This window comes from Marinibaculum pumilum, assembly GCF_042646425.1.
Classification (GTDB): domain Bacteria; phylum Pseudomonadota; class Alphaproteobacteria; order Ferrovibrionales; family Ferrovibrionaceae; genus Marinibaculum; species Marinibaculum pumilum.
Window position 1 is genome coordinate 192158 of sequence record NZ_JBHRTR010000048.1, and the last position, 56326, is coordinate 248483.

General features: G+C 71.1%; 47 protein-coding genes, 2 pseudogenes and 2 riboswitches (1 of these 51 only partly in view). Of the genes and pseudogenes, 31 read left to right on the forward strand and 18 right to left on the reverse strand.

Annotated elements, in window-relative coordinates; all coding sequences use genetic code 11:
* Positions 1 to 104: 104 nt before the first annotated feature.
* The 4 genes and pseudogenes from ACFOGJ_RS25955 to ACFOGJ_RS25970 all read right to left on the reverse strand — a co-directional run.
* Positions 105 to 1430 carry a methylglyoxal synthase gene (locus ACFOGJ_RS25955; RefSeq protein WP_379906149.1) on the reverse strand — a complete coding sequence of 442 codons (1326 nt, stop codon included), beginning with the start codon at positions 1428 to 1430 and terminating at the stop codon, positions 105 to 107.
* Positions 1427 to 2065 (reverse strand): 2-dehydro-3-deoxy-6-phosphogalactonate aldolase, encoded by a 639-nt coding sequence (locus tag ACFOGJ_RS25960; protein ID WP_379906150.1) that lies wholly within the window; start codon positions 2063 to 2065, stop codon positions 1427 to 1429. The genes ACFOGJ_RS25955 and ACFOGJ_RS25960 overlap by 4 nt, the downstream gene beginning before the upstream one ends.
* Positions 2066 to 2156: 91 nt before the next feature.
* Complete coding sequence (locus ACFOGJ_RS25965) at positions 2157 to 2972, reverse strand: class I SAM-dependent DNA methyltransferase (protein WP_379906152.1); 816 nt, start codon at positions 2970 to 2972, stop codon at positions 2157 to 2159.
* A 93-nt stretch (positions 2973 to 3065) separates the two neighbouring features.
* Positions 3066 to 3374, reverse strand: a pseudogene (locus ACFOGJ_RS25970) (ABC transporter permease subunit); the annotation flags it as partial.
* Here ACFOGJ_RS25970 and ACFOGJ_RS25975 point away from each other — a divergent pair.
* A complete protein-coding gene (locus tag ACFOGJ_RS25975) occupies positions 3369 to 3509 on the forward strand; it encodes a hypothetical protein (protein WP_379906240.1) in 141 nt (46 codons plus the stop codon). The pseudogene ACFOGJ_RS25970 and the gene ACFOGJ_RS25975 overlap by 6 nt on opposite strands.
* Before the next feature lie 6 nt (positions 3510 to 3515).
* Positions 3516 to 3818, forward strand: coding sequence for a hypothetical protein (locus tag ACFOGJ_RS25980; RefSeq protein WP_379906153.1), 303 nt, complete (start codon positions 3516 to 3518; stop codon positions 3816 to 3818).
* Positions 3819 to 3852: 34 nt separating this feature from the next.
* On the opposite strand, the gene ACFOGJ_RS25985 is transcribed toward ACFOGJ_RS25980, so the two are convergent.
* Together ACFOGJ_RS25985 and ACFOGJ_RS25990 are read right to left on the reverse strand one after the other, a co-directional pair.
* Entirely contained in the window at positions 3853 to 4401 is a 549-nt protein-coding gene (locus ACFOGJ_RS25985; RefSeq protein ID WP_379906154.1) for a phosphonate degradation HD-domain oxygenase, read from the reverse strand.
* An 81-nt stretch (positions 4402 to 4482) separates the two neighbouring features.
* On the reverse strand, positions 4483 to 6339 hold the full coding sequence (locus ACFOGJ_RS25990; protein WP_379906155.1) for a DUF4153 domain-containing protein: 1857 nt from the start codon (positions 6337 to 6339) through the stop codon (positions 4483 to 4485).
* A gap of 206 nt (positions 6340 to 6545) precedes the next feature.
* On the opposite strand from ACFOGJ_RS25990, the gene ACFOGJ_RS25995 reads away from it, so the two are divergent.
* Positions 6546 to 7358: an SH3 domain-containing protein gene (locus ACFOGJ_RS25995; protein ID WP_379906157.1), complete on the forward strand. Its 813-nt coding sequence runs from the start codon at positions 6546 to 6548 to the stop codon at positions 7356 to 7358.
* A complete protein-coding gene (locus ACFOGJ_RS26000; RefSeq protein WP_379906159.1) occupies positions 7358 to 8362 on the forward strand; it encodes a hypothetical protein in 1005 nt (334 codons plus the stop codon). The genes ACFOGJ_RS25995 and ACFOGJ_RS26000 overlap by 1 nt, the downstream gene beginning before the upstream one ends.
* An 81-nt stretch (positions 8363 to 8443) precedes the next feature.
* Here the strand turns inward: ACFOGJ_RS26000 and ACFOGJ_RS26005 are convergent, their stop codons facing one another.
* Both ACFOGJ_RS26005 and ACFOGJ_RS26010 read right to left on the reverse strand, forming a co-directional pair.
* On the reverse strand, positions 8444 to 9073 hold the full coding sequence (locus ACFOGJ_RS26005; RefSeq protein ID WP_379906160.1) for a pyridoxamine 5'-phosphate oxidase family protein: 630 nt from the start codon (positions 9071 to 9073) through the stop codon (positions 8444 to 8446).
* Positions 9070 to 9678 carry a TetR/AcrR family transcriptional regulator gene (locus ACFOGJ_RS26010; protein WP_379906162.1) on the reverse strand — a complete coding sequence of 203 codons (609 nt, stop codon included), beginning with the start codon at positions 9676 to 9678 and terminating at the stop codon, positions 9070 to 9072. The genes ACFOGJ_RS26005 and ACFOGJ_RS26010 overlap by 4 nt, the downstream gene beginning before the upstream one ends.
* 299 nt (positions 9679 to 9977) lie before the next feature.
* Between ACFOGJ_RS26010 and ACFOGJ_RS26015 the strand changes: the two genes are divergently transcribed.
* From ACFOGJ_RS26015 to ACFOGJ_RS26025, 3 genes are read left to right on the forward strand one after another with little or no spacing between them, the layout of a single operon-like run.
* Complete coding sequence (locus ACFOGJ_RS26015; RefSeq protein WP_379906163.1) at positions 9978 to 10844, forward strand: mechanosensitive ion channel family protein; 867 nt, start codon at positions 9978 to 9980, stop codon at positions 10842 to 10844.
* A complete protein-coding gene (locus ACFOGJ_RS26020) occupies positions 10837 to 11748 on the forward strand; it encodes a magnesium transporter MgtE N-terminal domain-containing protein (RefSeq protein WP_379906236.1) in 912 nt (303 codons plus the stop codon). The genes ACFOGJ_RS26015 and ACFOGJ_RS26020 overlap by 8 nt, the downstream gene beginning before the upstream one ends.
* Entirely contained in the window at positions 11745 to 13046 is a 1302-nt protein-coding gene (locus tag ACFOGJ_RS26025; RefSeq protein ID WP_379906164.1) for a magnesium transporter, read from the forward strand. Before ACFOGJ_RS26020 ends, ACFOGJ_RS26025 begins: the two co-directional genes overlap by 4 nt.
* 32 nt (positions 13047 to 13078) lie before the next feature.
* Here the strand turns inward: ACFOGJ_RS26025 and ACFOGJ_RS26030 are convergent, their stop codons facing one another.
* Positions 13079 to 14500, reverse strand: coding sequence for an amidase family protein (locus ACFOGJ_RS26030; protein ID WP_379906166.1), 1422 nt, complete (start codon positions 14498 to 14500; stop codon positions 13079 to 13081).
* 127 nt (positions 14501 to 14627) lie between these two features.
* Positions 14628 to 14918, forward strand: a riboswitch (cobalamin riboswitch).
* 126 nt (positions 14919 to 15044) lie between these two features.
* Between ACFOGJ_RS26030 and cobW the strand changes: the two genes are divergently transcribed.
* The 8 genes from cobW to ACFOGJ_RS26070 all read left to right on the forward strand — a co-directional run bounded on the left by cobW (position 15045) and on the right by ACFOGJ_RS26070 (position 25000).
* On the forward strand, positions 15045 to 16181 hold the full coding sequence (gene cobW, locus ACFOGJ_RS26035; protein ID WP_379906168.1) for a cobalamin biosynthesis protein CobW: 1137 nt from the start codon (positions 15045 to 15047) through the stop codon (positions 16179 to 16181).
* Positions 16181 to 19984, forward strand: coding sequence for a cobaltochelatase subunit CobN (cobN, locus tag ACFOGJ_RS26040; RefSeq protein ID WP_379906170.1), 3804 nt, complete (start codon positions 16181 to 16183; stop codon positions 19982 to 19984). Before cobW ends, cobN begins: the two co-directional genes overlap by 1 nt.
* Positions 19981 to 20589 (forward strand): cob(I)yrinic acid a,c-diamide adenosyltransferase, encoded by a 609-nt coding sequence (gene cobO / locus ACFOGJ_RS26045; protein WP_379906171.1) that lies wholly within the window; start codon positions 19981 to 19983, stop codon positions 20587 to 20589. Before cobN ends, cobO begins: the two co-directional genes overlap by 4 nt.
* Before the next feature lie 3 nt (positions 20590 to 20592).
* Positions 20593 to 21009 (forward strand): DUF1636 domain-containing protein, encoded by a 417-nt coding sequence (locus tag ACFOGJ_RS26050; protein ID WP_379906172.1) that lies wholly within the window; start codon positions 20593 to 20595, stop codon positions 21007 to 21009.
* A gap of 24 nt (positions 21010 to 21033) precedes the next feature.
* On the forward strand, positions 21034 to 22539 hold the full coding sequence (locus ACFOGJ_RS26055) for a cobyric acid synthase (protein ID WP_379906174.1): 1506 nt from the start codon (positions 21034 to 21036) through the stop codon (positions 22537 to 22539).
* Entirely contained in the window at positions 22521 to 23489 is a 969-nt protein-coding gene (cbiB, locus tag ACFOGJ_RS26060; protein ID WP_379906176.1) for an adenosylcobinamide-phosphate synthase CbiB, read from the forward strand. Before ACFOGJ_RS26055 ends, cbiB begins: the two co-directional genes overlap by 19 nt.
* A gap of 138 nt (positions 23490 to 23627) precedes the next feature.
* Positions 23628 to 24614, forward strand: a complete 987-nt coding sequence (locus tag ACFOGJ_RS26065) for a sensor histidine kinase (protein ID WP_379906178.1) — start codon at positions 23628 to 23630, stop codon at positions 24612 to 24614.
* The gene (locus ACFOGJ_RS26070; RefSeq protein ID WP_379906180.1) at positions 24611 to 25000 is read left to right on the forward strand and encodes a response regulator; all 390 of its coding nucleotides are present in this window, start codon (positions 24611 to 24613) and stop codon (positions 24998 to 25000) included. The genes ACFOGJ_RS26065 and ACFOGJ_RS26070 overlap by 4 nt, the downstream gene beginning before the upstream one ends.
* A 22-nt stretch (positions 25001 to 25022) precedes the next feature.
* Here ACFOGJ_RS26070 and ACFOGJ_RS26075 read toward each other — a convergent pair whose 3' ends face one another.
* From ACFOGJ_RS26075 to ACFOGJ_RS26095, 5 genes are read right to left on the reverse strand one after another with little or no spacing between them, the layout of a single operon-like run.
* Positions 25023 to 25814: an ABC transporter ATP-binding protein gene (locus ACFOGJ_RS26075; protein ID WP_379906181.1), complete on the reverse strand. Its 792-nt coding sequence runs from the start codon at positions 25812 to 25814 to the stop codon at positions 25023 to 25025.
* A 20-nt stretch (positions 25815 to 25834) separates the two neighbouring features.
* Entirely contained in the window at positions 25835 to 26899 is a 1065-nt protein-coding gene (locus ACFOGJ_RS26080) for a FecCD family ABC transporter permease (protein WP_379906183.1), read from the reverse strand.
* Positions 26896 to 27780 (reverse strand): ABC transporter substrate-binding protein, encoded by an 885-nt coding sequence (locus ACFOGJ_RS26085; RefSeq protein ID WP_379906237.1) that lies wholly within the window; start codon positions 27778 to 27780, stop codon positions 26896 to 26898. The genes ACFOGJ_RS26080 and ACFOGJ_RS26085 overlap by 4 nt, the downstream gene beginning before the upstream one ends.
* Before the next feature lie 20 nt (positions 27781 to 27800).
* Positions 27801 to 28358 (reverse strand): DUF7676 family protein, encoded by a 558-nt coding sequence (locus ACFOGJ_RS26090; RefSeq protein ID WP_379906185.1) that lies wholly within the window; start codon positions 28356 to 28358, stop codon positions 27801 to 27803.
* Between the two features lie 22 nt (positions 28359 to 28380).
* Positions 28381 to 30306, reverse strand: a complete 1926-nt coding sequence (locus tag ACFOGJ_RS26095) for a TonB-dependent receptor plug domain-containing protein (RefSeq protein WP_379906187.1) — start codon at positions 30304 to 30306, stop codon at positions 28381 to 28383.
* 188 nt (positions 30307 to 30494) lie between these two features.
* Positions 30495 to 30738, reverse strand: a riboswitch (cobalamin riboswitch).
* An 89-nt stretch (positions 30739 to 30827) separates the two neighbouring features.
* Between ACFOGJ_RS26095 and ACFOGJ_RS26100 the strand changes: the two genes are divergently transcribed.
* The 3 genes from ACFOGJ_RS26100 (at position 30828) to ACFOGJ_RS26110 (ending at position 34877) form a co-directional block, all read left to right on the forward strand.
* Positions 30828 to 31697: a LysR family transcriptional regulator gene (locus tag ACFOGJ_RS26100; protein WP_379906189.1), complete on the forward strand. Its 870-nt coding sequence runs from the start codon at positions 30828 to 30830 to the stop codon at positions 31695 to 31697.
* A gap of 131 nt (positions 31698 to 31828) precedes the next feature.
* Positions 31829 to 32788, forward strand: coding sequence for a hypothetical protein (locus ACFOGJ_RS26105; protein ID WP_379906191.1), 960 nt, complete (start codon positions 31829 to 31831; stop codon positions 32786 to 32788).
* Between the two features lie 28 nt (positions 32789 to 32816).
* Positions 32817 to 34877 carry a CocE/NonD family hydrolase gene (locus ACFOGJ_RS26110; protein WP_379906193.1) on the forward strand — a complete coding sequence of 687 codons (2061 nt, stop codon included), beginning with the start codon at positions 32817 to 32819 and terminating at the stop codon, positions 34875 to 34877.
* Positions 34878 to 34884: 7 nt separating this feature from the next.
* On the opposite strand, the gene ACFOGJ_RS26115 is transcribed toward ACFOGJ_RS26110, so the two are convergent.
* Positions 34885 to 35940, reverse strand: a complete 1056-nt coding sequence (locus ACFOGJ_RS26115) for a hypothetical protein (protein ID WP_379906194.1) — start codon at positions 35938 to 35940, stop codon at positions 34885 to 34887.
* A gap of 283 nt (positions 35941 to 36223) precedes the next feature.
* The gene (locus ACFOGJ_RS26120) at positions 36224 to 36700 is read right to left on the reverse strand and encodes an MgtC/SapB family protein (protein WP_379906195.1); all 477 of its coding nucleotides are present in this window, start codon (positions 36698 to 36700) and stop codon (positions 36224 to 36226) included.
* Between the two features lie 122 nt (positions 36701 to 36822).
* Between ACFOGJ_RS26120 and ACFOGJ_RS26125 the strand changes: the two genes are divergently transcribed.
* Positions 36823 to 37305 carry a CBS domain-containing protein gene (locus ACFOGJ_RS26125; RefSeq protein ID WP_379906196.1) on the forward strand — a complete coding sequence of 161 codons (483 nt, stop codon included), beginning with the start codon at positions 36823 to 36825 and terminating at the stop codon, positions 37303 to 37305.
* Between the two features lie 51 nt (positions 37306 to 37356).
* Here ACFOGJ_RS26125 and ACFOGJ_RS26130 read toward each other — a convergent pair whose 3' ends face one another.
* The gene (locus ACFOGJ_RS26130; RefSeq protein WP_379906197.1) at positions 37357 to 38151 is read right to left on the reverse strand and encodes an IclR family transcriptional regulator; all 795 of its coding nucleotides are present in this window, start codon (positions 38149 to 38151) and stop codon (positions 37357 to 37359) included.
* Between the two features lie 84 nt (positions 38152 to 38235).
* On the opposite strand from ACFOGJ_RS26130, the gene ACFOGJ_RS26135 reads away from it, so the two are divergent.
* The 4 genes from ACFOGJ_RS26135 (at position 38236) to ACFOGJ_RS26150 (ending at position 42761) form a co-directional block, all read left to right on the forward strand.
* A complete protein-coding gene (locus ACFOGJ_RS26135) occupies positions 38236 to 39393 on the forward strand; it encodes a monooxygenase (protein WP_379906198.1) in 1158 nt (385 codons plus the stop codon).
* Positions 39390 to 41015 (forward strand): benzoate-CoA ligase family protein, encoded by a 1626-nt coding sequence (locus ACFOGJ_RS26140; protein WP_379906200.1) that lies wholly within the window; start codon positions 39390 to 39392, stop codon positions 41013 to 41015. The genes ACFOGJ_RS26135 and ACFOGJ_RS26140 overlap by 4 nt, the downstream gene beginning before the upstream one ends.
* A gap of 114 nt (positions 41016 to 41129) precedes the next feature.
* A complete protein-coding gene (locus ACFOGJ_RS26145; RefSeq protein ID WP_379906201.1) occupies positions 41130 to 41660 on the forward strand; it encodes a hypothetical protein in 531 nt (176 codons plus the stop codon).
* Positions 41661 to 41750: 90 nt separating this feature from the next.
* Positions 41751 to 42761, forward strand: coding sequence for a helix-turn-helix transcriptional regulator (locus ACFOGJ_RS26150; RefSeq protein WP_379906202.1), 1011 nt, complete (start codon positions 41751 to 41753; stop codon positions 42759 to 42761).
* Between the two features lie 344 nt (positions 42762 to 43105).
* On the opposite strand, the gene ACFOGJ_RS26155 is transcribed toward ACFOGJ_RS26150, so the two are convergent.
* On the reverse strand, positions 43106 to 44242 hold the full coding sequence (locus ACFOGJ_RS26155) for a serine hydrolase domain-containing protein (RefSeq protein WP_379906203.1): 1137 nt from the start codon (positions 44240 to 44242) through the stop codon (positions 43106 to 43108).
* Between the two features lie 221 nt (positions 44243 to 44463).
* Here ACFOGJ_RS26155 and ACFOGJ_RS26160 point away from each other — a divergent pair, with 221 nt between their 5' ends.
* From ACFOGJ_RS26160 to ACFOGJ_RS26195, 8 genes and pseudogenes are all read left to right on the forward strand, one after another.
* Positions 44464 to 45504 carry a helix-turn-helix transcriptional regulator gene (locus ACFOGJ_RS26160; protein WP_379906204.1) on the forward strand — a complete coding sequence of 347 codons (1041 nt, stop codon included), beginning with the start codon at positions 44464 to 44466 and terminating at the stop codon, positions 45502 to 45504.
* A gap of 10 nt (positions 45505 to 45514) precedes the next feature.
* Positions 45515 to 46615, forward strand: coding sequence for an AraC family transcriptional regulator (locus ACFOGJ_RS26165; RefSeq protein ID WP_379906205.1), 1101 nt, complete (start codon positions 45515 to 45517; stop codon positions 46613 to 46615).
* A gap of 362 nt (positions 46616 to 46977) precedes the next feature.
* Complete coding sequence (locus ACFOGJ_RS26170) at positions 46978 to 49047, forward strand: hydantoinase/oxoprolinase family protein (protein WP_379906206.1); 2070 nt, start codon at positions 46978 to 46980, stop codon at positions 49045 to 49047.
* 46 nt (positions 49048 to 49093) lie between these two features.
* Positions 49094 to 50908, forward strand: coding sequence for a hydantoinase B/oxoprolinase family protein (locus ACFOGJ_RS26175; RefSeq protein ID WP_379906207.1), 1815 nt, complete (start codon positions 49094 to 49096; stop codon positions 50906 to 50908).
* A 164-nt stretch (positions 50909 to 51072) separates the two neighbouring features.
* A pseudogene (locus ACFOGJ_RS26180) lies at positions 51073 to 52731 on the forward strand (hydantoinase B/oxoprolinase family protein); the annotation flags it as partial.
* 26 nt (positions 52732 to 52757) lie between these two features.
* On the forward strand, positions 52758 to 54545 hold the full coding sequence (locus ACFOGJ_RS26185) for a hydantoinase B/oxoprolinase family protein (protein ID WP_379906208.1): 1788 nt from the start codon (positions 52758 to 52760) through the stop codon (positions 54543 to 54545).
* Positions 54546 to 54571: 26 nt separating this feature from the next.
* A complete protein-coding gene (locus ACFOGJ_RS26190; RefSeq protein ID WP_379906209.1) occupies positions 54572 to 55948 on the forward strand; it encodes an aminotransferase class III-fold pyridoxal phosphate-dependent enzyme in 1377 nt (458 codons plus the stop codon).
* A 123-nt stretch (positions 55949 to 56071) separates the two neighbouring features.
* Positions 56072 to 56326, forward strand: partial view of a bile acid:sodium symporter family protein gene (locus ACFOGJ_RS26195; protein WP_379906210.1) — the start only. 618 nt of this gene lie beyond the right edge of the window; 255 of the gene's 873 nt are visible here — the first part of the coding sequence; it begins with the start codon at positions 56072 to 56074; the stop codon falls past the right edge of the window.

A 56326-nucleotide genomic window follows, 5' to 3' on the forward strand; every position in this document is an offset into this window, starting at 1 on the left:
GGATCCTCGCCTCAAGGGCGAGGATGACGAACATGGAGCGGCACCCGGCCAATTCCACGGCACAACCCGATGCCTGGGGGCGGGGCGATCTCGCGGCGCCGTCCTTATCCCCCCGTCAGCGCCGCGATCAGGATGTCCGCCGTCGAGCGGCTGCAGGCCATCGGCAGATCGTGGACGGTGGCGAGGCGGGTCAGCGCCTTCACGTCCACGTCGTGCGGCAGCGGCGAGAGCGGGTCGACGAAGAAGATGAGGGCGTCCAGCGCGCCCTCCGCGATCAGCGCGCCGATCTGCTGGTCGCCGCCCAGCGGGCCGCTGAGCAGGCGGCGGATCGTCAGTTCCGGGATCGCGTCGGCGAGCCGGGCGCCGGTGGTGCCGGTGGCCACGATGGCGCAGCCGGCCAGGGCCGCGCGGTGGCGCAGGGCCCAGTCCACCATCTCCTGCTTGCGGGCGTCATGCGCCACCAGGGCGAGGCGCAGGCGGGGCGGTGCCGGCTCCGGCGCGGGCATGGCGCCCGCCGCCCCGGCCCGCGCGGCATCCACCGCGGCGCGGGTCGGCAGCGGCGCCACCGCGCCATGGCCCTGTACCGACAGGGCGGCGGCGACATTGGCGTGGTGCGCCGCCTCCAGCGCATCGCCGCATTCCAGCCAGCGGGCCAGGAAGGCCCCGTCGAAACAGTCGCCGGCGCCGACCGCGTCGACCAGGCGGGCCGGATGGGGCGGGATCCGCTCCACCCGTTCGCCATCGGCCAGCAGCACCCCTTCGGCACCCATGGTCAGGGCGGTGATGCGCGGACCCAGGGCGCGGTAGAAGGCGAGGATCTCTTCCGGGTCCTGCAGGCCGGTCAGCTGGCGGGCATCGTCCAGGCCCGGCAGCAGGATGTCGGCCTCGGCACTGGCGGCCTGGATCACCTCGCGCGCCTGCTCCAGCGGCCAGAGGGCGAGGCGCAGGTTGGGGTCGTAGGAGATCGTGCCGCCGGCGGCGCGCACCGCCGCCATCGCGGCGCGGCAGGCGTCCGCCGCGCCATCGCTGATCGCTTGGCTGATGCCGGAGAGGTGCAGCACCCGGCAGGACCGCAGTGCTGTCAGCGGCAGGTCGGCGGCGGTCATGCGGCTGGCGGCGGAGCCGGCGCGGCGATATTCGAAGCTGTGGCCCTGCGGCCCGTGGCGGACGAAGTAGAGCCCGGTCGGCGCGCCCTCGTCCTCCGCCACCGCTGCGGTGTCGATGCCTTCCGCCGCCCAGCGGTCGCGCAGCGCCGCGGCGAAGCCGTCGCGGCCCAGGCGGGTCACCATGCCGGCGGCGGCGCCCTGGCGGGCGGCGGCGATCGCCACGTTGGAGACATCGCCGCCCAGCCCCTCCAGCCAGCGCCCGTCCGCCTGGCGGTTGAACTCCACCATCGCCTCGCCGAGGCAGAGGATGGCGGGCCCGGTCACGATGCCGCCTCGCGCCAGGCCGTTACCGCGTCAGAGAGGCGGCGGGCATAGGCTTCCACCTCCGCGACCGGCTTGCCCGGCTTGTAGAGGGCGGAGCCGATGCCGGCGCCGTCGGCGCCACCCGACAGCCAGTCCGCCAGATTCTCGGTGCCGACGCCGCCGGTGACGACGATCCGGGTGCCGGCCGGCAGCACCGCGCGCAGGGCGCCGACGACCTTCGGCGAGACCGCGTCGCCAGGGAACAGCTTCAGTGCGTCGGCGCCGGCCTTCAGGGCGGCGAAGGCCTCGCTGGGGGTGAAGATGCCGGGCACCGAGAGCAGGCCGGCGGTGCGGCTGGCGGCGACCACGGCGGGATCGAAGTTCGGCGAGACGGCGATGCGGCCCCCGGCCTCGGCCACCCGCGCCGCCTCCGCCGGCTGCAGCACCGTGCCGGCACCGACCAGTGCCGCGGCGCCGAAGCGGTCGGCCAGCAGCCGGATCGAGCGATAGGGCTCGGGCGAGTTCAGCGGCACCTCCAGGATCTCGATGCCGTGCCGCAGCAGGACCTCGCCGACCGGCACCGCCTCTTCCGGCGTGATGCCGCGCAGCACCGCCAGCAGCGGCATCCTTGCCAGGCTCCCCTGCAATGCATCCATGGCCCGCACTCTTCCTCCCGCGGTGGTTCCGAAGCGGGGGGAGTGTCGCGCAACGCGGAGCCGATGGCCAACCCCTCCCGGGACGGGCGGTTCAGTCCGGCTTGCAGGCGCTCAGGACGATGCAGCTGGGATCCGAAAGATAGAACGCCATCTCCGCCGCCAGCCCGGGGCGCTGCGGCGGGCAGCGCAGGGGATGCCAGCGCAGTTCCGACAGCCCGGCGGCTTCCAGCGCGCGGGCATGGGTGTCGCGGTCCCACTGCCAGACATCGACATGCTGGCCGGCGATCACCAGTTCGACCCGGTTGCCCTCGGCCGCGCGGTAGTCGAAGCCGCAATGGCTGCGCAGGCGCGGGTCGGGCCGGCGGAAGTCGTAGTCGGGACTGGCGGTATAGGCGACGAGGCGGCCGCCGGGCCTCAGGTTGCGTTCGGCCAGGGCGAACATCGCCTGCAGCGCCGCCTCTGTCGCCGCATAGGGCAGCAGGTACATGGCGGTGACCAGGTCGACCTGCACCGGCAGGGCGAAATGGGGGTCGGTCGCGTCGAGCACGGCGAAGCGCAGCCGGTCGGTGCCGATGCCGTCGGTATCCTGCTGCGCCTGGGCTCGGCGCACCATCTCCGGGGAGAGGTCGGTGCCGAGGAGGGCGGCGGCGCCCCGGCGCGCCAGCAGCCGGGCGATCCGCCCCTCGCCGGTGGCCAGGTCGAGCACTCGCAGCCCGTCGACATCGCCGACCGCGGTCAGGAAGCTGTACAGCTCGATCGCCCGGTAGGGGCTGTCGCTCTCCGTCCAGTCCTGGTAGGTCGCGCCGAACCGGTCATAGGCGGGGGCCTGGGCGGTCGGGGCCGGGGCCGGGGTCGTCCGGCCGGCCAGGGGCGCCATCACGTTCATCTCGATCCTCGCAATCCGCATGCCTCTGGCTGCAGATGCGGCCGCTTCGGGGGCGCGGCAACGGCGTGACATGTTGCGACACGAAAGGCCGCGATCCCGCCGCGGATGCGGCGGTCACTTCTCGTGGTCGACCAGGCCGCGAACGAACCAGCGCTGCAGGGCGATCACCACCAGCACCGGCGGCAGCATGGCGAGCAGGGTGGTCGCCATGGTCAGATTCCGCTTCGTATCGGCATTGTCGGTCGGCAGGGTGCGGGCGACGCCGATCACGACCGTCGTCATCTCCGTCTCCGTCGTGATCAGCAGCGGCCAGAGATACTGGTTCCAGCCATAGATGAAGAGAATCACGAACAGGGCCGCGATCGAGGTAGCGGAGAGCGGCAGCAGGATGTCACGCAGGAAGCGCAGCGGGCCGACGTGATCGTCGCCAGCCAGCTGGCGGCGCCGGGCGGCTGGTTCAACCTGTCGCTCGGCAGGCAGCGGATCGCCCTGGTCGCCGGCCGGACCCATCCGCTGGCACGGCGCCGGCGGCTGCGCCTGCGGGAGCTGGCCGACTGACCGCTGGTGACCCGCGAGGAGGGCTCCGTGACCCGCGCCCTGTTCCTGCAGGCAGCCGCGGTGGCGGAACTGGAACCGCATGTCGCCGCCAGCCTGGGCAGCCGCGAGATGGTGAAGGAGGCCGCCGCCGCCGACCTCGGCATCGTCTTCGACGGCGAGATCGGCGCGGATGCGCGCCTGGTCACCCTGTCGCTGGTTGGCGAAGATGCCGTGTCGGCGGAGGTCTTCCTGACCTGCCGGGAGGACCTGGCCGGCCTGGGTGCCGACGGCGCGCTGGTCCGGCTGGCGCAGGCGTCGGGAAGGGCCTGACCCGGGAGCGCTCTCGCTCAGGCGGCCCCGTCGATCAGGCGGCTCCCGTGCTCAGGCAGGTGCGGGCAATGGCGCGATAGTGCGTCAGGTCCGGCGTGGCGAGGTCCGGCACCTTGGCCGCCTCGTCCCAGCGGCGCAGCTGCAGCGCGGCGTCGAAATGCGGGCTGCGGCGGAACACGGCCGCCTCCTCCGCCGTCATCGGGCCGCCCTGCAGGTGCAGGGTCATCTTCGAGGTCTCCGACAGCGCGTCGTGATAGCCGGGCTCGGCCTGGCACAGGTAGCGCTTCGCGTGCACATGCAGGCGCACCGGCTCCACCACCTCCGGCCCGAACAGGGGCGCCAGCGCCTTCGCCGCGATCGCCTCGTGCCGGTCGTCGGTGGCGCTGTCATAGGCGGCCTGGGTGTCGCGGTGCAGCAGATGGCCGATGTCGTGCAGGACGGCGGCGGTGACCAGTGCCGCCGATGCGCCGGCCCGTTCGGCCTGCAGGCCGCTCTGCAGGGCATGGGCGCGCTGGGTGATCGCCTCGCCATAGCTTTCCTGCCCGCGGGCCTCAAACAGGTCGAAGGCTTCGTCCAGGTTCATGGCGGTTTCCTCAGGTCGGAAAGAGCGGTGCGGCGGTGCGGAAGGTAGCCGCAGTTTGTTGCAGTTGCGCGACAGATTCCGTCAGTCGGCAGGGACAGGAGCGGGCGCGATCATGACAAAGCCTTCGACCTGGCGCAGCGCCGGCCCCTCCGGGCCGATGGTGCCGCTCAGGTGGCGCAGCACCAGGCGTGCGCTGAGGCCGCGATCCGCGCCCTCGGCGATATATGGTGAGTCGCCGCTCCTGGCGGACCTCTCGAGTTCCGCCATCAGTGCTGACAAAGGAAAGGACACGCTCCGTCCGTCGCTGTCCGCCAGCTCCAGCCCGGGAGGCTCTGCCGTGGCGAACAGCCGATGGCGACGGCCGTCGAGCAGCAGCAGTTCGTGACCCGGCGCGGCCAGGTCGAACGGCAGCATGGTGTCGAAGCCGGCGACCGGGAGCGGCCGCAGGACCGTGCCCCACATGGAGACATGGCGGGGCTGCTCTGCCGTCATATGGGGCTGGACATAGGCGAAGCCGAGGGCGCGCGCGGCGCTTTCCCGATCCGCGTCGGGCGGCAGCCTGCTTTCCGCCGGCAGCCAGCGGTTCACCTTGGCGAGCCGGCCGGTCGAAGCGAGATAGTCGAGCATGCCAGACAGCGCCTGCCGCGCCCCGAAGCCGGGCGGCGGGGCCGGTGCGGCGGGCGCGCCGTCGCGCAGCAGGCCGGCGTCGGTCAGCGCGGCCTGCAGGCGCGACATCTGGCTGGCCTGCGACACCGCGCTCGCACTCCAGGGCCCGAACGAGGCGAGGAGCAGCAGCAGGCAGAGGAAGGCGGGAACGGCGGCGAGCCGGCCCCGGCCGGGGCGGGCGTCGGCGCTCCGCCGCCAGGCGGCCGGGATGGGAATGAACTGGGCCAGGGCCGCGCCGAGCAGCCACAGGGCCAGCAGGCCGATCAGGTAGCGGGGCTCCGTCACGCCATAGTCGGCAACGCGGATCTGCAGCGCTGCGGCGAGCAGGGCGAGCGGCGGCAGCAGGGCGGGAAAGAACAGGCGGCGGAACAGCCGGACATGGCGCCCGCCGTCATGGCCCGGCGCGGCGGCGACCAGCCAGACGGCCGTCCCGGCCGCGGCATAGGCGGCGACCAGGCCGGCGGTCAGGCCCTCCGGCAGCTCCCAGCTGACCACGGCCAGCGCCAGATAGACATAGAGGATTGCCAGGTAGATCAACGCCAGCGGTACCAGCACCAGGTCGATGGCGAAGGCCAGGACCGGGGGCATGGCTGTGGTGCCTACGGCGCCGGGCGGCGACAGCAGGGCGAGCCAGCCGCAGGGCAGCAGCAGCAGGCCCGCGACGACCCAGAGATCGGCAAAGACAAGCTCCGAGACCGGCAGGTCCAGCAGGGAGACAAAGCCCAGCAGCGCGCCGTTGAGGCCGGCAGCCAGGACCAGGACGATCACCGCCGCCGCCGCAAAGGCGCCGAGCGCACGGCGCGTACCGTGCCAGAAGCGGGCTGCCGCACTGTCCACCGGTTCCGCAGCGGGCCCGGCGACGGAGCCGGGGGCGAGGCCCGGTGCCAGCACCAGGGCCCACAGCAGGGCGGCCGCCGGCAGCAGGAAGCGGAAGGCGGCCAGCCAGGCGCTGAAATCCAGGCCCAGGTCGTTCCAGGCCCACAGCGCCAGCAGGACGGCGCCGGCCAGGCCGGCTGCGGCATGTCGCGCCGAGCCCCAGCCGCGTCCCTCCGCCAGCAGGCGCAGGCCGGCCAGGAAGGGGCCGGTGGCGGCGCACCAGATGCCTGCCGCCAGGGCGGCCGGCTCCCAGGTCTCCGGGATCGCCTCGTGGATGGCGGCCAGCGCCAGCAGGGTGGCGAAGAGCGCCATCGCGACGCATTCGGGAAAGCGCCGCAGCAGGTCGCCGGCAAGGCCCGGCAGGCGCGCGCGAAGGGACGGCGGGGAGAGGGTCATCTGCATTTCCCGGAAAGCCGCACCCAGCCTGCACTTCCGCGCGGGCGGCGGCAAGCCGCCCGGCGCCGCTTGCGGGTGCCGCCGATGACGGATCCGTGAGGTGGCAGGAACCTCTGGCGGGCTCCCTTGTTTCCCCTGCGTCCTGAACCCGATGAGGAGGGATCGTCATGACAGGGTCCATCAGTAGGCTGAGGGGCAGGCTGAGGATGCGCGCCGCGGGGCTGGCTCTGGGCGCGCTGGTCGCCGCCGGCCTTGCCGTCCAGCCTGCACAGGCGGAAGGCCTGCTCGACAGCATCGACAACGAGGATATCGGCCGCATCGTCGGCGGTGTCGGCGGCGCCGTGCTCGGCTCGCAGTTCGGCAAGGGTACCGGCAAGGCGGTCGCCGTGGGCGCGGGCGCGCTGGGCGGCCTGTTCCTTGGCGGCGAGATCGGCAAGCGGGTCGGCGGCAGCGACCAGGAGCAGATCGTCAATACACGCCAGCAGGCGCTTGAATCGGATCGCCCGGTGACGTGGCGCAACCCGGATTCCGGGGTGCAGTCGACGGCCCGGGTTACCGAGACGGCCTACAGGCCGGCGCCGGTGGTGACCACCAAGCCATCCACCGGCAGCGCGACGCCGAAGAACGACGTCGTCTGGCGGGTGCCGACGATGCAGCTGATCGGCGCCGACTACCGTGCGACGACGACCTCCAACATCCGCGGCGGGCCCAGCACCGACTATGCCGTGATGGGCCAGCTGAAGGAGGATGAGCGTGTCCATGTGGTCGGCAAGGTGGCCGACCGCGACTGGTACATGATCTCCCGCAACGGCATCGGCAGCGGCTTCGTCTATGGCGATCTGCTGCGGCGCATCCCCGGCAGCGGCGGCGACATGGCCCGCCCGCAGTCGACGGCCAGCCTGGACAATGTCCGCGAATGCTCGGTGATCGAGCAGCAGGTCACCCTCCCCGACGGCACGCAGGAAACCCGCCGCGCGCGGGCCTGCCGCACCGCCGACGGCAATTGGGAGCTGATCTGATGCAGAACCGCCTGACGATCCCGGCCGTCGCCGCGGCATGCCTCGCCGCGACGGCCGCCGCCTGGAGCCCCGCCGCTGCTGCGGAGCGGCTGCTGGTGCAGGACCGTGACCTGCTGGTGGTGGTCGACAAGGAAACCGCCTGTGGCGATCCGGTGCCGATTACCATCCGCAGCTCCGACAGCAGTCTGTTCAAGGAATCCAGCGCGACCCGGCTGCAGCACACGGTCGACGGGGTACGTGCGATCCTCGGCTTCGAATGCGCCCGCACGCCGAAGCTGGAGATCACCGGCGAGGCAGGGTCGCAGGACAATGTCGTGTTCCGCGGCGCCGCCGGCGATGCCACGCAGTGGATGGTCGAGTCCAGCGAACGGCCCAGCGCCCAGGCGGCGGCGGTGACCTCCAGCGGGCCGCTGTCGATGGGCGGGGCCGGCACCGAAGGCGCGGCCTTCTCGCCTGCGGCGCGGCAGGTGGTGGCCGGCGTGTCCACCGGCATGACCCTGGAGCAGGCGCGCAAGGCCGCGGCCGCGGAATTCGGCACCACGCCGCAGTTCAGGGACGGCCGCAACATCCTGGTCGCCGCCGAGGGCGGCTGCGACTTCGATTTCGCCAACGGCACTGGGCCGCAGCCCGGCTGGCGCTGCCTGGAGGCCGCGTTCACCAAGAGCGACCCGCAGCTGCTCTATGCCCTCGGCCTGTCGCAGGCGGTGGACCTCGACCAGCGGGATTCGATCGTCGACAGCCTGACCGAGCGCTTCGGCGCGCCGGAGCAGAGCCTGCGCGGCCAGGAGCCGGCGGACCAGGGCGGCAGCCCCTATGTCTTCCTGTCCTGGGGCAGCGTGATCGCCGACGGCCATGCCGGCCGGCTGGCGCACCTGAACACGCCGCGCCGCACCCTGGAAGCCTATGCCCTGGCGCGCGACGGGATCACCGTGCTGACCATCTGGCAGCAGGACCCCGGCGTGATGCAGGAGGCAGAGGAGCCGGAGCACCGCGTGAAGCTCTGAACCCTCATGCGTCAGCCGGAACATCGGCTTTCGTGACGGAAGGGGCGGCGCCGCGCAGAACGGCACCGCCCTTTTCCGTTGTCAGGTCGCAGCGGCGGCGCCGCGCAGCGCAGCCAGCTCCGCCTCCAGTTCCGCGATCCGGTCCTGCAGCTTCTGCAGGGCGGCGGCGACCTGCTCCTCGTCGTACTTGGCCGGTATGAACTGCGGGCAGTTGATGTCCCAGGCCTCCAGGTGGAAGCGGATCGCGCGTTCGGGGCGCGCGGGCAGCTGCGGGTCGTGCAGGCGGGCCAGCAGGTCGGGATCGTCCTCCACCACCTCCGCCCGGCCCCAGATCTTCACCCGGCGGCGGTGCGCATAGTCCATCAGGAAGATGAAGGCCTGGCCGTTCTCCGACAGGTTGCCGGTCGAGATGTACTGCCGGTTGCCGGGATAGTCGGCGAAACCCAGGGTGCGGTCGTCCAGCACCTTCAGCACGCCGCGCAGGCCGCCGCGATGCTGGATATAGGGCCGGCCGGTGGCGCTGGCGGTGGCCAGATAGAAGGAATTGCGGTCGGCCAGGAAGGCGGCCAGGTCGGCATCGACCCGGTCGCGCCAGCGCCCCTTCTCCTCCAGCCGGGCCATCTGCCGTCGGGAGCCGTAGCGCTCCTGCATCTGCCGGATCGCCGGGGTGAAGACGATGTCCCCGCCGGTCTCGGGGCTGTCTGCGGTCATGGTCCGGGCTCCCTGGTCACGCTGTCCAGCAGCAGGTGGGCGCCGGCGACGGCCTGGCGCATCGATGCCGGATCCTGGTGGATCCGGGAAAGGACGAAGCCGCCCTGCACCGCGGCCAGCATCGTGGTGGCAAGCATCTCCCTATCCTGCCCGGGATGCAGCCGGCCCTCGGCGGCGGCCCGGTCCAGGGCGTCGGCGATGCGGGTCCGGGCCGCGGCGAAGAAGCGGTCGAGCGGGGCCCGCAGGGCCGGGTCGGCGGTTTCCGGGTCGGCGACCGCCGCCTCGTTTGCCAGGCGGCCCAGTCGGCAGCCCTTCAGCGGGTCGAAGGGGATGTCGAGGAAGCGATGCACCGCGGCGAGAGGCTCCGGCACGCCTTCGAACAGCGCATCCATCGCCTCCGTCATCTCCGCCGCGACCTCTTCCAGCGCGGCGGCCGCCAGCGCCGCCTTGCCGGGGAAATGGTGGTACAGGCTGCCCTGCCCGGCGCCGCTCTCGGCCAGGATGCGCCGCGGGCTCATCGCCTCGTAGCCGTGCTTCCAGAGCAGGCGCTTCGCGCTGTCCAGCAGGACCTGCCGGGTGGAGCCTGGGGGGGAATGCGGCGACATGACGGGCCTTTGCGATATCTGTACCAACTAGTATGTACAGAACAGATGGGATGCCGTCCCGGTCATGCAAGCCGCGCGCGGCCGCCTCTTCAACGGTGCCGGCCGATCCTAACCTCTTGTTGACCGGCCCGGGCGCACGGCCGGTGCGTGTCCATTGCCTTTGACCCGCTGGACGTTCGGCACAATTCACCTTCCAATCCTGGACAGGTCGGATCGGGCGGGCCCTTCGCCTGACCCTCCGCGTGCCAGCCGGGCACGACCCGATCGGCCTGCCGCCAACGGATCAGGGAGTGAGCGCCATGCTCGAGCAGACCCGCCCACTGGCGGATGGCATCGCCCAGCTGGCGGATTCGATCGTGGCGCTGCTGCCGTCGCTGCTCAGTGCGATCGTGATCGTCGTCGTCGGCTGGCTCGTGGCCCGGCTGCTGCGGGCGCTGACCCTGCGGTCGGCCCATACCATCAACCGGGCTGCCCAGGCGATCGGGCTGGGCAGCCTGATGGGCAGCGCCCGGCTGCCCGGTTCCACGATCCAGGTGATCGCCAGCGTCATCTACTGGCTGGTGATCCTGTTCTTCCTCACCGCGGCCACCCGGGTGCTGGGGCTCACCGTCTTCGCCGGCTGGCTGGACCAGCTGGTCGGCTACCTGCCCAACATCCTGTCCGGCCTGCTGATCATCTTCGCCGGCGCGATCCTGGCGAACATCGCGCGCGATGCCACCACCGCCGCGCTGCCGGCGCTGTCGGAAAGCCAGCGGATGCTGGCCGGCCGCATCGTCCAGGGCCTGACCATGGTGGTCCTGCTGGTGGTCGGTCTGGACCAGATCGGCATCGACATCACGGTGGTCATCACCATCCTGGCGGTGGTGGTCGCGGCGTTGCTGGGCGGGCTGTCGCTGGCCTTCGCCCTGGGGGCCCGGACCTTCGTGTCCAATGTCATCGGCGCCCACTACCTGGACCGCGACTTCGCGCCGGGCCAGCGCATCCGGGTGCGCGACATGGAAGGCACGATTCTGGAGATCACACCCGTTGCCGTGGTGGTGGAAACCGCCGAGGGGCGGCTGCGTATTCCCGCCCACCTGTTCGCAGACGAGGTCACCCTGATGCTGGCGCCCGGTGAGCGCCCCGTTGAACGTCATGGGGATCGCCCTGGTGAACGCAATGACTGACCGCGACCTGTCTGACGGTGCTGACGATGCCGGCGAAGCCCTGGCCGAGGTCTATGCCGCGCGGCATCCACGGCAGGCGGCCGCGGTGCTGGGCCGCTTCGAGCCCGCCATGGCGGCCGCGTTCCTTTCCGCCCGGGAGGAGGGGCTGGCCGGCCGGCTGCTGGCGGAGATGTCGCCGGACCGGGCCGCCGCCTGTCTGACCGCGATGACCGACGCCGATGCCGCGATCCGGCTCGGCGCCATGCCGCGGCGGGCGGCAGCGTCTGTGCTGCGGCGGCTGGCGCCGTCGCGCCGCGGCGCCGTACAGCAGGCCATGCCGCGGGCGACACGGCTGCAGCTGGACCTGATCCTGCACCAGCCCGGCCATCGCATCGGCGCCTGGATCGACCCCCAGGTGCCCGCGGTGCAGAGCGGCACGACGGCGGAGGATGCGCGCCAGGCCATCGCCGCGCTGCAGCTGCCGGTGGCAGAGGCCTATCTGGTCGATTCCGGCCAGCGCCTGCTGGGCAGCCTGTCGCTGGCGCGCCTGGCCGCGGCGCCGGCGGCGCAGCCGGTGGACGGCCTGGCGCGCCCGGTCGCGGCCAGCCTGCGGGCCAACCAGAGCGTGGAGGTCGCGCTGGCGGCGCCGGCCTGGGACACCGCCGACTGCCTGCCGGTGCTGGATGGCGAGGGACGGCTGGTCGGCCTGCTGCGCCATGCCGCGCTGCGCCGCGCGGCACGGCAGGACAATGCGGCCCGCAGCGAGGTCCCCGCCGACGAGTATGTCAGCCTGGCCAACACCGTCTATGTCGGGCTGGCGGAGATCCTGGCCACCGCGATCGGCCGCAGTGACCGGCCGGTCCGGGGCGCGGCCCGCCCCGGCCGCCGCGGGCCCGCCGACAGGGGCGGGGAGGACCCGCGATGAACGCCGCGGTCTCCGCCGCCCTGGCCGGCGACTTCCTGGCCGTTTTCCCAGCGGAGGCGGCGCGGGTCATCGAGACGATGCCGGAGGAGGCGATCGCGGCGCAGCTGGCGCGCCTGCCGCCCGCCCGGCTGGTTCCGGTGATGAACGCGATGACGCCGATGATCGGTGCGGCCGTCCTGCAGTGCCTGCCGGAGCCGGCGCGGCTGCAGGTGCTGCAACAGGCGGAGCGCAGCCGCGCCGCCGCCTTCCTGGCCCAGGCGGAGGAGGAGGCGCGCGAAGCACTTCTGCAGCTTCTGCCGGCGGGAACCGCGGCGCAGCTGCGCCGGATGCTCGACTATCCGGAGGCGACGGCGGGGCGGCTGATGGACACCGTCGTCTTCAGCCTGCCGGCGGAGGCGAATGTCGGCCGCGCGCTGGCGCTGCTGCGCGAGGGCGGCAACCGGCGGGTGCGGCTGATCAAGCTGCTGGATGCCGAGAACCGGCTGGCGGGGGTGGTGGACCTGCGCGAACTGGCGCTGCACCACGCCGACACGCCGCTGTCCCACCTGATGGTTCCGGTGCCCGCCGTGGCCAGCCCGATGGACCCGCAGGAAGAGGTGGTCGAGAAGCTGGAGACCCAGGACCTGGACGAGCTGACGGTCCTGGACCCGGAGGGCCGCATCCTGGGGGTGGTGCGCCACCACCGCCTGCTGGAGGCGCTGAAGGACGAGGCCAGCCTGGACATCCAGACCATGGTCGGCGCCGGGCGGGAGGAACGCGCCACCTCCTCCAGCTGGCTGGCGCTGCGCAAGCGCATGCCCTGGCTGCAGATCAACCTGCTGACCGCCTTCCTGGCGGCCTCCGTCGTCGGCATCTTCGAGGACACGATCGCCACTTATACCGCGCTGGCGGTGCTGCTGCCGGTGGTGGCCGGCCAGTCCGGCAATGCCGGCGCGCAGGCGCTGGCGGTGACGATGCGCGGCCTGGCGCTGCGCGAGATCGGCATCGCCCACTGGTTCGCGGTGATGCGCAAGGAGGTCAATACCGGCTTCTGGAACGGCCTGGCGATCGCGTTGACCTGCGGCATCGGCGTCTATCTGTGGAGCGACAGCGTCGGCCTGGTGCTGGTCATCGCCCTGTCGATGGTGATCTCCATGGTGATGGCCGGGATTGCCGGCGCCCTGGTGCCGATCGTGCTGGCGCGGCTGGGCCAGGACCCGGCCGTCGCCTCGTCGATCATCCTGACCACGGTCACCGATATCGCCGGCTTCTTCTCCTTCCTGGGGATCGCCACCCTGCTGGGCAGCATGCTCGGCTGACGACGGGGCGATGGGTCCATCGCGGGTCGCCCCTATCGCGGATCGATCGGCAGGCTCACGCCGGCACGCGCCTCCACCACCTCGGCGGCGTCCAGGCAGAGATCCTCGCGGAAGCGCTGGCCGACGATCTGCACGCCCATCGCGGTGCCGTCGGCACTGATGCCGGTAGCGACCGACATGCCGGGCAGGCCCATCAGGTTGATCATGGTCAGCGGCCGCTGCGCCTGCAGCAGGCCGGCGAAGGCATTGGCGCCCTGCTGGTCCGCCACCTGCTCGAACGGCGGCTGCATGCTGACGGGCATCAGCACCAGGGGGTAGTCCTCCTGGAACAGCGACCAGGTTCGCAGCACGGTGGTGCGCCCTTCCAGCGCCGCCATGTAGTCGGTGAAGCCGATCTCCGCCGGCGCGCCGGCATCCATGCCCTCATAGGCGCGCTTGATCGCATCGTCGCCCAGTTCCGCGATCGCGCCGGCCATGCCGCGGCGGGTGTCGGACATCACCAGGGTCAGCCAGTGCTCTGCCGCCTCCACCGCGCGCGGCACGGCGACCTCCTCCACCGCATAGCCGGCATCGGCCAGCCAGCCGGCCGCCTGGCCGATCGCCGACTTGACGTCGGGATGCACGCCGTCACCGAACGGATCGGCGCAGACCGCCACCCGGATCGGCCGGGCCGGGGCCGGCCCCTGCAGCGGCGCCGGCACCCACCAGGGGTCGCGCGGGTCGCGGGCGGTCATCGCCGCCAGGCCGGTGCGCACGTCGCGCACCCGGCGCGCGAGGGGCCCCTGCACCGACATCAGCTGTGCGGTCATCGGCCGTTCCCGCGGCGCCGTCTCGATATAGGCCGGCACCCGGCCGAAGGAGGGGCGCAGCCCCGCCAGGCCGCAGGCATAGGCAGGATAGCGGACCGAGCCGCCATAATCGTTGCCATGCGCCAGCGGGCAGATCCCGGCCGCCACCGCCGCCGCCGCGCCGCCGGACGACCCGCCCGGGGTCAGCTTCGCGTTCAGCGGGTTCAGGGTCTGGCCGTACAGCGCATTGTCGGTGAACCACCGCATCGAGAAGGCCGGCGTGTTGGTGCGCCCGACGATCACGGCGCCGGCCTTCTTCCAGTTCACCACCACCGGCGAGTCGGAGGGCGCCTGCAGGTCTGCGAAGGCGCTGATGCCGTTGGAGGTGGCATAGCCCTTCTGGTCGACATTCACCTTGATCGTGACCGGCACGCCGTGCAGCGGTCCCAGCGCATCGCCCGCGGCGACCGCGCGGTCGGCGGCATCGGCGGCGGCCAGTGCCTCGTCGGCGCGGGATTCCACGACGGCGTTGATCTTCGGGTTCACCGCCTGCATGCGGTCCAGGCTGGCCTGCACCGCCTCCCGGCTGGACAGCCGGCGGGTTGCGATCGCCGCTGCCAGATCCACCGCATCCCACTTCCACAGGGGCCCCGTCGCCTGCGCCATCGCGCGTCCTCCGCTTCTTTGCCGTTGTTGGTTGCGGCAAAGCTATACCGCCGTTCCGGCCGCTGTCGATTGATCCCGGAGCCGTTGCCGGATTGCTGCGCCAGATTGACCGTCTTGGGGCGCGCGGGATAGAAGCAGGCGTCCGGGCGGGCGTTCGATCGCCACGGGAACGCGGTGCGCCGGCAGGATCGCCTGCCGGCAAGTCCGCGGCTGCCCCCGCAACTGTAGGCGCCTGCCGACCCGGGCCCGACTGGCTTTTTCCGCACGACGGAAGCTGCCATGCGCCACTGGAACGCGGCCCTCCCGGCCGGTTCCGGGAAGGCTGTCGGGTCCGGCCGGCGTTTCGCTGTCGCCCGCCATCCGCAGGCGGCGGCGCGCAGGCGCAAGCCAGGAGACCGGCCCGGACAGGAACAGACAGCGTCAGGCCCGGGCGGGGTGCACCGGCCACGCGACACGGATTGCCATGCCCGGCGATGCCCGGGCGGTCCCTCCGGTCCCGTGACCCTTCACCCGCCGCCAGGCCGAACAGCAGGCGGAGGACAGGATGCAGACAGGAACGGACGGCAAGGCGATGCCCGGAGGTGTCCGTCCCGGGCACGGCAAGATCGGCGCGACCGTGGTGACCGGCTTCCTGGGCGCGGGCAAGACCACCCTGATCCGCAACCTGATCGCCACCGCCGGCGGCCGGCGCATCGCCCTGATCATCAACGAATTCGGCGACCTGGGTGTCGACGGCGAGATCCTGAAGGGCTGCGGCGACCTGGGCTGCCCGGAGGAGGATGTGGTGGAACTGGCGAACGGCTGCATCTGCTGCACCGTGGCCGACGACTTCCTGCCCACCATGAAGATGCTGCTGGCCCGCGACCCGGCGCCGGAGCATATCGTCATCGAGACCTCGGGCCTGGCTCTGCCGAAGCCGCTGGTGAAGGCCTTCGCCTGGCCGGAGATCCGCACCCGGGTCACGGTGGACGGGGTGGTCACCCTGGTCGACGCCGCGGCGATGGCGGAAGGCCGCTTCGCCGCCGACGAGGAAGCGGTCGCCGCACAGCGCGGCGCCGACCCGGCGCTGGACCATGACAGCCCGCTGGAGGAGCTGTTCGAGGACCAGCTGGCCTGCGCCGACCTGGTGATCGTGAACAAGACCGACCTGGTGGACGTTGCGAAGCTGGAAGAGCTGCGGGCCGAGCTGTCGGGACGGCTGCGCACCGGCGTGCGGATGCTGACGGTGGCCAACGGCGCCATCGACGCCGCTCATCTGCTGGGCCTGGAGGCGGCGGCGGAAGCCGACCTCGCCGCGCGGCCGTCGCACCACGACGACGAGCCTGACCACGACCATGACGATTTCGAGAGCTTCGTCGTCACCGGCCCGGCGATCGCCGATCCGGCGCCGCTGGATGCGGCGCTGGCGGGGGTCCTGGCCCGCCACGGCATCCTGCGGCTGAAGGGTTTCGCCGCCGTCGCCGGCAAGCCGATGCGCCTGGTGGTGCAGGCGGTGGGACCGCGGGTGCAGCACCATTTCGACCGGCCGTGGAACGCGGCGGAGCGCAGCGCCGCCGCCGACCGCGCCAGCCGCCTGGTGGTGATCGGCGAGACCGGGCTGGACCGGGACGCCATTGCCGCCGACCTGCAGGCCGTGCTGGCCGCCTGCGGTGCGGAAGCGGCCGCAGCCGCCGCCGGCTGATGCACCTTCTCGCCGTCCAGCCCGGCCGCATCGACGACGGCAGCGAGGCGGTCGACCCCGGCCAGACGCCGGGGGAGATCGTCGTGCTGTCGACGGCCGACAGCGAACTGGCCTGCCTGGCGCGGGCGCGGGCGGACCTGCCGGCGGACTTTCCCGCCGTGCGGCTGGCCAACCTGCTGCAGCTGCGTCACAACCTGTCGGTCGACCTCTATGTCGAGCGGGTCGTGGGCCGTGCGCGGCTGGTCTGCGTGCGGCTGCTGGGCGGCCGCGGCTACTGGCCCTACGGCATCGACGAGATCGCCGCCTGCTGCCGCGACCGCGGCATCGCCCTGGCGCTGCTGCCGGGCAGCGGCGGCGAGGATGCCGACTTCGCCGCGATGTCGACCCTGGACGGCGCGGCGCGGGCGCGCCTGCAGGCCTATGGCGACCATGGCGGCATTCCCAACGCCCGCAGCTTCCTGCTCTATGCCGCCGACCTGATCGGCCGTGGCCAGGACTTTCCAGACTGGGCGGAGCCGGCGCCGCTGCTCTCCGCCGGGCTGTATTGGCCGGGGGCGGAACGGGCCGACCTGGCGATGGTGACGGCGCAGTGGCGCGCCGGCGCGCCGACGGCGGCGCTGCTGTTCTACCGTGCCCTAGTGCAGTCCGGCGGCACGGCGCCGGTGGACGCGATGACCGCCGCCCTGCAGGCGGAGGGGCTGAACCCGCTGCCGGTCTTCGTGCAGAGCCTGAAGGACGGCTTCGCCGCCGACCTGCTGGCGGAGCTGTTCGCCGGCCATCCGCCCGACGTGATCGTCAACTGCACCTCCTTTGCCGTCGCCGTGCCGGGGGCGGGCGATGCCGCGCCGCCAGGCGGCGCCGACTGCCCGGTGCTGCAGGCGGTGTTGGCGGCCGGCGACCGGGACGGCTGGGCGGACGGCAGTACCGGCCTGACCGCGCGCGACATGGCGATGAACGTGGCCCTGCCGGAGGTCGATGGCCGCATCCTCAGCCGTGCGATCGCCTTCAAGGCGCAGGAGCGTTTCGATGCGGCGACGGAATGGCCGATCGTGGCGCATGTGCCGGAGCCCGGCCGGGTGGGCTTCGTCGCCGCGCAGGCCGGCCGCTGGGCGCGGCTGCGGCGCACCCCGGCGGCGGAGCGGCGGCTTGCGGTCGTCCTCGCCAACTATCCGAACCGCGACAGCCGGCTGGGCAATGGCGTCGGGCTGGACACCCCGGCCAGCGCGGTGGCGGTGCTGCAGGCGCTGCAGGACGCGGGCTATGCGGTGGACGGCATCCCCGCCGACGGCGACGCGCTGATGCGCGGCCTGTCGGCCGGGCCGACCAATGAAGCGGTTCGCGACGGCGGCGCCTTCCTGCCGCTCGACGACTACCGGGCCTTCCTCGACGGTCTGCCGGCGGCGGTGGGGCGGGCGGTCACGGCCCGCTGGGGCGCGCCGGAAGCCGATCCGACGGTGGCGGTGCGGGACGGCGCGGCCGGCTTCGTGCTGCCGGTGCTGGCCTTCGGCCGGATATTGGTCGGCATCCAGCCGGCGCGCGGCCGCGACGTCGATGCGCTGGCCAGCTATCACGACCTCGCCCTGGTGCCGCCGCACGCCTATCTCGCCTTCTATGCCTGGCTGCGCACCGCCTTCGACGCCCATGCCGTGATCCACCTGGGCAAGCACGGCACCCTGGAATGGCTGCCGGGCAAGGCGCTGGCGCTGTCGGCTTCCTGCTATCCGGAGGCGGCGCTGGGGCCGCTGCCGCATCTCTATCCCTTCATCGTCAACGATCCGGGGGAGGGCAGCCAGGCGAAGCGGCGCAGCGCGGCGGTGATCGTCGACCATCTGACCCCGCCGCTGACCCGGGCGGAGAGCTATGGCCCGCTGAAGGACCTGGAGGCGCTGGTCGACGAATATTACGACGCCGCGCAGGGCGATCCGCGGCGGGTCGAGGTGCTGCGGGAGGAGATCCTGGCGCTGATGGCGCGGATCGGCCTGGACCGGGACCTGGACGCCGCGTCGCTGCCCGCCGCGGCTGCGGCCGCGGGCGATTGCGGCGACCCGGCGGAGCGCCGCCTGCAGCAGCTGGACGCCTATCTCTGCGAACTGAAGGAACTGCAGATCCGCGACGGGCTGCATGTCTTCGGCCGCGCGCCGGAGGGGCGCCAGTGCCGCGACCTGCTGGTTGCCCTGGCGCGCCTGCCGCGCGGCCATGGCCGCGACGGCCAGGCCTCCCTGCTGCGGGCCCTGGCGGCCGATCTGGGCCTGCAGGGCTGGGACCCGCTGGAGGCCGATCCGGCCCTGCCCTGGACGGGGCCGCAGCCACCGGCGCTGGCGGCGATGTCGGACGAACCCTGGCGCATCGCCGGCGATACGGTGGAGCGGCTGGAGCTGCTTGCCGCGGCCCTGGTGGAGGGCGCGCGGGCGCCGGAGCCGGGCTGGCCCGGCACCGCGGCGGTGCTGGCGGCGATCGATGCGGAGCTGCGGCCTGCGGTGGCAGGCTGCGGCACGGCGGAGCTGGACGGCCTGCTGCGCGGGCTGGATGGCCGCTTCGTCGCGCCCGGACCGTCCGGGGCGCCGACCCGCGGCCGGCCCGAGGTGCTGCCGACGGGCCGGAACTTCTATTCCGTCGACACAAGGTCGGTGCCGACCCCGGCGGCCTGGTCGCTGGGCTGGGCCTCGGCGCAGCTGCTGGTGGAGGATTACCTGCAGCGCCACGGCGACTGGCCGCGTCGCATGGCGCTGACCGGCTGGGGCACGGCCAACATGCGCACCGGCGGCGACGATATCGCCCAGGCGCTCGCACTGATGGGGGTGCGGCCGACCTGGGACGCCGCGGCGCGCCGGGTCACCGGCTTCGAGGTGCTGCCGCTCTCGGCCCTGGGCCGGCCCCGGGTCGACGTCACCTTCCGGGTCTCCGGCTTCTTCCGCGATGCCTTCCCGGCCCAGATCGACCTGCTGGATTCGGCGGCCCGGGCGGTGATCGCGCTGGACGAGCCGGCGGAGGAGAACCCGCTGGCCGCCGCCGCGGCGGACGAGGCGCGGGCGCTGCGCGCCGCCGGCATGGAGGCGGAGAAGGCACGGCTGCAGGCCGGCTGGCGGGTGTTCGGCTCCGCCCCCGGCAGCTATGGCGCCGGGCTGCAGGGCATGATCGATTCCGGGGGCTGGGCCGATCGCGCCGAGCTGGCGGATGCCTATCTGGCCGGCGGCGGCTTTGCCTATGGCGCAGGGCGCGAGGGCGAGGCCGCCGGGGAGCGTTTCGCCGCCCGCCTGGCCGGTGCCGACGCCGTGGTCCAGAACCAGGACAATCGCGAGCACGACCTGCTGGATTCCGGCGAGTATTACGAGTTCGAGGGCGGCATGGCCGCGGCGGTGGCGCATCTGCGCGGCACCGCGCCGGAGCTCTATCACAACGACCATGCGCAGCCCGGCCGGCCGCGCATCCGCCGGCTGGAGGACGAGCTGGCGCGGGTCTTGCGCGGCCGCGCGGCGAACCCGAAATGGATCGCCGGCGCGATGCGGCACGGCTACAAGGGGGCCTTCGAGATGGCGGCCACGGTCGATTATCTCTATGCCTTCGCCGCTACCACCGGGCTGGTGAAGGATCACCAGTTCGACCTGCTGTTCGACGCCTATCTGGACGACCGCGCGGTGCGCGACTTCATGGCGCGCAGCAATCCGGCCGCCCTGCGCGAGATGGCGGCGCGGTTCGAGGAGGCGATGGCGCGCGGCCTCTGGCGGCCGCAGAGCAACAGCGCCCGCGACACCCTGGCGGCCCTGGCCGCCGGTGCCGGGGGGCGGCAAGGAGAACCGGCATGACCGAGACGCCCGACGATACCCGCCATTCGGAGAAGATGCGCAAGGTGAAAGAAGCGCGCGACCGGATGATGCTGGAGAAGAATATCGAGAAGGGCCTGCTGATCGTCCATACCGGCAAGGGCAAGGGCAAGACGACGGCGGCCCTGGGGATGGTGATGCGCGCCATCGGCCATGGCCAGAAGGTCGGCGTGGTGCAGTACGTGAAGGGGGCCTGGACCTCCGGCGAGAAGGCGGTGCTGGAGGCCTTCCCCGAGCAGGTCCGCATCGAGGTGCTGGGCGAGGGCTTCACCTGGGTGACGCAGGACCGCGCCCGCGACATCGCCGCGGCGGAGCGCGCCTGGGCGGTGACGAAGGAGATGATCCTGGACCCGGAGATCCGGATGGTGCTGTGCGACGAACTGAACATCGTGCTGCGCAACGACTATCTGCCGCTGGACGAGGTCGTCGCCTTCCTGCGCGACCGGCCGGCCGACACCCATGTCATCGTCACCGGCCGCAACGCCAAGCCGGAGCTGATCGAGGCGGCCGACCTGGTGACCGAGATGAGCCTGGTGAAGCATCCCTTCCGCGACGGCGTGAAGGCGCAGGCCGGGATCGAGTTCTGAGCCATGCTGCTGCGTGAAAGCGATGCCGGGCCGGCGATCGTGCTGTGCAACACCTGCCGGTTCGATGCGGAGGCGAGCGAGGCACCGGACGGCCGGCGCGGCGGCGCCCGTTTCGTCGCGGCGGTGCGCCGCGCCGCGGCCGCGGCGGTGGAAGAGGGCGAGCCGCCGGTGGCGGTGGAGGAAATGCCCTGCCTGTTCGCCTGTTCGCGCCACTGCACCGCGCATCTGCGCGCGCCGGGAAAGATCGGCTATGTGCTGGGCGGCTTCGCGCCGACCGACGAGGATGCGCAGGCCCTGGTCGCCTTCTTCCGCCTGTACCGCGACAGCGCGGAGGGGCGGGTGCCGTTCCGGCAATGGCCGGAGGGGATCAAGGGGCATTTCATCGTCCGCCTGCCGCCGCCCGGCCATGTGGTGGCCTGACCGCCCGATCCCGGTTTCGGGGGCATGAGGGCCGCCCGACCGCGGGCCCTGATGGTGCAGGGCACCGGCTCGGACGTCGGCAAGTCGGTGCTGGTCGCCGGCCTGGCCCGCGCCTATGCCCGCCGCGGCCTGAAGGTGGCCCCGTTCAAGCCGCAGAACATGTCGAACAATGCCGCGGTCACCGCAGAGGGCGGCGAGATCGGCCGCGCACAGGCGCTGCAGGCGCGGGCCGCCGGCATCGCCCCGTCGGTCCACATGAACCCGGTCCTGCTGAAGCCGGAAAGCGACCGCGGCAGCCAGGTGGTGATCCAGGGCCGTGCCGAGGGGCGCATCGAGGCCGGCGCCTGGCGGTCGCGCCGGGCGCGGTTCCTGCCGGCGATCCTGGACAGCTTCGCGACGGTCGGCGCGGGCCGCGACCTGGTGCTGGTCGAAGGGGCCGGCAGTGCCGCGGAGGTCAACCTGCGGGCCGGCGACGTGGCGAACATGGGCTTTGCCGAGGCCGCGGGCCTTCCGGTGGTGCTGGCCGGCGATATCGACCGCGGCGGCGTGATCGCGGCCCTGGTCGGCACCGCCGCGGTGCTGTCGCCGCCGGATGCGGCACGGATCCGCGGCTTCCTGGTCAACAAGTTCCGCGGCGATCCGGCGCTGTTCGCCGACGGGATGGACTTCGTCGCCGGGCGCACCGGCTGGCATCCGGTCGGCGTCCTGCCCTGGCTGCCGGCGACGGCGCGGCTGCCTGCGGAGGATGCGGTGCGGCTGGAACGGCCGGTTGCGGGGCGGGGTGGCGACCGGCCGCCGGTCTCGATCGCGGTGCCGATGCTGTCCCGGATCGCGAATTTCGACGACCTGGACCCGCTGCTGGCGGAGCCGGCGGTGTCGGTCGCCTTCGTGCCGCCGGGCCGGCCGCTGCCGCGCGATGCCGATGCCATCGTTCTGCCGGGCACCAAGTCCACCCGCGGCGATCTTGCGATGCTGCGGGAACAGGGCTGGGATATCGACATCATCGCCCATCGCCGCGCCGGCGGCCGGGTGCTGGGGCTTTGCGGCGGGCTGCAGCTGCTGGGACGCCGGGTCGACGATCCGCAGGGCAGCGACGGCGCGCCGGGCAGTTCGCCCGGCCTCGGCCTGCTGGACGTCGCCACCGCGATGGCGGCGCAGAAGGTGGTCCGGGAGGCGCAGGGTATCGCGCCGGACTATGGCGGGGCGGCGGTGCGGGGGTACGAGATCCATATGGGTGCCACCGAGGGCCCCGATGCCGCGCGGCCGCTTGTGCTGCTGGACGGCCGGCCGGACGGGGCCCGCAGCGCCGACGGCCGGGTGGAGGGCAGCTATCTGCACGGCCTGTTCGGGTCGGACGGCTTCCGCGCCGCCTGGCTGGAAAGCCTGCGGGCCGGTACCGCTTCCGGCCTTCCCTTCGAGGCGGGCGTCGACGCCGCCCTGGACGAGATCGCGGAGGCGCTGGAGGCGCATCTGGACCTGGACGGGCTGCTGGCCCTGGCCGAGGAGCCGGGATGGTCGCCCAGACCCTGATCATGATGGCGATGGCCATGCTGGCCGACGGAGTGATCGGCGACCCCCCCAGATTGTGGCGGCGCCTGCCGCATCCGGTCGTGCTGATGGGCCGGATCGTCGACCGGGCCGACCGGTCGTTCAATCACGACGGCGCAGCCGATGGGCGGCGGCGCCTGGCCGGCATCCTGTCGCTGCTGCTGCTGGTCGGTATCGTCGGGATCGTGGCCTGGACGATCCAGCACCTGCTGTCGCGCCTGCCCGGCGGCATCCTGGTGGAGGCGCTGCTGGCCGGCATCCTGATCGCGCAGCGCAGCCTGGTGGAGCATGTCCGCGACGTGGAGGACGGGCTGCGGATCGACGGCCTGGCGACCGGCCGGGTCGCCCTGTCGCGCATCGTCGGCCGCGACACGACGGACCTGCAGCCGCCGGAGGTGCGCCGCGCGGCGCTGGAGAGCCTGGCGGAGAACCTGTCGGACGGGGTGGTGGCGCCGGTCTTCTGGGGCTGCCTGTTCGGCCTGCCGGGAATCGCCGTCTACAAGGCGATCAATACCGCCGATTCGATGATCGGCCATCGCGGGCCCCGCTACGGTGCTTTCGGCTGGGCTGCGGCGCGGCTCGACGATGCCGTGAACTGGATCCCGGCCCGCCTGACCGGCCTGCTGATCGCCGCCAGCGCCGGCCGGCACTGGCGGCGGTCGCTGGCAGTGATGGCGCGGGATGCGCGGGCCCACCGGTCCCCGAATGCCGGCTGGCCCGAGGCGGCGATGGCCGGCGCGCTGGGTGTCAGGCTGTCGGGACCGCGCCGCTACGACGGCCGGATCTCCCCCGAGCCCTGGGTCAATGGCGCCGGCTTCGACGCCCGGGCGAAGCATATGCGCGCGGCCCTGGACATGACGGTGACCTGCTGCCTGCTGCTGGGCGGTAGCCTGGTCTGCCTCGCTGCCGGCGCCTGGCTGCTCGGCTGGTAAGGGACCAAGCGCAGCGGATTCGTCCAAATGGCGTATAATGCGGCAGCCGTGGAACCGCGCGGGGTGCTGGATCATTGGGACGATTGCATGCATACGCAAACGCGGTACCTTTCCAGGATGACACCTTCAGGCCCAGCGGTGGTTCCAGAGAATCTGGTCCGCCTCGCCGGTGCCGTGGTGGGCGCGGTGGCTGCGCCCGCGGCGGCGATCGACGGCGGCATGCGGATCGTTGTTGCCAACCCGGCGTTCGGCACGCTGGTGGGCGATGGCGGCAATCTGTCCGGGCGCGAACTGGCGCGGCTGCAGGCCTGTCGCTGGGACGGGCCGGATTTCAGCGATGCCGTTCGGCGGGTCCTGCCGGAAGAGCGTGCGTTCAACGGTTGTCCGCTGGAATGCCTGGATGGCCGTCGCATGACCGTGAACGGCTGCCCGATCCGGCCCGATGAGCATTCTGCGTCGATGATGCTGCTGACTTTCGATACCGTGCAAGCGCCGCTGCCCGGCAGCCCGGCGGCGATCACCGCCGGGCTGACCGACCCGCGGGTGATCGAGATCGCGCATCGGGTAAAGAACCTGCTGGCCCTGGTGCAGTCGCTGGCGATACAGACCCGGGGCGAGGATGTCGCCAGCTTTCGCACTGCCTTTCTCAGCCGCATGAAGGCGCTGGCCCTTGCCCATGGCACGATGCTGGAGACCTCGCTGGACCGTGCGCCGCTGCGATCCCTCCTGCACAACCTGCTGGCGCCGTTCCTCCAGGACAGCCCCGACCGGATCGTGATGGACGGGCCGCCGGTCGCCCTGTCGCCGAACCAGGTCACCATCTTCGCCCTGATCGTGCACGAGCTGGCCAGCAACGCGGCCCGGCACGGGGCACTTTCGAACTCTGGCGGGCGTATCCTGGTGACCTGGCGCAACGATGGCGACCGCCTGCATCTGGAATGGCGCGAACAGGGCGCGCAGCTGCCGCCCGGTACGCGGGAGGCCGGCTTGCAGGACCATGAGGGCTTCGGCACGATCCTGATCCGGCGCGCCGTCGCCTACCAGCTGCGTGGCCATGCGGATCTCGGCTTCGCCCCGGACGGCTTCGTCTGTGCGATGGACTTCCCGCTCAAGAGGGCAGCATGACGACGGAAACAGAACATGCCGCCGCGGCCGGGCTGGTCACCGGCACGATCCTCGTGGTCGAGGACGAGGTGCTGGTGGCGATGGAGATGGAGGACCGCCTGATCGCCCTGGGCTACAACGTCCTCGGCCCGGCGCCCAGTGTCGCCGATGCCAATGCCCTGCTGGACCAGGGTCTGCCCCGGGCGGCACTGCTGGACGTCAATCTGGGCGACGAGACGGTCGCCCCGGTCGCGCGCCGGCTGCTGGAGGCCAGCATCCCCTTCGCACTGGTCACCGGTTATGCCCGCCTGGCGCTGGACGATCCCGCCCTGCGCGACGCGCCGCGGCTGAGCAAGCCGGTGGCCGACCGCGACCTGGTCCGCATGCTGCAGCGCCTGGCACCATAGGGTTTCGGCCGACAGGCCGCTTTCAGGAACCGATCTCCCAGGCCAGCGGCACGATGGTACCGCCGGCCGGCAACAGTAGCGGTCGCACCGCGAAGGCCCGTTCGATCGAGTCGGCGGAAAGGGCGGTCGCCGGCGGCCCGTCCGCCAGGGTGCGGCCCTCGGCGATCAGGTGCACCCGGTCGCAGAAGCGGGCGGCGAGGACCAGGTCGTGCAGCACCAGCAGGATGCCGCGGCGCTTGCCCTGCGGCGGCCGGGCAAGCGCCGCCAGGGCAGCGAGCAGGCGCAGCTGGTGGTGCGGGTCCAGGCCGGTCGCCGGCTCGTCCAGCAGCAGATAATCCGGTTCTCCCGCCAGCACCCGCGCCATCATCACCCGACTGCGTTCGCCGCCGGACAGAGCGGTCACCGGCCGGTCGGCCAGGTGGCTGCAGTCCATCAGCGCCATCGCACCTTCCACCGCCGCCAGGTCGGCGGCCGACAGGCCGCGCAGCGGCGAGAGTTCCGGGGTTCGCCCCAGCGACACGACATGGCGCACCTTGAGCGGCCAGTCGCTGACCGCGTCCTGCGGCAGGTAGCCGATGCGCCGCGCCGCGCTCCGGCGGTCCATGCCGGCGAGCGGTGCGCCGTCCAGCAGGATGCGGCCGGCAGCGGCAGGCTTCAGGCCGAGCATCGCCTTGAGCAGGGTGCTCTTGCCCGAGCCGTTCGGGCCCAGCAGGCCCACAATCTCGCCGGGCGCCACCTGCAGCGACACCCCCTGCACCACGCGGCGGCGGCCCTGGACGACATCGACCCGCTCCGCCTGCAAGGCGCCAGCCATCCCCATCATCGCATGGCCAATCATCGCACCGACCGGCGGCTGCGCAGGATCAGGGTCAGGAAGAACGGCGCCCCCAGAAGTGCGGTGATGACACCGAGGTTCAGCTCCTGGTTGGTCGGCGCGGCACGGGTGACGATGTCGGCGGCGACCACAAGGATCGCGCCGGCCAGCGCGCTGGCCCAGAGCAGGGGCTGCGGCCGCTGTCCGACCAGCGGGCGCATGACGTGGGGCACCATCAGGCCGACGAAGGCGATGCTGCCGGCGATCGAGACCGCGGCCCCGACGGCCAGCGCCACGCCAAGGATCGCCCGTGCCTTCAGCGCGTTCAGGTTGACCCCCAGGCTGGCTGCCGTCTCCTCGCCCAGCGCCAGGGCCTCCAGGCCGCGGCCGCAGGAGAAGATCAGGGCCAGGCCTGCGGCGACGAACGGCGCCGCGGCCAGGATCTCGGTGTTGCTGCGGTCCTTCAGCGACCCCAGCAGCCAGAACACGATCTCGCGCACCGCCCAGACATTGGGCGACAGGTTCATCGCCAGCGAGGTCAGCGACCAGGCGATGCTGCCGATCGCTACCCCGGCCAGGATGACGGTGAGGACGCTGGCGTCGCGGCCGGCGAGGACCTGCATCGCGATGGCGGCCAGCATGGCGCCGGCCATCCCGGCGGCGGGAAGCAGCCAGACGCTGGCCCCGGCCAGGCCGAAATAGATCGTCGCCACCGCGCCCAGCGCCGCGCATTGCGAGACGCCGATGATGCCGGGATCGGCCAGGGGATTGCGCAGCAGGCCCTGCATCGCGGCGCCGGCCGCGCCCAGCGCGCCGCCGACGGTGGCGCCCAGCAGGGCGCGGGGCAGGCGGATCTCCAGCACCACGAGGTCCAGTGCCGCATCGCCGCTGCCGCCGGCGAGCAGGGTGCCCAGCACGGTGCCGGCCGGCAGGTCGACATAGCCGGTGATGATGGAGGCGAGCAGGCTCAGCACAAGCAGCGCAACCAGGGCTGCGGCCAGGAGGGCGGGGGGCGGCGGTTCGCGCCGGGCGGCGGCGGTCTGGGCAGCAGTGGTCTGGGCAGCAGGGGTCTGGGCGGCGGTCATGGCAGGCCGCCGTCGCGGCGCAGCTCCGCGATGCCGATCCTCAGGTCGGCGATCGCCAGCATCAGGAACCAGCCTGAGCAGATCCAGTGCCGGCCCTGGATCTCGGTCGCCGGCACCCGGTCCAGCAGGGCCTGGAAGCCGGAATGGAAGCGCATCCGCTGGGTCAGCGAGAAGGCGTTGTCGCGGAAGAAGCTGAGCACCAGCAGGTCCGGGTCGGCCAGCATGGCCTGCTCCAGCCCGATCGTGCCCCAGCCTTGCAGGCCCATTTCCGTCGCCGCGATGTTCTCCGCGCCGCCGGCGCGCAGCACCTCGTGGCCGAAGCTGCCGGGCCCGGCGGTGGTGCCGCCGGGCGACATGTACAGGGTGCGCGGCCGTGCACCCGCCTCGCGCTCCGTCCCCTCCTCGCGCTCCGCCCCCTCCTCGCGCTCCGCCACAGCGATGCGGGCGCGCATCGCCGCGGCCAGCTGCCGGCCGCGCTCCGCCACGCCCAGCCGCGCCGCCACGGTTTCGGTGAGGTCGGCGATTTCGCCCAGGTCCTCGAGCAGCGGCAGGGCGATCACCTCCATCCCCTCCGCCTCCAGGAAGTCGCGGGTCTTGTCGACGCCCCAGGCATCGGCGATCACGATGTCCGGCCGGGCCATCACGATTTCCTCGACGGTACCGCGGTTGCCGGGCATTGCTGCCGCCTGCCGCCAGTGGATCGAGAGATCCGGGTCGGCGGCCGATTGCGAGAGGCTGAGGATCCGCTCCGGCGGCAGCAGGGCCAGGGCGAACTGGTCGGCACAGAGGCTGGTGGACATCACGGTCGGGATCGCCGCGTCGGCATTGCCAGACTGCGGTGCCAGCAGCACGGCCACCGCCACGGCGGCGGCGTGCAGCATGCGGTGCAAGGCCAGCTCCGTCAGTGGCGGACGCCGGTGGCGGCGCGGTCGACCGGGTCCGGGGCGAGGCCGAGCAGCCGTGCGCGCAGCTTGTCCCACAGCGCCAGCCGCTCCCAGCTCGGTTCGGCTTCGATCTGCTGGTCGGGCGAGAGGAAGGGATGCGGCAGGAAGACCTGGAACTGGTGCTCGCCGCGGCCGTTGAACAGCCGCAGGCCCCAGGAGCCCGGCGTGTCGTCGGCCTTCAGGGTGCGGTACAGCTCCGCCCGCGCGGTCGGGCGGATGCGCGACAGTTCCGGGTCCTTGTCCTTGTAGGCGCCGATGCAGACGTGGAAATGCCAGGCGCCGAAATCGACCGTCAGATAGCCTTTCATGACGCCGATGCGCTGCGGCGGGCCGGGGGCCTTCGCCTCGAAGGCGGCGCCCTGCACCAGATAGCCGAAATGGATCTCCGACCAGTGGTTGCGGAAGATCTCCTCGAAGGCCTTCAGCAGGACCGTCTCTTCCGCCGGGATCGGGAAGATGTCGAGGCGGCCGGTGCCGAGTTCCTCGGTCCGATAGGGCTTCGCGAGTGCTGTCATGGGATGGCCTTTCCTGCGGCGATCAGAAGCGGGCGCGGATGCCGGCATAGACGGAACGGTCCGGCGTGCCGATGCCGGCCCGTTCCTCGTACTGGTGGTTCAGGACGTTCTCCACCCGGCCGAACAGGCTCACGTTCGGGCGCAGGTCGTAGTCGGCGCGCAGGCCGAACACGGTGAAGGGATCGGACCAGCCGACGAAGTTGCGCTGGCTCGACTGGTAGCGCGCGCTGCCGCCGACCCGCAGCGCATCGGTCACGCCGTAGGAGAGGTCCAGATAGGCCTTGTGCGCCGGCACGTCGGCCAGCGAGGTGTCGGTGGAGGTGTCGTTGGCGCGGTCGTAGGTATAGCTGCCGCGCACGACGAAGCGGTCGACCGGCTCCGCCGCCACGGCGAACTCGACACCGTCGGAGCGCACCGTGTCGCGATTGCCATAGCCGCCGGTGGTGCCGAAATAGGGCTGGCAGGCGGCCGGCAGGGTGCGGAAGCTGTCATAGGCGATCTGGTCGCGGATATCGACCCGGAACAGGGTGGCACTCAGGTCCAGCCGGCCCTGCGGCAGGCTCTGGTCGATGCCGAAGTCGAAGCCCTTGCTCTTCTCCGGCTTCAGGTCGGAGAAGCCGATGCAGGGATCGTTCAGCTCATAGAGCGACGGCGTGACGAAGCCTGTGCCGTAGCTGCCGCGGAACTTCGTGCCCCAGCCAGGCGCGATCCAGTCGGGCAGGAACCAGGCGGCGGTGCCGCGCCAGGTGAACTCGCCGCCGAACTGCTGGTTGTCGTCGTAGCGGCCACCGACGGTGAGGGTGAGGTTGCGCCACGGCTCCACCTGCGCCTCGCCGAAGGCGGAATTGGTGCCGACCGTGGCATCGATGCTGCCCAGCGCCGGCGTACCGGCGGAGTTCGGTGCCCGCTGGCGCAGCTGCTGCTCCTCCGTCTCCACGCCGCCGGCCAGGGTGACCCGGTCGGAGACGGCATAGGCGCTGCGCGCCTCCAGCTTGGTCTTGGTGCCGTCGTAGGTGTCGCCGTTCAGGGTGCCGCGGATATAAGTCCGATGGTGCCAGCTATAGTTCGCGGCGATGGTGGTGGTCAGCCGGCCGTCCAGCAGGCTGATGTCGCTGCCGGCGCGATAGTACTGCTCCTGCTTCTTGATATAGGTGTCGATCAGGTCGCGGGTCGCGGAATCGCTCGGCTGGCGCTCCCAGACCCAGCGGCCCTTGGCGAAGGCGGTGACGTTATCACCGATGGCGACCTTGGCCTTGCCCTGCAGCGACTTGGAATGGAAGTCGTCGGCTTCCGACCCGCCGCGCTTGTCGCTGAAGCTGGAATAGCCGCGGGTGCGGAAGGTGGCGGCATCGGCGCTGAAGGTCACCGGCCCCTGCACCCCGCCCACCCCGGCATTGGTGCGGATCTCGCCATAGGAGCCCGCCTCCGCCAGGCCGGAGGCCTGGAACGGCTTCGTCGGGTCCTTTGTGACGATGTTGATCACGCCGCCGGACGCGTCGGCGCCGTAGAGCGCCGATTGCGGGCCGCGCAGCACCTCGACCGACCGGATCGAATCGACCGGCATGGTGCCGAATTCATAGACCACTTGGGCACGCGAGGGGTCGGCGACCTCGATGCCGTCGACGATCACCAGCGTGTTGCGGGGGCCCAGGCCGCGGATCCGGACCGGGGTGGCGGCACCGGTCGCGCCGTTCGGGCTGACATCGACGCCGGGCAGGGTGTTCAGGGCATCCTGCAGCCGGCTGGTCTGGCGGTCCTCCAGTTCCTCCGCCGTCAGCACCGATACCGCGCTGCCGACCTCGTTGATCGGCGTCGGCGTGAGGTTCGGTGTGGTCACGACCACGGGCTCCAGGCGCAGCGGCCGCCCGGCCTCCTGGGCGATGGCTGTGGATGCGGCGATGCCGGCCAGCAGGATGCCGGCCGCGGAAAGACAGATCTGGCGTGTCATGCGACCCCCGTCGAGACGTCATGGTGGTGCGCATGACGCGGACGAGGATCGGCCGCCGGATGGCCGGATTCGGGGTGCGGTTCACCGTCGAGGCCGACCGGAACGGCGGCCGGATGGCCGACGCCGCGCATGCGCAATGCATGTCGCCTCGACGGATCGATCCGTGCCCTCGGCAATTCCCGGCCGCGGGACGGGCGACGTCGACGGCAGGTCTCCTGGCTCGCGGGTCGTCGTCGCCGGTCCGGCCTTCCCGCCGGGGCGCGGCTTGCGCCGCCTGCCGGCAGTGGCATGTCGGTGGACCGGGACTCGCCGCCTACAGTTGCGGGTACAGCTGCAGATTTGGCCATGCGCCACCAGGGGCGGGGCCGCACTGCATTCCCTTTTCATCCCGGCCGGATTTCGTACCGGGACACCGTCAGGCACGAGTCTATGCCGAAGCGGGGTACGGCCGTCAATCGCCAAGGTCGCTCTCGGCGATTCCGCCTTGTCGCGCGAATCCGGCGGCGCGATAGTGCGCGGGCATGGATGTCGAGCTGGCGCGCACTTTCCTGGCGGTGATCGACAGCGGCAGCTTCGTGGAGGCGGCCGCGCGGCTGCACGTCACCCAGTCCACCGTCAGCATGCGGGTGAAGACCCTGGAGGCGCAGCTCGGCAAGACCCTGTTCGAGCGCAACAAGTCCGGCGCCACCCTGACCGCCGCAGGGCAGCAGTTCCAGAAACATGCTCTGGCCTTCGTCCGGGTCTGGCAGCAGGCGCGGCTGGAGGTCTCCCTGCCGGCCGGCTACGACGCCGCGCTCACCGTCGGCGGCACCTACAGCCTGTGGGACGGTTTCCTGCTGCCATGGGTCACCCGCATGCGGCGCAGTGCGCCGGCGATCGCGATCCGCACCGAACTCGGCACCTCCGCCGCCCTGATGCAGCACCTGGTGGGGGGCATGCTCGATGTCGGGGTGATGTATACGCCGGAACGGCGGCCCGGCCTGGAGGTGGAGCTGCTGTTCGAGGAACGGCTGGTCCTGGTCTCCAGCGAGAAGCGGTCGCGCGGCCGGGCCGGCCAGGGCTATCTGGGCCGCAACTATGTCTACATAGACTGGGGTCCGGAATTCCAGGCCGACCACGGCCTGGCCTTCCCCGACCTGTCGACCCCGGGGCTGTACATGGAGCTGGGCTCGCTGGGCCTGGACTACCTGCTGGCCAACCCGGCTTCCGGCTATTTCCCGCACCGCCTGGCCGCGCCGCACCTGGCCAGCGGCGCGCTGCGGCTGGTGGCGCAGGCGCCGGTCTTCGCCTATCCGGCCTATATGGTGTTCCCGCAGGATGCTGCCGGCAGCGGCCTGGAACGGGCATTGCGCACCCTGCGCCGCAGCGCCGCGCAGCTGGCGGAGGGGTAGGGGCGCCCGCGCAACAATGTGGCCATTCGCCGGCAACCGTCGGATGATGGCGCCACAGGTCCCGTTGCCCGCCGTCCCGGCCGATGCGCCGGCCAATGCCGAGAGGTGCGGCCCAGACCGGGGAGACACCGATGCCCATCGTCGAACGCGATCCGTGGCGAATGCAGTATTTCGAAGCCGTGCCCTGTCCGGAGGATGTCCTGATCCCCACGGAGGACGGCGATGCCTATCGCTGGTACCCGCAGCAGCGGTGGATCTACAACAAGCTGCTGATCGCGGAGAGCCAGGGGCTGGATTGCGGCCCGCACGGGCTGGAGCCGGAGCGCTTCCCGGTCTTTTCCAAGCCGATCTACAACATGCGCGGCATGGGCGCCGGCAGCCGGGTCTTCGCCGATGCCGACGACTACCATGCCGGCCAGCTGCCCGGGCATATGTGGAGCGAACTGCTGGAAGGCGAGCATGTCAGCACCGACGTCGCGGTGCTGCGCGGCACGCCGGTCTGGTGCCGGCACGTGATCGGCCATGCGGTCGGCGACGGGGTGTTCGACCACTGGACCGTGCTGGCCGACCACAAGCCGGAGCTGGAGGCCTATCTGTTCGCATGGATCGGCCGCCTGTTCGGCGGCTATACCGGCATGATGAACTTCGAGACCATCGGCGGCCGCATCATCGAGGCGCATCTGCGCTTCGCCGACCAATGGCCGGACCTGTACGGGCCGGGCTGGGTGGACTCGCTGGTGGCGCTGTACCAGCGCGGCGAATGGACCTTCCGGGAAGAGGATGCGCCGACGCACGACGGCTACAGCGTGGTGCTGTTCGGCGCCCACGGGCCGGTCTACCGGCCGCCGCCCGCGGATGTCGTCGAGCAGATCCGTGCGCAGCCGGAGGTCGCCTCGGTGCAGATCACCTTCCATCCGGACAAGCCGCCGGAGCAGCATTCGATGCCGCCCGGCGGTTTCCGGCTGGCGATCGTCAACTGCTGGGACCTGGAAGCCGGCCAACGCTACCGCGAACAGCTTGCGCTCGCCTTCTGGACGGCGCAGAAGCTGGGGCCGCGGCGCCGCGGCCGCCACCGGCAGGGCGCCGCATGACCATGTTTCGCGGCGGCAGGGGGGCTGCTTGACCCGTATCGTGACGGAATTCCCGCACCCGGTGCGGGAGGTGGAGAATGCCTGGATCCCGCTGGCCGACGGCACAAGGCTGGCGGCCCGGCTCTGGCTGCCGGAGAGCGGGCGGCCGGTCGCCGTGGTGCTGGAATATCTGCCCTATCGCAAGCGCGACATGACCCGGCGGCGCGACGACCAGATGCACCGCTGGTTCGCCGGCCATGGCATTGCCTGCGCCCGTGTCGACATCCGCGGCACCGGCGATTCCGAAGGTCTGTTCATCGACGAATACAGCCGGCAGGAGCATGAGGATGCCCTGCAGGTGATCGCCTGGCTGGCGGCGCAGCCCTGGTGCAGCGGCGCCGTCGGCATGATCGGCATCTCATGGGGCGGCTTCAACGCGCTGCAGATCGCGGCGCTGCGGCCGCCGGCCCTGAAGGCGGTGATCACGCTCTGCGCCAGCGACGACCGCTATGCCGACGATGCCCACTACATGGGCGGCTGCCTGCTGATGGAGAACCTGCAATGGGGCTCCATCCTGATGCACTACGCCGCCTTTCCGCCGGATCCGGAGCTGTTCGGCGCGGAAGGCGGCCAAGATGGCTGGCAGGACGCCTGGGCCGCCCGGCTGGCGGCGGTGCAGCCCTATCCGGCGGTCTGGATGGGCCATCCGACCCGCGACGCCTATTGGCGCCACGGGTCCGTCTGCGAGAATTTCGAGGCGATCGCCTGTCCGGTGCTGGCGGTTGGCGGCTGGGCCGACGGCTATTCCAACGCGGTGCCGCGACTGCTGGCCGGCCTGAAGGTGCCGTGCCGCGGCATCGTCGGGCCCTGGGCCCATGTCTTTCCCTACGATCCGCTGCCGGGGCCGGCGATCGGCTTCCTGCAGGAGGCGCTGACCTGGTGGCGCGCCTGGCTGGAGGGCGAGGGGCAGGAGGCGGCGATGGCCGGGCCGCGCTACCGTGCCTGGATGCAGGACAGCGTGCCGCCGCAGCCGCACTATGCGGAGCGACCGGGCCGCTGGGTGGCGGAGGACAGCTGGCCCAGCCCGCGCATCCGGCCGCTGGACCTGCACCTGACCGGCGCCGGGCTGCGCCCGGACTCCGATCATGGACCCACAGCCGCGACTGAGCTGTCGATCCAGTCGCCGCAGGTCACCGGCTTCTTCGGCGGCGAATGGTGCGCCTTCGGCGCCGATGGCGAGATGCCGGTGGACCAGCGCCCCGACGACGGCCGCTCGCTCTGCTTCGACACCGTGCCGCTGGACGCGCCGATGGAGATCCTGGGCGCGCCGGAGGTCTGGCTGCAGGTTGCGGTGGACCGGCCGACCGCCTTCCTGGCGGTGCGGCTGTGCGACGTCTTTCCCGACGGCACCTCAGCCCGGGTGAGCTTCGGCATCCTGAACCTCTGCCATCGCCTGGGTCATGACCGGGTGGCGCCGGCGGTTCCCGGTGCACCGATGAAGGTGCATCTGCGGCTGAACGACATCGCCCACCGCTTTCCGGCCGGCCATGTGGTCCGGCTGGCGGTCTCCACCGCCTACTGGCCGATGGTCTGGCCCTCGCCGCAGGCGGTGACGGCGCGGCTCCTCACCGCCGGCAGCCGGCTGGTCCTGCCGGTGCGGCCGGAGGATCCGGCCGATGCCGACCTGCCGCCCTTCCCGCCGGCAGAGATGGCGGCGACCGACGAGCATATCGGCCTGCACCCGGCCCGCTTCCGCCGTACCATCGAACGCGACCTGGTCACCGGCGACACGGTCTACACCCTGCTGGACGAGGCGGCGGAACTGGGCGAGGGGGCGCTGGTGCGGATCGAGGCGATCGGCCTGGACGTCGCCTCCAGCTATCTGAAGCGCTGCCGGATCGAGGACCAGGATCCGACCCATGCGGCGGCGGAGGTGGTGCAGCGCACCCGGCTGTCGCGCGGCAGCTGGCAGGTGCGGCTGGAAACGCGCACCCGCCTGACCGCGGACCACGACACCTTCCGCTTCCATGCCGAGCAGGAGGCGTTCGAGGGCGAGCGCAGCGTCAGCCTGCGCACCTGGGACCTGCCGATCCGCCGCAGCGGGCTGTAGCCGCGGTTCAGGCGATCGCCGGCCGGCTGCGGGCGAGCGCGGTATCCAGGATCGCCCCCAGCAGGGCGGGATAGTCCATGCCGCCGAAGCCGGCCATCAGGGCGAGCTTGCCGTCGTAGCACCAGGCGGGGTTCGGGTTGACCTCCAGCAGCTTGATGCGGCCGGCGGCATCGGTGCGGAAGTCGAAGCGGCCATAGTCGCGCAGCCCCAGGCGGCGGAACAGCCGGCGGGCGTGGCCGGCCAGTTCCGCCTGTGCCGCGGCGGGCAATTCGGCCGGCAGGTAGCGGATGTCCGTCCAGTAGGGCGATGCCGGGTCGGTCTTGGATTCGAAGCCCAGGATCTGCGGCAGGTCCGCCGGCAGGCCGCTATAGTCGACCCGCAGCGGGGTCAGCGCCTGCAGGCCGGTTTCCGGATTGCCGATCAGGCCGATGCCGTACTCCGCGCCCGGCAGGAATTCCTGCGCCAGCACCGGCTCTCCCGGAAAGTCGCGGGCGAGTCGCGCCAGCTGGGCCTCCGCGGCGGCGGCATCGCCGACCACCGCGCCCTTGGTGATGCCCGTCGATCCGTCGGCACGACAGGGCTTCAGCAGGGCCGGGTAGGACAGGTCGGCGACCGGCATCGCCGCGGCATCCTCGGCAAAGCGCTCCTCCGGCACCGGCACCTGCAGGCCCTGTGCCGCCAGGCGGACCAGGGCCTTGTCGAAACAGGTGACCATCGCCTGCGGGCCGGCGCCGCTGTAGGGGATGCCCAGCAGATCCAGATAGGCGGCGATGTGCAGTTCGCGGTCGGGGCGGTTGCCGTAGCCGGTATCGCAGAAGTTCACCGCGAAGTCCGGCGGGTCGTTGGCCAGATCGTCCAGCAGGGTGGCATGCCGATCCAGGAAGCGGAATCGCACCTCCGCGCGGCGGCTGTCGGCGGCGGCCTGCAGGGCCTCGCGCATCAGGCGGCGGGCATGATGGTCTTCCGCCGACCAGGCGCCGTCCAGCTTGGTCCGGTCCGACAGGCGCGGGTCGCCCAGCAGGACGGCGATATCCCTGGGCCAGGGTTCGGCTTCGTCGCTCATGGGTCCAGTATAAGGGGATTGCGGGGAGCAGGGGCGAGGCAGGCCGGCGCGCCCCGGCGGGTGCGACCCGCCGGGGCAGCTTCGTCACTTCTTGCCGGACTTGGGGGCAGCCGGCTTTCCGGCCGGGGCCGGCTTCGCCTCAGGCTTCTTCGCCATTGGAGTGCTCCTGTGCGATGACGGAAATTCGTCATCGCCGTGAAGGATCCTTCCCGCCCCGCCATCCGGCAAACGAATATTTTTGGCGCTTCATATCGAAGAATGCGATGGAAACCGGCCCGCGCACCTACTCCTCCCGCCTCTTTTCCAGTCGCGCCAGCAGGGCCAGGGTCGCCACCGCGAACAGGGTGGTCAGGATGGCCAGGCCGTAGAAGCCCAGGCCTACACCGGCGCCGATCGCCGCGGTCAGCCACAGGGTGACACCGGTGGTCAGTCCGGAAACCTGGCCACGGCTCGCGATCACCGTCCCCGCAGCCAGCACCGCGGCGGCGCCGGAGATCGCCTCGAAGACGCGCAGCGGATCGACGCGCAGCGCGTCGGACAGGCCGGAGGCAGCGTCGACGGTGTCGACGGCATGCATGGACAGGAGGGAAAAGGCTGCGGCGGCAAGGGCGGTCAGCATGTTGGTCCGCAGGCCGGCGGCCTTCTGCTGCATCTCGCGCTCGAAGCCGATCACGGCCCCGAGCGCGCAGGCGAGCGCCAGCCGCCCGACCACCGTCCAGGGCGGGATCTTGAACAGGGCGTCGACCAGGCCGTCCATCATGTGAACGTAACGACGGAACGCAGCCGCGGTTCCGGCGCGGAACTTCGCCCCCGCCCGATGGGTTTCCCCAAGGATCTGGGGGTTTCCCCGGAGATTTGGATCAACAATCCGCAAGCGTACCGATGAAAGCCGCAGACCTCATGCATCCGGCGGATGCCGACATTCATGTCGACCACAATCTCTGCGAGGCACAGGCGCGGTTCGACGCCTCCGGCCGGAATCGCATCCTTGTGCTCGACGCCGACGAGGTGGTGGGCACCCTGCACCGTGCCGACCTGCCGTCGGATCGCGAGGCGTGGGATCGCCTGACCGTGCATGACATCATGACCGCATCGCCGCTGCCGACCTGCGGCGCGGAGGAGACCGCGCAGAAGGTGCGGGCCCTGCTGGACGAGCACCCCTTCGTCCTGGTCCTGGACGAGGAACGGGAAATCGTCGGCATCGTCGAGCGCGGCAGCGACACGCTGGAGCCCAGCCTGGGCGCCGAGGCCACGCCGGAAGAAACCGCGGATCCCACCGGCGGTCGCGCGACCCTCGACGGCGAGGGCAAGCTGCATGTCTATTCCGACAAGCCGCATGTCCGCCGCCTGCGGGAACCGCGATGAGCCGGCGGCCAGCCTTGCCGGGGCCCGCCAGTCCACCGGGCGTGCCGCCTGTCAGCCCTTGCGGACCGATGCCTCCCTTCCGGCAGCGCGCAGCGCGGCAACCGCCGGACTGCCGGGAGCGGTCAGCTCCGGCAGTGGCCCGATCAGGGTGATCGCCGCTTCCGCCTCGTCCTGCCAGTTGAGAACCGGCACGCTGGCGGCGTAGAGGCCGGGGATCAGCCGGCCATCGACCTGCGCCATCCCGTCCCGGCGCACCCTATCGATCATCGCCAGCAGTTCGGCTCGGTCCGGCGCCGTGTCTTCTAGCGTTCCTTTCTCCAGGGCCAGCACCTCCGCCGTCAGCCGTTCCGGCAGCCAGGCCAGGAAGACATGGCCGGTGGCCGAGCGGGTCAGCGGCAGCACCGAGCCCAGGCCCAGGGTCGTGACCGCATAGCGGGCGGCCCGTTCCCAGCGCACGATGACCGGGCCGGCATTGCTCCAGACCGCCAGCAGGGCCGTGGCGCCCGTCGCCTCCACCAGGGGTGGCATCAGGTCGGCCGCCCGGTTCACCAGCTGCAGCCGGCTGAGCGCTGCCAGCCCCAGTTCCATCGCCAGCGGACCCAGGTCGTACTGGCCGGACCGCCGGCGCTGCACCGCCAGCCCGCCGGCGACCAGGCTGGCAAGATAGCGATGCGCCTTGCTCGGCGGCATGCCGGCGGCGGCGCTGAGTGCCGTCAGCGACAGCGGGCCGGGCGCGGCTGCCAGCGCCCGCAGCAGGGTCATGGCCTGGTCGACCGACTGGATGCCGCGGGTACGTGGCCGCGCCTCTTCCCCGTCATGGTCCGCCGCCGCGCCGGCGATTGACATGGTGTTTTCCCCATAGGTAAATCTTTTCCTCATTATGCAATAGACAATCCCGGCCGCGAAAGGCCCGGGGCGGGAGGAACGGCCATGCGGCGCATCGCGATCCTCGGGGCGGGGCCGGCAGGCCTCTATGCCGGCTACCTGCTGAAGCGCGCCTTTCCCGACCTGGAGGTCGATATCCGGGAGCAGAACCCGGCCGATGCGACCTTCGGCTTCGGTGTCGTGTTCTCCGACCGCGCGCTGGAATTCCTGCGGGAGGACGATCCGGGCACCCATGCCAGCATCACCCCGCACATGGAGGTCTGGGACGACCTGACCGTCCATCACCGGGGCGAGGCGATCCGCATCGACGGCATCGGCTTCTCGGCCATCGGCCGCCTGCACCTGCTGCAGCTGCTGCAGGAGCGGGCGCGAAGCGTCGGCCTGCGACCGGTATTCGAGCGACCGGTGGAAAGCCTGGACGAACTGGGCGAGGCCGACCTGGTGATCGGCGCCGACGGGGTGAACTCGCTGCTGCGGCGGCATTATGCCGACGGCTTCGGCGCGCAGGTGGAAGAGCTGCGCAACCGCTTCGTCTGGTACGGCACCGACAGGCCCTTCGACACCCTGAGCCAGACCTTCGTTGCGACCGAAGACGGCGCCTTCAACGCCCACCACTACCGCTACACCCCGCAGATGAGCACCTTCATCGTGGAGACCACGCCGGAGGTCTGGGAACGGGCGGGCTTCGCCGCGATGGACGATGCGCAGACCCGCGCCTATTGCGAGGCGGCCTTCGCGGACTCCCTGCAGGGGGCGAAGCTGATCTCCAACCGGTCGATCTGGCGGCGCTTCCCGCAGGTCGGCAACGATCGCTGGTGGCTGCGGGACGGCGCCCGCCACGCGGTCCTGATCGGCGATGCGCTGCGCACGGCGCATTTCTCCATCGGTTCGGGCACCCGCCTGGCGCTGGAGGATGCGATTGCCCTGGTGCGCGCCCTTCGGGACGCCGATGGCGACCTGGCCGCCGGGCTGGCGGCGTTCGAGGCGGCGCGCCGGCCGGTGGTCGACAAGCTGGTGGCCGCCGCCCTGTCCAGCGCTCGCTGGTACGAGGCGTTCGACCGGCACATGGCCTTGGCCCCCTGGGACTTCGCCTACAGCTATATCCGCCGGGCGGGCCGGGTCAGCGACGAGCGGTTGCGCCAGGTCGCGCCGCGCTTCATGGCCGGCTGCGAGGCGTCGCGCGATGCGGGAGCCGGGCGATGAGCGGCGGGATGGAGCAGGGGCCGGGGCCGCTGCAGGACCTGGTGCCGGACGATGCGCCCGGCGCGCGGGAGATCGGCTTTTCGGTGCCGCAGCGCCACAACGCCGCGGCGATCCTGTTCGACAACCTGGCCGCCGGCCGCGGCGACAAGGTCGCGGTGCATGCCGACACGGGCACCGTGACCTATGCGGAACTCTGCGCACAGGCCTGCCGCATCGGCCATGCGCTGCTGGATGCCGGCCTGCGCCGCGGCGACCGGGTGCTGCTGTTCCTGGACGACACGGCAGCCTATCCGGCGGCCCTGTTCGGCGCGGTACGGGCGGGGCTTGTGCCGATGCTGGTGAACACCCTCTCCACCCCGGACCTGCTGCGCTTCTACCTGGAGGATTCGGGCGCCCGCGCGGTGATCGCGGATGCGGCCTTCGCCGACCTTTTCACGGCGGATCTGCTGGCGGCGACGGAGGTGCAACTGGCTGTCGCCGTGAACGGCGCAGCCCCCCAGGATTGCCCCCTGCGCGATGGCGACAGCTGGTTCGCCGGCTTTCCCGGCGACCTGCCGGCGGCCGATACCGACGCGGACGAGATGTGCTTCTGGATGTATTCCTCCGGCTCCACGGGGCGGCCGAAAGGGGTGGTGCATCTGCAGCACGACATGCCCTACATCGCCGCCAGCTATGCCCGGCACATCCTGCAGATCGGGGAAGGCGATATCTGTTTCTCGGTGCCGAAGATCTTCTTCGCCTATGGCTTCGGCAATGCGCTGGTCTTTCCGTTCCATGTCGGCGCCGCCACTGTCCTGATGACCGGGCGGCCCACCCCGGCGCGGGTCTTCGACACCGTGCGCCGGCACCGGCCGACCCTGTTCTTCGGCCTGCCCACCCTCTACACCGCGCTGGCGCGGGCGCCGGAGGCGGCAGCCGCCGACCTCTCCAGCGTCCGGCTCTGCATCTCCGCGGCGGAGATCCTGTCGACGGAGATCTTCGAGGCCTGGCGCGCCCGCTTCGGTCACCGCATCGTCGAGGGGCTGGGATCCACCGAGGTGCTGCACATCTACCTTTCCAATACGCCCGATCAGCAGAAGCGCGGCGCGGCCGGCCGCCGGGTGCCGGGCTACGAGCTGAAGCTGACCGACCGCGACGGCCATCCGGTCGGCCCGGGGGAAGAGGGGATCCTCTGGGTGCGCGGCGATTCCGCCGCGCCCTGCTACTGGAACCGGCCGGACAAGACGGCGGAGACGATGCGCGACGGCTGGATCTGGACCGGCGACCGCTTCGACGTCGACGCGGAGGGCTTCCACTATTTCCGCGGCCGCGCCGACGACCTGGTGAAGGTCTCCGGCCAGTGGGTCTATCCGCTGGAGATCGAGCTCTGCCTGGCCGATCATCCGCAGGTGCGCGAATGCGCGGTGCTGGCGGTGGAGATGGCGGACCGGCGCATGACCCTGCGTGCCTACGTGGTGCTGCTGGACGGCGCGGAAGGGCCGGAGCTGACGAAAAGCCTGCAGGACTTCGTCAAGCAGCGGCTGCTGCCCTTCAAGTATCCGCGGGAGGTGGTCTACCTGCCCGAACTGCCGAAGACCGGCACCGGCAAGATCGACCGGCAGGCGCTGAAGCTGCAGGGCTGACCAGGAGCGCATGGCGGGCCGCGGGCCCTGGCGCGCCGCAGCCTTCCGGGACTCGCGCGCCGCCGCCCGCCGCACTACCCTTCGGTCCGGATGCCAACAGCCCGGATGACAGGGGTGGATGCCAAGACGCTCGATCAGCTTCTGAATGACCCGGCGATACAGGACCTCCTGGAGGCGTCATCGCCCGACAAGTCGATGCTCGAGCGGATCGCCGATGTCCTGGACGACCCGAACCGCCCCGTCACGGCGGGCGAATTCCTCGGCCAGGGCCTTGGCCGGGTGCTCGGCCTGGCCGTGCGCGACCGGCAGGATTTCGACTGCCCGCTCGATCCCGCCCCCTGCACCGTCGCGGCCATGATGGCGGCGCTGGAGCAGGAGGTCGAGATCGATGCTGTGCGGTCCGACGGGAACGGCCATCTCATCCGGGGCAGGATGCCGGGAGGCTGGGCCTTCCTGAACGGCCACCTGATCGTGGAGATCCGCAGCGCCGACCATGGCTCGACGATTGCCGCCATGACGGAGATCAGGAACCAGAGACTCGCATGGGGTGCCGGCAAGCGCCGGCTCAGGCGCTTTCAGGCTGCGTTCGAGACGGCCTCGGCGAAGGTCGATACGGCGGTCCGGTGGCCCGGCCGGTCTTTGTGACAGGCGGCGGCAGCGATAGACTGGGCGCCGTTCCCCAATTCCCGTTCCCCGGTTGCCGCGTTCTGAGGCGACGGAAGCGCGAGGGCGACCTTGGCAGAGCTGGCACCACGCTGGGAGAATGAAGCCGCGGCGGACCGCTTCCCGGCCATGAGCTTCGACATCCACGACGTCGCGCCGGCGCAGCGCTGCGACGCGCTGGTCGAAGCCATCGACCGTGCCTATTACCCCTGCGAGACCCGCTTCCTGAGCGATCTGCACCGCGGCCGCATGCGCTGTGTTGAGGTCGGCCCGGTGCGGATGGGCTATGGCGATGTCGACCCGATGCGGGTGGACCGCAGCCCGGCGATGCTGCGGCGGGCCGCGGGCGACTATGTCTTCCTGCCGCTGCCGCTGCGCGAGGGGATCCGCCTGACCCAACGGGGCCGCAGCGCCTGGGTCGGCCCGGACAGCTTCGCCTGCATCGCCACGGCGGAGGTCTACAGCTACGAGCAGCCGCGGCCGCTGGAGCTCTATACCCTGCGGATCGCGGCGGCGGCGGTGCGCGACCGGATCCGCAACCTCGAGGACATGACCGTGCGGCCGCTCTCCGCCCGCAGCGGGGCAGGGGCGCTGTTCCTGGACTATGCCCTGGCGTTCTGCCGCAATGCGCGCAGCTTCGACCGGGCGACGGGCAGCCTGTCGGTGAACCATCTGCTGGACCTGCTGGCGCTGTCGCTGCAGGAGGTCGGGCCCGCGCCCGACGCCTCGGAGGCCGCGATGCGCGAGGCGCATCGCCAGCGGATCCGCCGCTACCTCGACAGCCGGCTGGGCGATCCGGGCCTGGGGACGGAAAGCATCGCCGGCGCCTTCGGCCTCTCGGAGCGCTACCTGCAGAAGCTGTTCGCCGAAAGCGGCGAGACCCTGTCCCGCCTGATCCGCGACCGCCGCATCGCCGAGGCGCAGCGCCTGCTGAGCGCACCCGGGGCGCGCAGCCTTGCCATCGCGACCATCGCCTACCGCACCGGCTATGCCGACCCGGCCTATTTCAGCCGCGTCTTCCGGGAAGCGACGGGATTGTCGCCGCGGGAGTACCGGGCGCAGGCGGCGGAACGGCGGGGCTGACCGGGGCGCGACGCGCCACCAATGCTCGGGTCGTTCCAGGGCCTGACCCTGGAACCCATTCCGCCGACGGCGAGCCGTAGCTCGGTGTGCGGAATGGGTCCTCGCCTCAGGGGCTATGGCATTCACACAACTCACCAGCAGACTCAAATCGGCGCCGCGGTCCATCCCAGATGCCGTCGCTCTCGGGCTTGACCCGAGAGGCGCGACGGGACAGAGACGCTGCGCAGCCTCGCCGTCCTGCCACGATCCTCGGGTCAAGCCCGAGGACGACGGCGGCGGGGAGCCGCGGCGAGAAGATGTGTGAATGCCGTAGCCTCGAGGGCGAGGATGACACCGCCCGGACCTCATCGCCAGAACTGCGCGATCGCCGCGTCCGACAGGCGCTGGAAGCGCTCGCAGCTGTTCGCTTCCTCCATCACGCCGGTGGTCAGGCAGACGAAGGTCATGTCGCGCGCGGGATCGACCCAGAACAGGGTGCTGCCTGCCCCCAGGCCGCCGAACGTGCCCGGACTGGCCAGGTGCCCGAAATAGGTCGGGATCATGCCCTGGCCGCGCAGGAAGAAGCCCAGCCCCAGATTGGCGGGAAAGATCGGCCAGCCCTTCAGGCTGCGGGCATAGTGCCAGAGGTCGTTGGGCAGATCCCCGGTATGGTTGGCGGTGGCGAAGGCCAGCATCGCCGGCGACAGGATCCGGCTGGCGGGGTCGCCGTCCAGGCAGCCGCCGCCGCGCAGCGCCTCGGCGAAGCGGAAGACGTCGCCGGCGCTGGCCATGATGCCGCCGGCCGGGATCTCCCAGTCGTTTTCCGGATCCAGCAGCGCCTCGCCATAGGTGACCAGCCCGTCCAGGTCGAACAGGCCGGGGCTGTCATCGGCCTTGCGCATCGTCACGGCGCGCGGCACCAGGTCGGCGCGCATGCCCAGCGTCGTGTCCGCCAGGCCAAGCGGGCGGAAGATCCCCTCCGCCATGATCTCGCGGAATCGGCGCGTGCCGCCGTCCAGGCGGCGCACCACCTCCGCTGCCACGGCATGGGCCATCATCGGCGCATAGGAGACCGCCGTGCCAGGCACGCTGACCGGCGGGCTGTCGCAGACCGCGGCGACGACCTTTTCCAGGTCGCCCAGGTGGGCAAAGTCGACCGCCGGGAAGCCGGGCCCGACGCCCGCCATGTGGCAGAGGAGCTGGCCGATCGTGGCATTCTGCTTGCCGCGCGCGCCGAAGGCCGGCACCACGTCGGCGACCGGCTGGTTCAGCCGGCAGCGGCCGCGCTCCACCATCTGCAGCACGGTGACGGCGGTGTAGCTCTTGGCGATCGAGAACAGCGGAAAGACGGAGTCCCCGGCCAGGGGGCGGCCGGCCCGCCGGTCGGCGAAGCCCTGCGCGGCGCGGTACAGGACATTGCCCCCCTGCGCCACGATGGTGACGGCGCCGTCATAGGTGCCGGCGGCGATGTCCGCCTCGATCGCGTCCTGCAGCAGATTCATCGCTTGCCCCCCAGCCCCTGTCGACGCGGCCGACCATAGATCCGGAACGCCGCCCGGCAAGTGGCAATGTTGCATCCCGGGGGATGCAGCTTGGTCTGTGACAAACGCGTTGCGGACGTCTACACTGCGCGCCCAAAGGGGGAGCGCGGACCAACTCTGAGGCTGCCTTGGGAGACTTGCTGCAACCTTTGGCTGAGTCATCGGATGTCGCGGAGGCCGAAATGTTTCCGGCCCTGCGTTTCGACATCGCGGACCTGCCGGAACATCGTCGGCTCGACGGCCTGATCAGCGCCATCGACGAATGCTTCTACCCCTGCGAGACCCTGATGTCGTCGCGGGTGCTGACCGACGACCGGCTGACGGTGGTCGATGTCGGGCCGATCCGGGCCGGCCGGGTGCGCGCGGACCCTATGGTGGTGCACCGCACGCCGCGCCTGATCCGCCGGCGGGTGGGCGACTACCTGTTCGTGCCGGTGCCGCTGCAGCACAAGGTGCATCTGCGGCAGCGCGGCCGCGAGGCGGAGATCGACGGCAGCTGCTTCGGCTTCACCGCGACGGCGGAGAGCTATTCCTACGAGCAGCCCGAGAAGTTCGAGATGATCACCCTGCGCATCGACGCCGACCAGGTGCGCAGCCGGGTGCCGCATGTCGAGGACCTGACCGCCACCGGCTTCCCGGCGCTGGGCGGCGCCGGCGCCATGTTCCTCGATTATGCGCGGTCGTTCTGCATCAACGCCGAGCGGCTGGACCGGCCCACGGGCATGTTCGCGGTGCGGCACCTGCTGGACCTGTTCGCGCTGGCCGTGACCTCTGGCGACCATGTGCCGGGTCCGGCGGAGAGCGCGGTGCGCGAGGCGCATCGCCAGCGGATCCTGCGCCATGTCGAGGCGCACCTTGCCGACCCGTCGCTCAGCACCCAGTCGGTCGCGCAGGACCTGCGGCTGTCGGACCGCTACATCCAGAAGCTGCTGTCGGAACGGGAGCAGACCCTGTCCGGGCTGATCCGCGACCGCCGTGTGTCGGAAGCACGCCGTCTGCTGGTGGACCCGACCAACCGCGGCCGCTCGATCAGCACCATCGCCTTCCAGGTCGGCTATGCCGATCCGGCCTATTTCAGCCGCGTCTTCCGGGAGGCGGTCGGCCTCTCCCCGCGCGACTATCGCAACCGGGAGCGGGTGCGTCCCGACGGCGACGCGGCCGGGCGTCAGGCGGGACGGCGCAGCGGCCTGCCTGCTTTGCCGCCGCCCGGCGGGGAAGACTGAGGGCCAGACGATGCCGGTGATCAGCGATCCATCCCATGCCGCTGCCCTGGCCGGTGCCGCCTCCGCGCCGGCAGCCATCCCGTGGACCGGTGGCGAAACCCTGGCGGAGGTGACGGGCAAGAGCGGCACGGTCGCCCGGCGCTTCGACATCCGTGCAGTGCCGACCGCCCGGCGCCGCGATGCCCTGGTCGGTGCGCTGGACAGCGTCTACTACCCCTGCGACTTCGCCTTCAGCACCCCGGACGTGGTGGCCGGCGCGGTGCGGGTGGTCGATTTCGGCCCCGTGCAGGCCGGCCGGGTCCGCCTGGACCCAGTCTATGTCGAGCGCACCTCCCGCCAGATCAGCCGCCGCAGCGGCGATTTCGTCTTCGTGCCGATGCCCCTGGCAGCCGGCCCGGGGCAGAGCGAGGGCGGGGGCGGCCGGCTCCGCTTGCGCCAGCGCGGGCGCGAGGCGGATGCCGACGGCACGCAGTTCGCCTTTGCCGCCTCGGCCGATGCCTATGCCTACATGCACGACTGCCAGATGGATGCGGTCACCGTCCGCATCGAGGCGGCGGAAGTGCGCGGCCGGGTCCCCCATTTCGAGGACCTGACCGCAACCGGCTTCCGGGGGGAGGGCAATGCGGCGGCGCTGTTCATGGACTATGCGCGGTCCTTCTGCCTGAACGCCGCCAGCCTGGACGGCCAGGCCGGCGCGGTCGCCGCCCGGCACCTCCTGGACCTGTTCGCGATGGCGCTGCTGTCCGGCGGCAGCGGTGCCGGCGGCACCGAGAGCGCGGTGCGGGAGGCCAACCGGCAGCGCATCCTGCGCCATGTCGAGACCCGGCTGGGAGATCCCGAGCTCGGCACCGCCTCGGTGTCGCGGGCGCTGGGCCTGTCGGAGCGCTATATCCAGAAGCTGCTGGCGGAACATGCGGAGACCCTGTCCGGCGTGATCCGCGAACGCCGGGTCGCGGAGGCGAAGCGCCTGCTGGCCGATCCCGCCATGCAGTGCCGCAGCATTGCCACCATCGCTTACCAGCTCGGCTTTTCCGACCCGGCCTATTTCAGCCGGGTGTTCCGCGAGGTGACCGGCGCTTCGCCCCGCGACTACCGGAACGGCGGCGGCTGAACGCGGGGCCCGGCAGCGGCCCCTCAGTTTCCTCCTCCGGCATTCTCCCCTCCGGCATTCTCCCCTCCGGCATTCTCCCCTCCGGCATTCTCCCCTCCGGCATTCTCCCCTCCGGCATTCTCCCTGCCGGCGTTCTCCGGTGTCGTTCCTGTCCGGCTATTCGGTCGGGCCTGTCCAAGACAGTTTCCCGCCGATCGCGCAGACTGCAGCGGTCGGATCAGGGATCGCACCGGCCCGCTTCCGCCTTACCGGGGCGGCGGGCCGGCGGAGTCCCGGACCCGCATCACCGGATTTGAAGCGACCTGCGCCCCAGGGCAGCCACAGGCACCGGCGGCGCAGGCCAGGCAGTGGAGATGGAGCACATGGTCTTTCGCGTCTCGGTCGATACCGGAGGCACCTTCACCGACGTCGTGGTGGCGGACGAGAAGGGCAACCTGACCATCGGCAAGGCCCTCACCACCCGGGACCGGATCTTCCTGGGCATGAAGGAGGCCATCGAGGCGGCGGCGAAGGAGCTGGGCATCGGCCTGCAGGAGCTGCTGGACCAGTCCGAGATGCTGATCTACGGCACCACCCGGGCGACCAATGCCATCGTCACCAAGAACGTGGCGAAGACCGCCTTCCTGACCACCCAGGGCTTCCCCGACATCCTGCTGGTGAAGGAGGGCGGCAAGCACAACCCGCACGACTTCACGGTCGAGTTCCCGGACCCCTATATCCCGCGGCGCTACACCTTCGAGATCGAGGAGCGGATGAGCTCCGAGGGGGTGCCGTCGAAGCCGTTCAGCGAGGCGCAGGCCCGCGAGGTGCTGCAGACCCTGAAGGCGCGGGGCTTCGAGGCGGTGGCGGTCTGCCTGCTCTGGTCGGTCGCCAATCCGGCGCATGAGCTGCGCCTGGGCGAGCTGATCGAGGAAATCCTGCCCGGCGTGCCCTACACCCTGTCGCACCAGCTGATCCCGATCGTCCGGGAATATCGCCGCGCCTCCGCCACCGCCATCGACGCCTCCCTGAAGCCGCTGATGCAGGAGCATCTGCGGGGCCTGGAGAGCGACCTGCGCGATGCCGGCTACAAGGGCGAGATCCTGGTCTCCACCACCGCCGGCGGCTGCAACCATGTCGCCGCCCTGATCGAGAAGCCGATCTATACCGTCGGCTCCGGCCCGGCGATGGCGCCGATCGCGGGCATCACCTTCTCGCAGCTCGAAGAGCTGGGCGACAATGTCATCATCTGCGACACAGGCGGCACCACCTTCGATGTCGGCCTGGTGCGCGACGGCCGCCTGGTGTTCAGCCGCGACACCTGGCTGGGCCAGGCCTTCACCGGCGACCTGCTGGGCATCTCGGCGGTCGACATGCGCTCCATCGGCGCCGGCGGCGGCTCCATCGCCTGGATCGACGATGGCGGGCTGATGCGGGTCGGGCCGCAATCCGCCGGCGCGGAGCCGGGACCGGCCTGCTACGGCCGCGGCGGCACCGAGCCGACCGTATCCGACGCCGCCGTGGTGCTGGGCTATTTCGACCCGGACTATTTCCTGGGCGGCCGCATGACCCTGGACAAGGCGGCGGCGAAGAAGGCCGTTTCCAAGGTCGCCGACCGGATCGGCATGTCGGTGGAGGAGACCGCGTTCCGCATCCTCACCCTGGCCAGCGACCTGATGATCCGGGCGATCCACGACATCACCATCAACGAAGGCTTCAACCCGCGGGAGAGCGCGATCGTCGCCGGCGGCGGCGCAGCCGGCGTGAACATCCTGCCGATCGCCAAGGAACTGGGCTGCGACAATGTCATCCTGCCCAAGGTCGCCTCGGCGCTGTCGGCGTCGGGCATGCAGCATGCCGACATCGTGGCGGAGGAGGCGGCGAGCTACGTCACCCGCTCCGACCGCTTCGACTTCGACGGGGTGAACGCCACCTTCGCGGAGCTGGACAAGCGGCTGAATGCCTTCCGCGACACCCTGCCGAAATGGGACGGGCAGAAGGTCACCTACGAATACATTGCCGAATGCCGCTACCTGGCGCAGGTCTGGGAACTGGACGCGCCGATCGGCAAGTCGCGGTTCGAGAACCAGGCCGACCTGGACGCCTTCGTCGAGGCGTTCCACCAGATCCACGAGCGGGTCTTCGCCATGCGCGACGACGGCAGCCCGGTGGAGGTGGTGAACTGGAAGGCGCGCCTGGTCGTCAGCCTGGCCTCGCCGCCGCAGGAAAGCCCGAAGGTGACGGAGACGAAGCCCGACAGCCCGACCCTGACCCGGGACTGCTTCTTCGGCACCGCCGAGCCGGTGAAGACGCCGATCTACAAGTCGATGGACCTGAAGCCGGGCGACGTGGTCGCCGGGCCGGCGATCATCGAGGAGCCGACCACCACCCTGGTCGTCTATCCCGAGATGTCCGCCAAGGTCAGCGGCGCCGGCAACTACCTGCTGCGCTGATCCCCTGACACCCTGATCCCCTGCCCCTTCGAAGGGAGGCCCCGCGATGACCGACACGCAGGCGACCGACGGAAGCGATACCGGCTTCGACCCGTTCATGACGGCAATCCTGGCGAACCGCATGGACGGCGTGATCCGGGAGATGACCAACACCCTGCTGCGGGCGGGGCGGTCGGCGGTGCTGAACACGGCGCGCGACTTCTCCTGCGCCCTCTGCACCGGCGAGCATGACCTGCTGGCGGCGGCGGAAGGGCTGCCGATCCACATCTTCGGCAGCCACATGCAGTCCAAGGCGATGGCCGACTTCAACCCGGACATGCGCGAGGGCGACTGCTACCTGCACAACGATCCCTACACGGGCAACACCCATCCGGCGGATCACACCTTCCTGGTGCCGGTCTATATCGACGGCGAACATCTGTTCACCACGGTGGTGAAGGCGCACCAGGCCGATATCGGCAATTCGCTGCCGACGACCTACATGGCCTCCGCCAAGGACCAGTACGAGGAAGGCGCGCTGATCTTCCCGGCGGTGCGGATCCAGCGCGACTACCAGATGGTCGAGGACGTGATCCGCATGTGCCGGTCGCGGATCCGGGTGCAGAACCAGTGGTACGGCGACTATCTGGCGGGCATCGGCGCCGCCCGGGTGGGCGAGCGCCGGCTGAAGGAGATCGGCGCCAAGTACGGCAAGGAGACCCTGAAGGCCTTCATCCGGCACTGGCTGGACTATTCCGAGCAGCGGATGATCGCCGCCCTGAAAAAGCTGCCGAAGGCCACCCTGACCAATTCCGGCGCGCATGATCCGTTCGAAGGTGTCGTGCCCGACGGCATCCCGCTGAACGTGACCGTGCATATCGACCCCGACGCGGCGATGGTCGATCTGGACCTGACCGACAATATCGACAACCTGGATTGCGGGCTGAACGAGAGCGAGGCCTGCGTCGGCGCCTCCACCTTCGCCGGGATCTTTAACTCGATCGACCCGACGGTGCCGCGCAATTCCGGCTCCTTCCGCAGGGTGCGCCTGCATCTGCGCGACGGCAGCGTCGCGGGCCGGCCGCAATTCCCGCATTCCTGCTCCGTCGCCACCACCAACGTGGCGGATCGGCTGATCAACATCACCCAGGCCGCCTTCGCCGAGATCGGCGACGGCTTCGGCGTGGCCGAGGGCGGGGTCGGCATGGGGGCGGCCTTCGCCGTCGTCTCCGGCAAGGACAAGCGCCATGGCGGCGAGGCCTATGTGAACCAGCTGATCGCCGGCTCCGCCGGCGGGCCGGCCAGCCCGGTCGCCGACGGCTGGATCACCTGGGGCATCCCGGTCGTGGCGGGCCTGATGTACCGCGACTCAATCGAGGTGGACGAGCTGAAGCATCCGCTGGAGTTCGACTATTGCCGGGTGGTCTCCGCCACCGGCGGCGCCGGCCGCTATCGCGGCGCGCCGGGCATGGAACTGAGCTACGGCCCGAAGGACGAGGCGATGGACGTGCTCTGGCCCTGCGACGGCACCGTCTATCCGCCCAAGGGCGTCCGCGGCGGCGAGGATGCGCAGCCCTGCCGCCACTTCAAGGTCAGTGCCAACGGCCTGGAAGAGGAACTGGGCGGAATCGCGATGCTGAAGCTGGTGAAGGGCGAGAAGGTGCGCGGCCAGAATTCCGGCGGCGGCGGCTATGGCGACCCCCTGCAGCGCGACCCGAAGCGCGTGCTGCGCGACGTGCTGGAACGCTACGAGACGGCGGACCGCGCCCGCGACATCTACGGCGTGGTGCTGACCGGGTCGCCGGAGGATGACAGCCTGGCCATCGACCAGGCGGCGACCGAGGCCCGGCGGGCGGAGCTGACCGCCGCGCCGGCCGAATAGCGGTCGGACCGGGCCTGGAATGTCCGAGAGCGAGGGTTCGACCGGCTTCGACCCGTTCATGACCGCCATCCTGGCGAACCGGATGGACGGCGTGATCCGGGAGATGACGAACACCCTGCTGCGGGCCGGGCGGTCGGCGGTGCTGAACACCGCGCGACTTCTCCTGCGCCATCTGCACCGCCGACAACCAGCTGCTGGCGGCGGCGGAGGGGCTGCCGATCCACATCTTCGGCAGCCACATGCAGGCGCAGGCGATGTGCGACTTTAACCCCGACCTGCGGGAAGGGGATTGCTACCTGCACAACGATCCCTATACCGGCAACAGCCATGCCGCCGACCATACCTTCCTGGTACCGGTCTTCGTCGAGGGCGAGCATCTGTTTACCACGGTGGTGAAGGCGCACCAGGCGGATATCGGCAATGCCCTGCCGACGACCTACATGGCGGCGGCGAAGGACCAGTACGAGGAAGGCGCGCTGATCTTCCCGGCGGTTGCCGTGCAGCGCGACTATGAGATGGTCGAGGACGTGGTCCGCATGTGCCGGTCGCGGATCCGGGTGCCCGGGCAGTGGTACGGCGATTTCCTGGCCGGCATCGGCGCCGCCCGGGTGGGCGAGCGCCGGCTGAAGGAGATGGCGGACAAGTACGGCAGGGCCGCGCTGAAGGCTTTCGTCACCCACTGGCTGGATTATTCCGAGCAGCGCATGGCCGCCGCCCTGAGGAAGCTGCCGAAGGCCACCCTGACCAATACCGGCGCGCACGACCCGTTCGAGGGCGTGGTGCCCGACGGCATCCCGCTGAAGGTGACGGTGCATATCGACCCCGACGCGGCGATGGTCGACCTGGACCTGACCGACAATATCGACTGCCTGGACTGCGGCCTGAACGAGAGCGAGGCCTGTGTCGGCGCCTCCACCTTCGCCGGCATCTTCAATTCCATCGACCCCACGGTGCCGCGCAATTCCGGCGCCTTCCGCCGGGTACGCCTGCAACTGCGCGACGGCAGCGTCGCCGGCCGGCCGCGCTTTCCGCATTCGACCTCGGTCGCCACGACCAACGTCGCCGACCGGCTGATCAACATCGTGCAGGCGGCCTTCGCGGAGATGGACGACGGTTTCGGCCTGGCCGAAGGCGGGGTCGGCCTGGGCGCGGCCTTCGCCGTGGTGTCGGGACGCGATCCCCGCCATGACGGCGAGAGCTATGTGAACCAGATCCATTGCGGCTCCGCCGGCGGGCCGGCCGGCCCGGTGGCGGACGGCTGGGTGACCTACGGCATCCCGGTGATCGGCGGGCTGATGTACCGGGATTCCATCGAGGTGGACGAGCTGAAGCACCCGATGCAGTTCGCCTTCATCCGGGTGGTGCCGGGCACCGGCGGTGCCGGCCGCCATCGCGGTGCGCCGGGGATGGAGGTCAGCTACGGGCCGAAGACGGAGCCGATGGACGTGCTCTGGCCCTGCGACGGCACCGTGCATCCGCCGAAGGGGGTGCGCGGCGGCGCCGACGGCATGCCTTGCCGGCACCTGCGGATCGGCGCCAACGGAGACGAGACGGAACTGGGCGGCTTGGCCGTCCTGCGCCTCGCGCCAGGCGAACGTGTGCATGGCCGCAATTCGGGCGGCGGCGGCTATGGCGACCCGCTGCAACGCGATCCGCAACGGGTGCTGCGGGACGTGCTGGAGCGCTACGAGACCGCGGAGCGCGCGCACAACGTCTATGGCGTGGTGCTGACCGGCGCCGCGGCGGACGAGAGCCTGGCGGTCGACATGGCGGCGACGGAAAGGCGGCGGTCGGAACTTCTGTCCGGAACGACGGCCCGGTAGGCCGGCGCAGCAGGGAAGGCGGAGCGATGGCAGGGGATGCGGATTTCGACCCGTTCATGACGGCGATCCTGGCGAACCGGATGGACGGCGTGATCCGGGAGATGACGAACACCCTGCTGCGGGCCGGGCGGTCGGCGGTGCTGAATACTGCGCGGGACTTCTCCTGCGCGCTCTGCACCGGCGACAACCAGCTGCTGGCGGCGGCGGAAGGGCTGCCGATTCACATCTTCGGCAGCCACATGCAGGCGCGCACGATGTGCGACTTCAACCCGGACATGCGCGAGGGCGACTGCTACCTGCACAACGACCCCTATACCGGCAACACCCATGCGGCCGACCACACCTTCCTGGTGCCGGTCTATATCGACGGCGAGCATCTGTTCACCACAGTGGTGAAGGCGCACCAGGCGGATATCGGCAATGCCCTGCCGACGACCTACATGGCGGCGGCCAAGGACCAGTACGAGGAAGGCGCGCTGATCTTCCCGGCGGTGCGGATCCAGCGCGACTACAAGATGGTCGAGGACGTGATCCGCATGTGCCGGTCGCGGATCCGGGTGCCGAACCAGTGGTACGGCGACTATCTGGCCGGCATCGGCGCCGCCCGGGTGGGCGAGCGCCGGCTGAAGGAGCTGGGCGAGAAGTACGGCAGGGACACCCTGAAGGCCTTCATCCGGCACTGGCTGGACTATTCGGAGAGCCGCATGGTCGCGGCGCTGAAGAAGCTGCCGAAGGTGACCCTGACCCGCAGCGCCACCCACGACCCGTTCGAGGGGGTGATCCCCGATGGCATCCCGCTGAACGTCACCGTGCGCATCGATCCCGACGCGGCGATGGTGGAACTGGACCTGCGGGACAATATCGACAACCTGGATTGCGGCCTGAACGAGAGCGAGGCCTGTGTCGGCGCCTCCACCTTCGCCGGCATCTTCAACTCCATCGACCCGACGGTGCCGCGCAATTCCGGCTCCTTCCGCCGGGTGTCGCTTCTGCTGCGCGACGGCAGCGTGGCGGGCCGGCCGCAATTCCCGCATTCCTGCTCCGTCGCAACGACCAACGTGGCCGACCGGCTGATCAACATCGTGCAGTCCGCGGTGGCGGAGATCGGCGACGGCTTCGGCCTGGCAGAGGGCGGCATCGGCATGGGCGCCTATGCGGCCGTGATCTCCGGCAACGACCATCGCCATGGCGGCGAGGCCTATGTGAACCAGCTGGTGATCGGCTCCTCCGGCGGGCCGGCCAGCCCGGTCGCCGACGGCTGGATCACCTATGGCATCCCGGTGGTCGCGGGGTTGATGTACCGCGACTCCGTTGAAGTCGACGAGCTGAAGCACCCGATGGAGTTCAAGTACCTGCGCGTCGCGGACGGCACCGGCGGCGCCGGCCGCCAGCGCGGCGCGCCGGGCATGGAGCTGAGCTACGGCCCGAAGGAAGCGCCGATGGACGTGATCTGGCCGACCGACGGGACGATCAACGTGCCCAAGGGGGTGCGCGGCGGCGCCGACGGCATGGGCTGCCAGCACTTCAAGATCAGCGCCAACGGCCATGCCGAGGAGCTGGGCGGCCTGGCGATCCTGCGCCTGACCGCGGGCGAGGTGGTCACGGGGCGCGCCTGCGGCGGCGGCGGCTATGGCGACCCGCTGGAGCGCGACCCGAAGCGCGTGCTGCGCGACGTGCTGGAGCGCTACGAGACGGCCGACCGGGCCCGCGACATCTATGGCGTGGTGCTGTCCGGCGCGGCCGAGGATGACAGCCTGGCGGTCGACCTGGCGGCGACCGAGACACGGCGCAGGGAACTGGCGGCCGCCCGCTGAGCGGCCGAAAAGAGGGAGACGGGACGATGGCGACCGTGGAAGTGGCGCGGCCCAACGAGGGCGTGGACAACCTGATGCTCGGCTACAGCGACCTGCGGTCGCTGCAGACCCGGCGACCGCTGGTGATCGCCCGCGGCGACGGCATCCGGGTGATAGACGAGAACGGCAAGAGCTATATCGAGTCCTGCGCCTCGTTCTTCAATGCCTCCTTCGGCTACAGCGAACATGAACTGGCGGAGGCGGCCTACGAGCAGTTCAAGCTGATGCCGCTCTATTCGTCCGCCTCCCACCGCACCGTCGACGTGGTGCTGCGCCTGACCGAGATGCTGACCGCGCGGCTGCCGCTGCCGGACGCCCATATCAGCTATTGCTGCTCCGGCACCGAGGCGAACGACTATGCGGTCAAGTTCATGCGCTACCGCAATGTCTATGAGGGCAAGGCCGCGAAGCGGAAGGTGATCTCCCGCCAGAACAGCTATCACGGCTCCACCGTGGTCGATTCCAGCCTGGGCGGGGCGAAGGGGCTGCATGACAGCTTCGCCCTGGACATGGCCGACTATCGCTTCGTCACCCAGCCGGACTATTTCAACAACCGGCTGGAGGGCGAGAGCGAGGCGGAGTTCGTCGCCCGCCTGGCGAAGGAGCTGGAGGACGTGATCCAGGAGGCGGGGCCGGAGACGATCGGCATGTTCTTCGCCGAGCCGATCTGCTTCTCCTCCGGCCTGACGCCGCCGCCGGACGGCTACTGGCCGGCGATGAAGGCGGTTCTGGACCGCTACGACATCCTGCACATGGACGACGAGGTGATCACCGGCTTCGGGCGCACCGGCGACTGGACCGCGGTGGACAACACCCTGGGCTTCAAGCCGGACCTGATGACCCTGGCGAAGGGGATCTCCGCCTCCTACTTCCCGTTCGCGGTGACCGTGATCTCCGACCCTGTCTACCAGGGCATGCTGAAGGGCAACGATATCCAGCACGGCTTCCACCATGCCGGCACCCTGCACGGCCATCCGGTCGGCGCCGCGATCGTGATCCGGGTGATCGAGCTGATGGAGGAACGGAAGGTCCTGGAGCATGTGCGGGAAATGATCCCGGTGCTGCACAAGGGCATCCACGCCTGGCGCGGGCATGAGGCGATCGCCGACACCCGGGCCGTGGGCCTGGCCGGGGCGATCCAGCTCGACCCCGCCGCCTTCGGCCCGAAGGGGGAGGAGAATCGCGGCCAGATGGGCCAGCGCCTGCTGGAGTGCTGCATGGAACGCGGCCTGATCGTCCGCCCGCGCGCCGACAGCGTGATCATCGGCCCGCCGCTGATCGCCGGCGCCGCCGACTACGAGGAGATCTTCGCGCTGCTGGCGCTCGGCATGAAGGACCTGCAGGAGGAGATGCGGCGGGCCTGAACCGCTGCGGCGCCTCTGGACAGCGCGCGCCGCCTTAGCCGTCACCGCTGTGCGCCGCTGCCCGAAGCGGGCATGATGCCGTCTGCGACCTGAACGCAGGCGGCATCGAGGGAGGGGGACGGCTTGGAGGCATTGCTGACGGTGATCCTGCCGGTATCGCTGGCGGTGATCATGTTCGCCCTGGGCATCGGGCTGACCCTGGACGATTTCGCCCGGGTGGCGCGGCGCCCGTTCGTCTTCCTGGCCGGTGCCGTGGCGCAGCTGGCGGTACTGCCGCTGATCGCCTTCGCACTGGTCGGCGCCTTCGGGATGCAGGGCGCCCTTGCCGTCGGGGTGATGATCCTGGCGTTCTGCCCCGGCGGTGTCACCTCCAGCGTG

Bases quoted from the DNA above. Each gene is read 5' to 3' on its own strand.
- ACFOGJ_RS25960 (WP_379906150.1), bottom strand. From the start codon at position 2,065: ATGGATGCATTGCAGGGGAGCCTGGCAAGGATGCCGCTGCTGGCGGTG.
- ACFOGJ_RS25965 (WP_379906152.1), bottom strand. From the start codon at position 2,972: ATGCGGATTGCGAGGATCGAGATGAACGTGATGGCGCCCCTGGCCGGC.
- ACFOGJ_RS25985 (WP_379906154.1), bottom strand. From the start codon at position 4,401: ATGAACCTGGACGAAGCCTTCGACCTGTTTGAGGCCCGCGGGCAGGAA.
- ACFOGJ_RS25990 (WP_379906155.1), bottom strand. From the start codon at position 6,339: ATGACCCTCTCCCCGCCGTCCCTTCGCGCGCGCCTGCCGGGCCTTGCC.
- ACFOGJ_RS25995 (WP_379906157.1), top strand. From the start codon at position 6,546: ATGCGCGCCGCGGGGCTGGCTCTGGGCGCGCTGGTCGCCGCCGGCCTT.
- ACFOGJ_RS26000 (WP_379906159.1), top strand. From the start codon at position 7,358: ATGCAGAACCGCCTGACGATCCCGGCCGTCGCCGCGGCATGCCTCGCC.
- ACFOGJ_RS26005 (WP_379906160.1), bottom strand. From the start codon at position 9,073: ATGACCGCAGACAGCCCCGAGACCGGCGGGGACATCGTCTTCACCCCG.
- ACFOGJ_RS26010 (WP_379906162.1), bottom strand. From the start codon at position 9,678: ATGTCGCCGCATTCCCCCCCAGGCTCCACCCGGCAGGTCCTGCTGGAC.
- ACFOGJ_RS26015 (WP_379906163.1), top strand. From the start codon at position 9,978: ATGCTCGAGCAGACCCGCCCACTGGCGGATGGCATCGCCCAGCTGGCG.
- ACFOGJ_RS26020 (WP_379906236.1), top strand. From the start codon at position 10,837: ATGACTGACCGCGACCTGTCTGACGGTGCTGACGATGCCGGCGAAGCC.
- ACFOGJ_RS26025 (WP_379906164.1), top strand. From the start codon at position 11,745: ATGAACGCCGCGGTCTCCGCCGCCCTGGCCGGCGACTTCCTGGCCGTT.
- ACFOGJ_RS26030 (WP_379906166.1), bottom strand. From the start codon at position 14,500: ATGGCGCAGGCGACGGGGCCCCTGTGGAAGTGGGATGCGGTGGATCTG.
- cobW (WP_379906168.1), top strand. From the start codon at position 15,045: ATGCAGACAGGAACGGACGGCAAGGCGATGCCCGGAGGTGTCCGTCCC.
- cobN (WP_379906170.1), top strand. From the start codon at position 16,181: ATGCACCTTCTCGCCGTCCAGCCCGGCCGCATCGACGACGGCAGCGAG.
- cobO (WP_379906171.1), top strand. From the start codon at position 19,981: ATGACCGAGACGCCCGACGATACCCGCCATTCGGAGAAGATGCGCAAG.
- ACFOGJ_RS26050 (WP_379906172.1), top strand. From the start codon at position 20,593: ATGCTGCTGCGTGAAAGCGATGCCGGGCCGGCGATCGTGCTGTGCAAC.
- ACFOGJ_RS26055 (WP_379906174.1), top strand. From the start codon at position 21,034: ATGAGGGCCGCCCGACCGCGGGCCCTGATGGTGCAGGGCACCGGCTCG.
- cbiB (WP_379906176.1), top strand. From the start codon at position 22,521: ATGGTCGCCCAGACCCTGATCATGATGGCGATGGCCATGCTGGCCGAC.
- ACFOGJ_RS26070 (WP_379906180.1), top strand. From the start codon at position 24,611: ATGACGACGGAAACAGAACATGCCGCCGCGGCCGGGCTGGTCACCGGC.
- ACFOGJ_RS26075 (WP_379906181.1), bottom strand. From the start codon at position 25,814: ATGGCTGGCGCCTTGCAGGCGGAGCGGGTCGATGTCGTCCAGGGCCGC.
- ACFOGJ_RS26080 (WP_379906183.1), bottom strand. From the start codon at position 26,899: ATGACCGCCGCCCAGACCCCTGCTGCCCAGACCACTGCTGCCCAGACC.
- ACFOGJ_RS26085 (WP_379906237.1), bottom strand. From the start codon at position 27,780: ATGCTGCACGCCGCCGCCGTGGCGGTGGCCGTGCTGCTGGCACCGCAG.
- ACFOGJ_RS26090 (WP_379906185.1), bottom strand. From the start codon at position 28,358: ATGACAGCACTCGCGAAGCCCTATCGGACCGAGGAACTCGGCACCGGC.
- ACFOGJ_RS26095 (WP_379906187.1), bottom strand. From the start codon at position 30,306: ATGACACGCCAGATCTGTCTTTCCGCGGCCGGCATCCTGCTGGCCGGC.
- ACFOGJ_RS26100 (WP_379906189.1), top strand. From the start codon at position 30,828: ATGGATGTCGAGCTGGCGCGCACTTTCCTGGCGGTGATCGACAGCGGC.
- ACFOGJ_RS26105 (WP_379906191.1), top strand. From the start codon at position 31,829: ATGCCCATCGTCGAACGCGATCCGTGGCGAATGCAGTATTTCGAAGCC.
- ACFOGJ_RS26115 (WP_379906194.1), bottom strand. From the start codon at position 35,940: ATGAGCGACGAAGCCGAACCCTGGCCCAGGGATATCGCCGTCCTGCTG.
- ACFOGJ_RS26120 (WP_379906195.1), bottom strand. From the start codon at position 36,700: ATGATGGACGGCCTGGTCGACGCCCTGTTCAAGATCCCGCCCTGGACG.
- ACFOGJ_RS26125 (WP_379906196.1), top strand. From the start codon at position 36,823: ATGAAAGCCGCAGACCTCATGCATCCGGCGGATGCCGACATTCATGTC.
- ACFOGJ_RS26130 (WP_379906197.1), bottom strand. From the start codon at position 38,151: ATGTCAATCGCCGGCGCGGCGGCGGACCATGACGGGGAAGAGGCGCGG.
- ACFOGJ_RS26135 (WP_379906198.1), top strand. From the start codon at position 38,236: ATGCGGCGCATCGCGATCCTCGGGGCGGGGCCGGCAGGCCTCTATGCC.
- ACFOGJ_RS26140 (WP_379906200.1), top strand. From the start codon at position 39,390: ATGAGCGGCGGGATGGAGCAGGGGCCGGGGCCGCTGCAGGACCTGGTG.
- ACFOGJ_RS26155 (WP_379906203.1), bottom strand. From the start codon at position 44,242: ATGAATCTGCTGCAGGACGCGATCGAGGCGGACATCGCCGCCGGCACC.
- ACFOGJ_RS26160 (WP_379906204.1), top strand. From the start codon at position 44,464: ATGTTTCCGGCCCTGCGTTTCGACATCGCGGACCTGCCGGAACATCGT.
- ACFOGJ_RS26165 (WP_379906205.1), top strand. From the start codon at position 45,515: ATGCCGGTGATCAGCGATCCATCCCATGCCGCTGCCCTGGCCGGTGCC.
- ACFOGJ_RS26170 (WP_379906206.1), top strand. From the start codon at position 46,978: ATGGTCTTTCGCGTCTCGGTCGATACCGGAGGCACCTTCACCGACGTC.
- ACFOGJ_RS26175 (WP_379906207.1), top strand. From the start codon at position 49,094: ATGACCGACACGCAGGCGACCGACGGAAGCGATACCGGCTTCGACCCG.
- ACFOGJ_RS26185 (WP_379906208.1), top strand. From the start codon at position 52,758: ATGGCAGGGGATGCGGATTTCGACCCGTTCATGACGGCGATCCTGGCG.
- ACFOGJ_RS26190 (WP_379906209.1), top strand. From the start codon at position 54,572: ATGGCGACCGTGGAAGTGGCGCGGCCCAACGAGGGCGTGGACAACCTG.